Origin of the sequence: Ruoffia sp. FAM 20857, from assembly GCF_045528645.1 — a bacterium.
Classification (GTDB): domain Bacteria; phylum Bacillota; class Bacilli; order Lactobacillales; family Aerococcaceae; genus Ruoffia; species Ruoffia halotolerans.
Genome location: NZ_JBGQRB010000019.1, coordinates 1 through 41,982, shown reverse-complemented (window position 1 = coordinate 41,982; position 41,982 = coordinate 1). Strand labels below are relative to the sequence as shown.

The following is a 41,982-nucleotide window of genomic DNA, read 5'->3' as shown; positions in this document are numbered from 1 at the left end:
TTTTACCTCTGTGTCTTAATTTACGGATAGCGCCTCGATTACCGGTTGATAAACCAGGCTCATCGAAGTCGCCACGATAAATTGCACGATAGATAGTATTATAACTGATTTTATTTTTGGAATTTTCAAAGTTCAAACGACCAGAAATTTGTTCTGGAGACCATTGTTCGTTGAGAAATAGTCGTTTGACCAACTGGAAAATAGAGTCTTTATCTAGCGTGCGATGTCTGCCACATAGTTGTTTTCTACGTTTATACTCTCCATGAGCAGTTGACGGTGAATAACTGCCATCCTTGTTTGAATTACGATGTAATTCTCTTGAGATAGTCGATTTAGAACGGTCCAGGGTCTCGGATATATGCCCGATAGTTTCGCCTTGTTCATACATTAGGAATATTGTTTCTCGCTCATTCATGGTAAGATGTGTGTATGGATTCATAGCTTTCTCCTTCTAATAGTTGGTTGGTACATCTATTTTATAGGAAAACTATGGATCTTTTTTTATTTTATTATTGTTGTTGCACTTAAATTGTAAATTCGTCATATATAATAGAAGATATAGAAAAGCCAAGGAAACTCCGAAGAATTTTCTTGGCTAAGTATAGTCAATGTCTATCCATTTGCTAACTTATCTCTGGACTTAGTCGAGATGAATTCGATAATTAAAATTAGTATAATTAATCCAATTAAAATTGATCCAACTTCACCCCATCGATATGGGTTCATTGCAAATATCAATGGAGCACCAATCCCCCCTGCTCCTACTAAACCTAAAACTGTTGCATCTCTTAAGTTCATATCGAAACGATAAATTGTCGTAGATAAAAAGTTTGTAAATAGTTGAGGAATAACCCCATACCTAATCTTTTCGAATGTATTACATCCAGCAGCTTCCATTGCTTCTAAAATTCCATCATCTATTTCTTCTATAGTATCTAAGTATAGTTTCGAAACCATACCAATTGAAGTAATTGACATTGTCAAAACTCCTGCATACGCTCCGGGCCCCGTAACTCTAATAAACATCAGACCATATACAAAAGATGGTATTGTTCGAATAATTACGAGCAATGTACGTGTAATAAAGGAGAGGACTGGTCCGACAATACTTTGTGACATTAAAAATGCTACAGGTATCGCTAGTACTGATCCGAATATTGTTCCTAAAAATGTAATACATATTGTTTCAAATAATAAATATGGTACCCCCTCATCAGAGAATTCAAATAGAAAATCTAAATCTGGAGAAAGTATTCCTGAAATAATATTTCTGGCAATGGTTGAACCGCGGCTATCAATACCCTTAAATTGCACGCCTGTTATTGACCAAATCAGAAGCGTTATTAATATAGCGAATTTTGTAAGGTAATATACTCGTCGATTAGGTTCACGCTCAAGTTGTTTATTAATCATATTATTCATTTCTATTGTCACCTTCTAAGTGAGTCTCTGACGGCAGTATTCACTAATTTGTTCTATTATGAATACAACAACCATTAATATTAATAGTATCATTTTGGTATTTGCATAATCTCGCCATCCTAATTCTTGATTTAAGATTAGTCCAATCCCGCCTGCCCCCACATATCCTAAGATTGCGGCATAACGAATGTTTCCTTCAAACGCAAAAAGTGATACTGATAAGTAAGTTGGCATAATTTGAGGAACAACAGCATATCGAAACGCTTCTACTTTTGATAACCCCATAGATTCCATTGCTTCAAAGGGTCCCATATCAATATTTTCGATATTTCCATACATTAGCTTTCCTATATAAGAAAACGTAAATATGAATATTGCAATGGTTCCTGCTGTTGTTCCAATTCCGAATATAAATGTAGCGATGGATGCTGTAATCAACGTAGGTAATGTTCGCGTAATTGATAAGAACAGCTTGAAAAAACCGGTAATCCAACGACTTTGGATTAAGTTTGACGAAGACAACATAGCAATAGGTATTGCTACGATTGCCCCTAAGATGGATCCAAGCAATGACATTTGAATAGTATCAATCATGGGTCTCCATATATTACTAGCATAACTCCAATTTGGAGGAATCATTTGTCCCAAAATAACAAAAAATTGATCCCCACGTTCAGCTAAGACTGAAAATTCGGTCTCAGTTACTTTAATTGAAATATATGTAAATATTAATAATAGCAAAACGATTAATGGGGTTCTTGAAGTTTTTTGATAGACTTTTTTTCCGTTAGATAGACTTATTTCTTTGGGTTTAAAAACACGATCATATAATTTCATTTCCAAACTAAATCCCCCTATACTGGTAATACTGAAGATTCAACAACTTCGATAGGTTGGTTTTGGTAGATTTTATTTAATATTTCTTGATCAACATCACTCGAAGGACCGTCATAAACGATTTCCCCTTTTGCAATTCCAATAATACGATCTGCGTACTCTAACGCTAAATCAACATGGTGAATATTAATTAAGACTGTAATATCCAATTCTTTATTTATGCGTTTAAAATCATCCATAACTACTTTAGCTGTCACTGGGTCCAAAGAAGCCACAGGTTCATCAGCTAGTATAATAGAAGGATTTTGTGCTAACGTTCTTGCAAGAGCTACACGTTGTTGTTGATCACCTGATAATTGGTCTACACGCATATAGGCTTTATCTATGATACCAACTTTATCTAAAGCTTCTAATCCTCGTATTTTATCTTCTTTTGTAAAACTACCTGTTAATTTACGCCAAAATGATAACTCTGGCACACTCGATACTAATTCGTTGTTTAATATGCTAATTCGAGTGACTAGGTTGAATGATTGGAAAATCATTCCAATTTTTCGACGGAAACGTCTTAATTCTTTTGAGCCTAGGGCAGTTACATCTTCGTTATCAACAGTGAGTGTTCCATCCGAAACACTGTGCATGCGATTAATACAACGGATCAATGTCGATTTACCTACTTCGGATAGCCCAATAATCGCAACAAATTCGCCTTGTTTAATGGTTAGATTCACATCTTTTAGCGCAGTTACGCCATTAGGGTATTTTTACTTACATTTTCAAATTTAATCATCTCTTACAAACCTTTCTTCAAACAAATAATGGCCAGAATTTATCCTAGCCTTAAAATATATAATATAAATTGAGTATTAGTTAGATTGTTCGCGTAAAATTTCTTGTGCTTGACGCTCTACTTCATAGTCCGAACTCTCAGCAACTTCGTATCCTTCATGAGCGTAAATTGCAATAATCTCTTTACCTTCTTCAGTTTGAGATATATTGATGAACGCTTCTTGTAAAGCAGCTTTTAGTTCATCAGACATGTTATCTGAATTGTTACTTACTGAAATTGTATCATTATAGATACCTGGCGTAACTCCAATAACATCAGTATCTGTCCAGATATCATTTTCGCCACCTAATTCAGATTGCCATTGATCAACGTAGTCACGGCGTCCATCAGCAAATACTGTTAAGATATCTACTTGACCAGAAGCTAGACGTGCAAATGAGTTTAAATATGAGTCAGCTTGCACAACATTTTCTAAATCACTTAAGTTTTGTTGGAAATTATCTTGTATCCAAATTGTTGGATAAATGTAGCCTGCTGAAGAAGATGGACTCATAACAGACCAATTAGCTGAATTTAAATCTTCAAAAGATAATTCTTCACCATTATTAACTTTATCAGCTAATTCGCGCCCTTTTTCTGAAGGTCCAGCAATCATAATAGCACGGTAATATGTTACTTGTTCGTCCGTTGCTTCAGTTGGTTCATTCGCATTCCAATCAGCTGGGTCTTCCGAGTCGTTACTTAGACCAGCACGTGTAGAAGTTAAAATAACTTCTGCGCCATCATCATATAAAACATATGTTCCTCCTGGAATAAATCCGATATCGATGGTTCCAGCCGATAAACCTTCTCCAACTGCCTCATATGAAGTACCTACAGAGATGTCTACTGAACCTACTTCATAACCAAGAGTTGCTAATTCATCAATTAACAATTGCTCTAATGGTTCTGTTGCTGTTACGATTTCTTCCGGATCACGTGACGGTACAAATCCGATTGATAACTCACCAATTTGAGTTGTTTCTTGCGCAGCGACAGCTGGCATCGCTACTGAAGCAAGTGTTGTCACAGATGCTAAAGTTAAAGCAGCTTTTTTTATCCAATTTTTTAACATAAGATAATTCCTCTCTTTTTTTATAACATTAATATTACAAACCATTCGATAATCAAGCGCTATTGATTATATGTAAATTTTGTGTAAATTCACACGTATTGGATTGTTAACTTTTTGGGATTATTGAAGCGAATTGATTAATTTCAATTATTCTAAACAAAAATACCGCTACAAACAGCACAATTGTTTGTAGCGGTATTATTTAATTTCTAGGTTAACCTAGTCGTTAATTTATCTGTGTATTATTCAGCAGAAACTGATACGTCTTTCAAGCTTACGTTACCTAAAGCATCTGGCTCTAAGTTTTGTACGTGGTCTTGGATAACGTAGTTACTTGTGTAGTAGTATACTGGGATAACTGGCATTTCTTCCATGAAAATCGCTTCAGCATCTAATAACATTTGAGTACGAGCTGCTGGATCTTCTTCTGCAGCTGACTCATCAATTAAGTTTTTGTACTCTTCATTTTCCCAACCAGTATCGTTATTACCAGTATCGGCAGTACGGTACATGTCTAAGAATGAGATAGCGTCGTTGAAGTCAGCAATCCATCCCATACGTCCTACTTGGTAATCAAGAACGTTTAGACGGTCTAAGTATACTTGCCATTCAGTTGAGTCAATCTCAGCGTTAATTCCTAAGTTTGTAGCCCAGCCAGATTGGATAAATTGAGCAATTGTTGAGTGAGCTTCACTGTCGTTAATTGAGATGTTAACAGTAATTTCACTAGGATCTGAAATTCCTAATTCTTCCATAGCTAATGCTAAGTATTCATTAGCTTCGTCGAATGCTGCATCTTGCATGTAGCCACGGTCTTCTTCGAATCCTTCGATTGTTGGAGGTACAACACCTAATGCAGGTAATTGTCCACCTTTAATTACGTTATCAATTAAACCTTGACGGTCAATTGCTAATGATAATGCTTTACGTAAGTTAACGTTTTGCATTAATTCATCTGTCGTATTTAATTTGTACCAGTAGATTGCTGCGTAAGGAACTGTGTTTAGTTCTTCATTAGCACGGTACATGTCGATTGAGTCTAGAGAAACTGTTCCGTAAGGCGTACCTAAGTAATCTAAGTTACCAGCTTGGAATTCAGCGTTAGCTGTTGATTCTTGCTCGATAATTTGGATGTTAACTGTTTCTAAAGCAACGTTATCAGCGTCCCAATATTCAGCGTTTTTAGCTAATACTAAGTCACTGTTGTGGTTCCATGTATCTAAGTTGAACGCACCGTTAGTTACATATGTTTCACCAGCTTCAGCAGCCCAACCAGTAGAGTCGGCTTCAACTGTTGCTTGATGAACCGGCATGTAAGTGTAGAATGAAGTTAATTCTAAGAAGTATGGTGTAGGGTTGTTTAATGTTACTTCTAATGTGTAGTCATCTACAGCAGTAACTCCTACAGCGTCTTCTTCGCCTTCACCTGAGTTAAATTCTTCAGCACCAGCAATTGGGTAAAGAATAGAAGCATATTGAGAAGCAGTTTCAGGGTTTAAAGCACGTTTCCATGAAAACTCGAAATCATTTGCAGTAACTGGGTCTCCATTTGACCAAGTTGAATCTTGACGTAAAGTGAATGTCCAAGTAAGGCCACCTTCACTCTCTTCCCATGATTCAGCAACACCTGGTTCAATTTCACCATGGTTATTGTGTGTTAATCCTTCAAAAACGTTACGGATGATTGATCCTGATGTCGAATCTGTTGCTAAAGCAGGGTCTAATGTAGGTGGTTCTGCTCCTAGGGATAAGTTAAGTGTTGCAGCATCTTGCGCAGATGCAGTTGTTTGTGCTAACGGCGCTACACTTAATAAAAATAAACTAACTAATGTAAGTACTCGTAAGAACTTTTTCATTAATGTTCCTCCTTTTAATTTATATCTAATAATATACAGTATATATGAGAGTTTAACAAGGGGAATTATCATTTTTTTTTAATTGTTAAGCGTTTTAACGGCTGGTATACTCATATTTTAAACTTTAAGGAGGTATTTAATTTTTAAATAAGTAAACTTCTAATCTTATCAATATGCTCCTGTACTTTCTCAGGTGCAGGTCCACCGTCCACTTGTCGACGTTTAACACAAGCTGTTAAATCGATCGCATCATAAATATCTTCTTCGAATAAAGCATGCTCTTCTTTATACTCTGCCAGACTCAAAGTTTCTAAGGTTTGATTTGTTTCTTCACAGTACTGAATAATATTACCTGTTACTTGGTAGGCGTCACGAAACGGCAAACCTTTAGCTGTTAAGTAGTCCGCACAATCCGTTGCATTAATGAAACCTGTACTTGCTGCTTTGTACATTACTTCCTTATTAGCAATCGTTTCGTCAATCATTGAAGGGAGTAATGAGAGCATCATCTTCACAGTATCAATCGCATCGAATAAACGCTCCTTCTCCTCTTGAATATCTTTATTGTATGCTAAAGGTATGCCTTTCATGACAGTTAACACGCCCATTAAATCACCGAAAACACGGCCGGATTTCCCTCTAAATAGTTCATGAATATCCGCATTTTTCTTCTGCGGCATAATAGATGAGCCAGTTGAGAAAGTATCTTTTAAAGACAGAAACTTAAACTCTTGTGAGGTCCAAATAATCACTTCTTCGCTATATCGACTTAAGTGCATGCTTAATATAGAGAATGCCGATAATAATTCCAAACTATAATCTCGGTCCGACACTGCGTCTAAACTATTATTTGAATAATTGCTAAACCCTAACAATTCAGTTGTATATGCACGGTCTAGAGGAAAAGTCGTCGTTGCTAAGGCACCAGCACCTAAAGGCATCGTCTCTTTAATCCGTTTGGCAGCATCTTTAATTCGTCCATAATCTCGGTAGAACATCTCAACGTAAGCCATTAGATAATGACCATAGGTTATCGGTTGTGCCCGTTGTAAGTGTGTGTAACTTGGCATAATCGTCTCAAGATGCTCTTGTGCTTCATCAATGAAGGCAAGTATCACTTTTTCTAAGGCTTCTATAAGCCACTCAACTTCATCTAAGGCATATATTTTCATCGCTGTAGCTACTTGATCGTTACGGCTTCTGCCTGTATGTATTTTCTTTCCGATATCACCTAATCTTCGTGTTAATTCTGCTTCGATAAAGCTATGAATGTCCTCTTCATTTAAATCAATTTGAAGTGTCTGATTTGCGTATTCTTCGCGCATTGATGATAGTTCCGCTACTAATTGCTTAGCCTCATCCGATTCTATGATGTGTTGTTTGCCTAACATCTGGGCATGTGCCATACTTCCCCGTAAATCTGCATCAAATAATCGGATATCGATTAAAATTGATTGATTAAACTCGTAAGCTGAATTTGACATTTCCTGATGATATTCATTACTCCAAAGTGCCATATATCCTCTTCCTTTTTTTGAATAAAACTTATAGAAGCCCTAGTTTCTTTTGAATCTTAGTTGGTAACGTAATCACATTAATATATCCTTGGGCATCATGGTGATCGAATAAATCATCTTCACCAAAGCCTGATACCTCTTCATCAAATAGAGCAAATTCACTCTTTAAGCCGAGTGGTAACATATTGCCTTTGTATAATTTCAATTTAACATCACCGGTAACAGTCTTTTGTGTATGATTCATAAAGGCTAATATCGAATCACTTGCCATTGAATACCACTGTCCATTGTAGATTAATTCAGCGAATTCAACGGCCAAGTGTTGCTTTAATTTAATCGTTTCTTTTGTTAGTGTTAAGCTTTCTAGACGCTCATGGGCCCCCATTAATAGAGTCGCTCCTGGTGTCTCATAAATCCCTCTGGATTTCATTCCAATCGTTCTGTCTTCAATCCAATCAAGGACACCAATACCGTGTTTTCCTGCAATCACATTTAAAGTTTCTAAGACTTCGTGAGCTTTCAATTCTTTGCCATTGACTGCCGTTGCTTTCCCTTGTTCAAAGGTAATTTCAACAATTTCAGCTTCATCCGGTGTATTTTCTAAGGCGTTCGCTATATTAAGAATGCTTGAGTAATCGACCGCATTCTTAGGACTTTCGATGTCTCCACCTTCGTGGCTAATATGCATTAAGTTTTCATCTTCAGAATAAATCTTCTCAATTGTTGAAGTCACTGGCACACCTTTTAATTCAGCATATTTAAGTGCATCTTCACGAGATTTAATATCCCAAATACGCCAAGGTGCAACAATCTTCATCTCTGGATCGAAAGCTGCGATTCCAGTTTCAAAACGAACTTGGTCGTTCCCTTTACCCGTACAGCCATGACAAATTGCAGTAGCGCCTTCTTTATGAGCCACAGCGACCAATTCTTTGGCAATTAATGGACGTGCCAGCGCAGTACCTAATAAGTAAGTCCCTTGGTATTTCAAGTTACTTGAGATTGCCGGATAAATATATTCTTCTGCTAAAACATCTGCTACATGCGGATTGTAGAACTTACTTGCTCCTGAAGCGATGGCTTTTTTCTCTACTGCTTCCCAATCTTCTTTTTGCCCCACATCAACACACACCGCAATGATATCCGCATCATAATTCTCCTTTAACCATGGAATAGTAATCGACGTGTCCAATCCACCTGAATAGGCTAATACAATTTTATCTTTACACATATTCATTCTCCTTTTAATTTCATGTTTGTTAATTGTTTACCATATTCTATTGCGACGGTAAGTAACATCTTTAAACCTACTGTTAATGCACTTTCATCAATATTAAATTTTGGATGATGAAGAGGGTATTGCGTTTCCTTCGTATGGTTATGACTTCCAATCATTGCAAAGGTAGCTGGTATGACTTGGCTATAGGCTGAAAAGTCCTCACCGAACATATCAGGCTTTCTTTCAATGACATTGACGTCTAAAGAATTTCTGACAATATCCTGTAAGAGTGTGGTCTTGACATCATCATTATGCACTGATCGAGCACCTACTTCGTAACTAAACTTATAACCCACACCATAGGCTCCACAGATTCCTTCTAATATTTGTTTCATGCTGTCTTCAATGTGTTTTGGAACATCTGCATCAAAGGTTCTAATATTCCCTCCAAACTCTAAAGTATCGGGAATGATATTTAATGAAATACTATTTCCTGCTTTAATATATGTGTTTGATACAACGGCTGATTGTTGCGCATCAATATGTTGTGATGGAATCTCATTAAATGCTTGAATGAGTTTACTCGCAATGTTGATAGGATTAATTGCTTTAGACGGCGTTGATGCATGTCCGCCTAGCCCATATATAATCACTTTATATCCATCTGAGTTGGTTGTAACAGGACCTTTTTTTATATCAACCGTACCGACCTCAAGTTCAGGTGAGACGTGTTGACCATAAATATAATCCAAGTTATCTAAAACTCCCGTTGCCATAATTTGACTTGCACCACCAGGTGGTAATTCTTCTGCGTGTTGGAAGATACAGTAAATCTCACCCGCTAACCTATCATAGTGATCATCTAACCACTGACATGCTGTCATTAACATAGCTGTGTGGCCATCATGACCACACGCATGCATCACACCATTATTCGTTGAGCAATAATCTAAATCTGTTAATTCTTCTTGTATAGGGAGGGCATCGATGTCTGCTCGTAAACCAATACGACTCCCAGGCTTCTTCGATTTAAAAACGCCAATGACACTTGTTTGAGTGGGTTTAATAATCTCAACATGATCTAATGATTGAAGAAAGCTTTCAATGTATTCGACCGTCTTAAATTCGTTGAATGAGGTTTCAGGATGTTGGTGTAAGTACTGTCTACGTTCAAGTAAATCATCAGTGTATTGTTCTAAATTATTAAAATATTCAAGTGTCATCTTTATCTCTCCTATTACTGTTCTTGAGCTTTACTTGCTTTATCAATATTATCTTCAAAAACTTTATCTAAGTCGCCATTTTCTTTTGCTTCTGTAATTACTTTATCTACGACTTCAAGTAACTCTGAATTGCCTTTTGTCATTGCTACTGACGTTCCTAGCAACTCATTATTAATTTCAATACCTTCAACGACTGAAACAACATCGCCATAATTCGTTAAGTATTGTTGCAGCGTTAAATCTGACATGAAGATGGCATCTACCTTTTTGGCTTTTAGCCCCTCAATTAAATCTCCATTTTTACCCATAGATACTAGTTCTATTTCTGGCATATTCTCTTTTAAGAAAATTTCTTGCGTTGAAGTTAACAAAGCACCCACTCGTTTACCATTAAAATCTTCTAAGGATTTAAAATTATCCACTTGATCACTTGCAACTGCAAACTGACTCACAGGCTCATAATATGAAACTGAAAAATCTACGACTTTAGCACGCTCTTCTGTGTTCGACATACCAGAAATAATTAAGTCAATTTTATTTGTATTCAATGTCGGGATCAATGAATCGAAAGCCCGGTTATCAATGACTAACTCGACTCCGATCTCATCGGCAATCATTTGGGCAAGTGAGGCATCAATGCCGACTACAACAGCCTCCCCGTCCACAACTTCCACCCATTCAAACGGAGGATACTCAGCATTCATTCCAACAACTAACTGACCTTTTTCTTTGATTTCAGCTAACGTCGCTGCCTTAATATTTACCGCAGAAGTTAAAAACATCCCTACAACAAAAGCTAAAATTATTTTACTTATTTTTTTCATTTTGATTTGCTCCTATGTTTTTTATTAATTAATAAATCTTTGACTAAGCATTGATGGTATTAAAAAAACCCCGTCTCTATCGCTGTACAAATACAACGATAGAGACGGGGTTTATTCCGCGGTACCACTCTAGTTAACTCCCCTATACGGCCATATAGGGTTTATTCACTCTTTTTGTTAACGCTCAGACAGCGAAGTTAGCTATACATTCACTAACTTGTCTCATAAGTGCGGTTCGACTACTCTCAGATAAATAGGCTTCCACTCTGTCCTATCTCGCTGTTACCTTGAAGTAATTTACTCTCTTATTCTTTGACTTATTTATTAACTTGAAATTATTCTATCAGCTTGCAAAGTGAAAGTCAACAGTTAAATTAAAATAAAATTAGAATTATCTAAATAAACAGTCAATTCTTTAATTATATTCATATTTAATCCACAAAAAACACAAGCATCAAAATGATGCCTGTGTTTAGAAACTTGATTAAATCGTTGTCTTTTGTCCTACCCATCTATCTACATCTGTCTTAGCAGCATATACATAGTGTTCTGGTCCAACTTCATGCGTAGCTAATTCCTCTTCAAGAACTTCTTCATGAGAATAAGCGACACGTTGACGCTTACTTTCACTAATTGGATCAGGTTTTGGTACGGCTGAAAGCAATGATTTTGTATAAGGATGCACAGGATTGTTATAAATCTCATCAGCATAACCTAATTCAACGATTTTACCACGATACATAACGGCAATACGATCTGAGATATATTTAACCATTGATAAATCATGGGCAATGAATAAGTAAGTTAATCCTTGTTCACGTTGGAATTGCTTCATCAAATTAACAACTTGTGCTTGAATCGAAACATCAAGCGCTGAAATTGGCTCGTCAGCAATAATGAATTTAGGCTCTAAAGCTAGAGCACGGGCAATCCCGATACGCTGTCTTTGTCCACCTGAGAATTCATGTGCATAACGTCCTGCATGTTCAGAGTTCAATCCTACCGATGTTAACAATTCAGAGATACGGTCTAAACGTTCTTGGCTGTCTTTATATAGTCCATGAATATCGAAACCTTCACTAATAATTTCTCCAACCGTCATACGCGGGTTTAAAGACGCATACGGATCTTGGAAAATCATTTGAATATTTGTTGCTAACTCTTTCGCTTCATCGTGAGATTTATCTCCACTAATGAGTTTACCATCGTAATAGATTTCTCCATCAGTAATATTGTATAAACCAATAATTGAACGACCCGTTGTCGACTTACCACTTCCTGATTCACCAACAAGACCTAATACTTCACCTTCATAGATATCGAAAGAAATGCCGTCTACTGCTTTAACTGGATTCTTTTTCTTACCAAAATATTGTTTTAAGTTTTTAACTTCTAGTAATTTTTTTCTCTCCATCAATTATGCATCTCCTTTCGTTTGTGATGTGTAACGATCGATACGATTTTGAATAATCTCTGGAACCGGAATATGTGGTGCATCTTCATGCATTAACCAAGACTTAACATAATGTTCGTCATTCACTTTAAATAATGGTGGTTCTTGTTCATAATCAATCGCTAAAGCAAAACGATTACGTGGTGCAAATGCATCCCCTTTTGGTGGGTCAATTAAGTTTGGCGGTGCTCCTGGAATTGTATATAAATCCTCTTCATTATTACTATCTAAGTCCGGCATCGAACCAAGTAAGCCCCATGTATATGGGTGTTTTGGATTATAGTAAATTTCATTGGCAGAACCATATTCAACGATTTGACCTGCATACATTACAGCCACTTTATCCGCAACGTTCGCAACTACCCCTAAGTCATGGGTAATAAAGATGATTGCTGTATCTGTTGTTTGTTGAATTTCTTTCATTAATTCTAAGATTTGAGCTTGAATTGTTACGTCTAAGGCAGTTGTCGGCTCATCTGCAATAAGTAATTTAGGCTCAGCTGCCAAAGCAATCGCTATAACAACCCGTTGTCTCATACCACCTGAGAACTCATGTGGGTATTGTTCAAAGCGTTCTTCAGGATACGGAATTCCAACTAATGTTAGTAATTCAATCGCGCGTTTTTTCGCTTCAGCTTTGCTAATATCTTTACGGTGAATATTAAATACTTCTGTAATTTGATGTCCAATTTTGATTGTTGGATTTAAAGCTGTCATTGGATCTTGGAAAATCATCGCGAAATCATTCCCGCGAATTTGAGCAACTTCGTCTTCACTTAATTCTAAAATATTCTTACCATCAAATATAATTTCTCCTTGATCATATATTCCTGGTGGCTGTGGTACTAAACGCATAATTGCGTTACTTGTCACACTTTTACCTGATCCAGATTCACCAACAATGGCTAAAGTTTCACCTTTTTTCAGTTCAAAATTAACCCCACGAACCGCGTGTACTTTACCAGCATACGTTTTGAAAGAGATATGCAAATCTTTAACTTCTAATAAATTTTCTGTCATTTATATCACCTTACTTCCGTAATTTAGGGTCAAGCGCATCACGTAAACCATCACCAACAGCATTAAATCCAAAGATAGTAATTGAAATTAATAATGCAGGGAATAATAGTCTCCATGGTGCTGTTAGGATTGCTTCGTTACCTTCTGAAGCCATAGTTCCCCAACTTGCTAAAGGTGGTGTTACACCTAGCCCAATATAACTTAAGAAAGCCTCGCTAAAAATTGCAGCAGGAATTTGTAACGTCATTGTTACAATAATTGATCCCATTGCGTTAGGTATTAAGTGTCGGCGGATTAAGTGAGCTGCTGATGCACCAAGTGTTCTAGATGCTAGAACATACTCTTGAGCTTTCAATGACATCACTTCTGCACGAACAATACGAGCCATACGAATCCAACCAGTTATCGACAATGCGATAATCATTGGTACTAAACCTTGTTGTAATACAACTAGTAATAAAATAATGACTAATAGTTGTGGAACAGAGTTTAAGATATCACAGATACGCATCATAATGTTATCAACACGACCTCCGATTAATCCAGAAACACTTCCGTAAACAACCCCTACAACTAAGTTAATAATCGCAGCAGAAATACCAATGAGTAGGGAAATTCTTGCCCCTACCCATGAACGTACGAATACGTCACGTCCAAGATTATCTGTTCCAAACCAAAATTCTGCTGTCGGCGGAGAGTTATACACTCCTGTTTGCTCAGCATAATCATACGGTGATAAGATTGGTACAAATATAGCCATAATTGCGATAATAGCTAAAATTACTATACCTACAATTGCGAGTTTGTTACGAATAAAGGCACGCATAACTTCGCCCCAGAAAGAGATCGACTTCTCACTTAAAACGTCCGTATCTTCTTCGCGTCCACCAACGATTTCAAAATTCTTTTGTGAAAGCACTTGTTCTTCAGTCATAATTAGTTGTCATCTCCTTCCAATTGAATACGCGGATCTAAGAATACGTATAAAACATCAACGATTAATACAGCGATTAATAATACAATCGCAAAGAATACCGTAATTCCCATAATTAGAGTATAATCACGGTTATTAATACTTTGGACGAAGTGACGTCCTAAACCAGGTATTGCGAAGATATTTTCAATAACAAAACTACCTGTCAATATACCGGCAGTTAATGGTCCTAAATATGTTACGACGGGTAGCAAGGCATTTTTCAATGAGTGTTTAAAAACTATTCCCCATTTTTTTAACCCTTTAGCTTTTGCTAATTTCACGTACTCGGATGTGTTTTGTTCTAATAAACTCGACCGGGTCAACTTAGCTATGTTCCCCATATACCCTAACCCAAGTGCGAGTGATGGTAATATGACATGCATGTTAGATTTCCAACCACTGATTGGGAACCAACCTAATTGAAGTCCTAACTGATATTGCATGAGTCCAGCTAGAACGAATGATGGAATTGAAATTCCTAATACGGCAACGATTGTCGCAATATAATCACCTGCTTTATTGTGATACATTGCCGAAAGAACGCCTAATAATACACCAAAGCCAATCGCAAATAACAGTGAAGATGCTCCCAGTGTCACAGATACAGGGAAACTTTCTGCGATCATATCATTCGTTGAGCGTCCTCGATATTTCATCGATTCTCCAAAATCGAGTGTTGCAACATTTTTTACATAATTAAAGTATTGCTCATACCATGGATCATTTAGTCCGTAGGCTTCATTCAATTGCTCTTGAATTTGTGGTGTAACCTCTTGCTGTTCAGCTGCAAAAGGGTTACCTGGTGCTAAACGCATTAGAAAAAAAGTAACAGTTACAATGACAAATAATGACAATAGACTGTGTCCAACGCGTTTCAAGATATACTTTGCCACGATTTTTTTCCTCCTTATTAATTACATCATAATTTATGATGGGATATTATATCGAAATTCTTGTGATCGAATTTCGATTAGAATCATATTACAAACTGAGTGATATTAAAAATCATATTCACAATTTAGTTCATAACGATAAATAAAACCACCACCAGAGTGCAACTTACACGGGGGTGATATATTCATTTATACATTATATCAGAAACCATTAAGAATAAAAATCTAATATGAGCATAAAATTAAGTTAATATATGATATTATTATCATAATTTCATTTTCATAAATATTGCTTATATGCACTAAAAAGAAAAGCCTCTACAGAGTGACAAACTTTGTCATTGTAGAGGCTAATTATATATTATGCTAATTATTCATTAGAACTTCCGTCAACTTCATAAATATCTGCAACTTCTCCATCAACTAAATGTAACATTGGTGCTGGTTTAACGGCGTTATGTTCTTCATCAATATAAAACTCCCCAGTAACTCCACCCGTGAAGGTTTCCATATTTTCGATAGCATCTCTCACTGCTGTTCGGTCAGTAGATCCTGCATCTTCGATTGCTTGAAATAATAATTTTGCTCCATCATATCCAAGTGCTCCGAAAGTGTCTGGCGTTTTCCCAAATTTTGCTTCATAAGCTTCTACGAATGCTTTACCTGCTTTTTCTTCAGTTCCTGTGTAAAAGTTTGACGTAAAGTAAACATCTGTTGCATTGCTTGCACCTGCTAACTCTACATAGGCATCACTTGCAAATCCGTGTCCACTTAAGATCGGTTGAGTTAGACCCATCTCTCTAGCTTGTTTAGTAATTAAGCCTCCTTCAGTATAAAAGGCTGGTAAATAAATAACATCGAATTCAGTCGCCATTAAAGTCGTTAGGACAGCTGAGAAATCTGTATCACCACTCGTATAAGATTCTTCCAATACAACTTCATTACCTAACGCTTCCCATTCTTTAATGAATGGTTCTGCTTGTCCTACAGAGTAATCATTTGACTGGTCTACTAGGACAACTGCTTTTTGTGCACCTAGTTCATCCGTTGCAAATCGAGCGGCAGCATTCGCCTGGTAAGTGTATGAGAACGCAAGACGGAATACCCAATCTAATACGTTCCCGTTCTGATCCATTGTTAAATCATCTGCTGTTGCTGCTGGAATGACCGCTGGAACTTCAGATTGTTCTGCCACGGGATTTTGTGCTAATACTAAATCTGTTGCACCCGGTCCAATTAGAGCTACTGCCCCTTCTTCAACCAAGCGAGTCGCAACTGAAGCTGTTTCGGTCTTATCTGATTTATTGTCATAATGAATGATTTCTACTTCAAGGCCATCTAAAAGCCCACCTTCATTGTTTACTTCTTCAACAGCTAATTGTAAAGCTTCGTACATTGCTTGCCCATAAGATGCTGAGTAACCAGATGTTTCCATGTTAGCTCCAATTTTTACTGTCTCATTTTCTTCTTGTGCTAAGGCTAATAAGTTTGATGATGAGGCAAATAAAGTGACACCGGCTAAAAGACTTAAACCTAATTTTTTGAAATTCATAATATTCCTCCTGTATTGTTTGAATGATAAGGGATTGTAAAAAATGTAATGTTTATAATATCTGAAATGTCATTGTCTATGGCTCATCACTTCTTTCCTGATCAAACAAAAAAATAGTCATCCATTCAATGAATGGATGACTATTACTCAAGACCCATTCATAGCTTACACGAATAGGACTGGAACACGTTAGATTTTTAATCTAAGGTTCAAGTCCTGGTCTTAATAATAATAATAATGTTATTATTTTGTAAGTTATGCATAGCTCTCTCTTTCCTTTAATCATTTTCTAATATAATCATAATATACTTTAATCATTTTAATTGCAATGATTTATGCATAATATTTCTGAATATCCACCACTAGACCAGTTTTATGTGCTTATATTATTTTTTTATGGTTTGAATTTTTAGCCATTCTTCAATAAGTCCATTTAATCTAGGATAATCTTCGTGCTTAATAATCGAGTAACGGACTGTCTCTTTTAAGTTATCTTCTTCATAAAATCGGCCCGAAAAACCATTCTCTTCTAGAAAGCGACCTAAACTCAGTGCTCTATCTCCATAGGTAAATACAAAGTTGGTGTAACTATCATTCACACTCATCACATGATTTACTTGCTTAAAGGCTCCAACTAGCATATCACGAGCCTCTAATTGATAATTGGCGTATTCCTTGACCCATGCTTTATCTTCTAAAAAGATACTCGCTAAATTCATCCCTACGTGATCTAAAGGATAAGGGTGATTAATTCGAGTAACTTTATCGTAAGTCTCCCCTTTGGCAATAATAATTCCAATTCTTAAGCCAGCCAATCCGTATATTTTACTTAAAGTACGAATAATTAATACATGCTCACCATCTGGGCGTGCATATTCTTTACCGAATTCAATATATGCTTCGTCGATGACAAAATATCCATGCATTGCTTCCATCGCATCCGCAATTGCTTGTAATTCATCTTCTTTGAACATCAATCCCGTTGGATTATGAGGATTAGATAGTATGAATAAAGACGGTTTTTTCTTATAAATTGCTTTAACTATCTTGTCAAAATCAAATGAATAATCCACTTCGCTCTCTACCTCATAAAAAGGTAATTGTAGTTGCTCAGCATAATCTTTATACATAAAGAAATCTGGAGTGATTGTCATAATACCTTTTTGACCTAAAGTGATAAAGGTTTTCTGGATCCACTCATCTGCACCACTAGCCAATTCAATTTCATCTACATTTAAATTATTATCTTTAGCGTAAATAGCTTTCAATTGTCCTAATTCAACATCCGGATAATCTTGAAATACTGTTCTATTATATACTTCATCCATATATTCTTTTTTAATCGGTGAAATTGGACTTGTATTTCTGTTCATTATAATCATAATTCAACCTCGTTTCTTGAAATATATTCTATTATAACACTAATAATTTTAATTGAAATCTAATGAATTTAAAAATCTGTATAAAAAAACACCCCATAAGGGGTGTTTAATTGTGGTTTGGAATTATTGTTCGATTGAAGTAACAGTTCCGGCACCAACAGTACGTCCACCTTCACGGATAGAGAAACGAGTTCCATCTTCCATAGCGATTGGGTGAATTAATTCTACAGAGATAGTTACGTTGTCACCAGGCATTACCATTTCAGTTCCTTCTGGTAATTCGATGATTCCTGTAACGTCAGTTGTAGTAAAGTAGAATTGTGGGCGGTAGTTATCGAAGAATGGAGTATGACGTCCACCCTCTTCTTTAGATAATACATAAATCTCAGCAGAGAATTTAGTATGTGGTGTAATTGAACCTGGTTGAGCTAAAACTTGTCCACGTTCGATGTCATCACGTGTCACACCACGTAATAATGCACCAATGTTATCTCCCGCTTCAGCGTAATCTAACATTTTACGGAACATCTCAACACCAGTTACAGTAGTTTTTTGAGTATCTTTGATACCAACGATTTCAACTTCGTCACCTACTTTAACTTGTCCACGTTCTACACGACCAGTAGCAACTGTACCACGACCAGTAATTGAGAATACGTCCTCAACTGGCATCATGAATGGTTTGTCGATTTCACGAGCTGGTTCTGGAATGAATGTATCTACAGCTTCCATTAATTCTAAGATTTTAGCTTCGTAATCAGCGTCGCCTTCTAAAGCTTTTAATGAAGAACCAACGATTACAGGAACATCGTCTCCTGGGTAATCGTATTCTGATAATAAGTCACGAACTTCTAATTCAACAAGTTCTAATAACTCTTCATCATCAACCATATCAGCTTTGTTTAAGTATACTACGAAGTGTGGCACACCAACTTGACGTGATAATAAGATATGCTCACGAGTTTGTGGCATTGGTCCATCAGCAGCAGATACTACTAAGATAGCACCGTCCATTTGAGCAGCACCAGTGATCATGTTTTTAACGTAGTCCGCGTGACCTGGCGCATCGATATGTGCGTAGTGACGGTTAGCAGTTTCATACTCAATATGTGAAGTATTGATTGTGATTCCACGTTCTTTTTCTTCAGGTGCGTTATCGATTGAAGCGTAGTCTTGAGCTTCACCAAAACCATTTTTAGCTAAAACTGTTGCGATTGCAGCAGAAGTAGTTGTTTTACCGTGGTCAACGTGACCTAAAGTCCCAATATTAACATGGGGTTTCGTACGTTCAAATTTTTCTTTTCCCATTATTTAATCCTCCTAAAATATATGTAACCTATTATAGATTATTTCCTAATCTATCAAAATGATTATACCGTGAAAGGAAGGTAAATTCAACCATTTACCTCCACATATTCACGTTTATAGCAAGCTTTCTGCTTAGTTATAAAGCAGATTATCTACCGCTATGTTTCTCGATGATTTCTTCTTGAATTGATTTTGGAACAGCTTCATAGTGGTCGAATTGCATTGTAAATGTACCACGACCTTGTGTAGCTGAACGTAAAGTTGTCGCGTAACCGAACATTTCTGCTAAAGGAATGAATCCTCGAACGATTTGTGCGTTACCACGAGCAGTTGTACCTTCGATGCGTCCACGTCTTGAGTTCACGTGTCCCATTACATCTCCTAAGTATTCCTCAGGAACTGTAACTTCAACTAACATCATTGGTTCTAGGATTGCTGGATCAGCTTTCTTAGCAGCTTCACGTAATGCTAATGAAGCAGCAACTTTGAAGGCAGTCTCAGATGAATCGACATCATGGTATGAACCATCGTAAAGCTTAGCTTTAACGTCGATTAATTCGAATCCTGCTAATACACCGTTTTCCATTGCGTCTTTAAGTCCTGCATCTACTGCTGGGATGTATTCACGAGGAACTACCCCACCAACAATTGCATCCTCAAATTCGTATCCGGCACCTTCTTCGTTAGGTGAGAATTCAATCCAAACGTGTCCGAATTGTCCTTTACCACCTGATTGACGAACGAATTTACCTTCTGCTTTAGTAGCAGCACGGAAAGTTTCACGGTATGAAACTTGTGGTGCACCAACACTTGCTGAAACTTTAAATTCACGTTTTAGACGGTCAACGATGATATCTAAGTGTAACTCACCCATACCAGCGATGATTGTTTGTCCAGTTTCGTGATCAGTTGTCGCACGGAAAGTTGGATCTTCTTCAGCTAATTTAGCAAGAGCTGCAGACATTTTGTCTTGGTCAGCTTTTGAATCTGGTTCAATTGCAACGTTAATAACTGGCTCTGGGAATTCCATTGATTCAAGAATCACTGGCGCGTTCTCAGCACATAAAGTATCACCAGTTGTTGTATTTTTAAGACCTACCGCAGCTGCGATATCTCCTGAGAATACTTCTGGGATTTCTTCACGTGAGTTAGCGTGCATTTGTAAGATACGACCAACACGTTCACGGTTATCTTTAGTCGCATTTAGAACGTATGAACCGGCAGCTAATGTACCAGAATATACACGGAAGAATGTTAGACGTCCTACGAATGGGTCAGTCATAACTTTGAATGCTAAAGCAGCAAAGTCTTCTGAATCATCAGCATGATGTTCTAAAGTATCTTCTGTTCCTGGTATAGTACCGATAATTGGTGGTACTTCTAGTGGTGATGGTAAGAAATCAACAACACCGTCTAGTAATAATTGTACCCCTTTGTTCTTGAATGAAGAACCAACATAAACTGGGTAGAACTCAACCGCAACTGTCGCTTTACGGATTGCCGCTTTAAGAGTTGCGACATCGATCTCTTCACCTTCTAGGTAAGACATCATAATGTCTTCATCTAAATCAGCGATAGCTTCAATTAAGTTTGTACGCCATGTGTCAGCTAATTCTTTCATGTCATCAGGGATTTCAATTTCTTCAACGTCTTCACCTAAATCATCATGATAGTGGTATGCTTTCATGTCAATTAAGTCGATGATTCCGTCAAAGTCATCTTCTGCACCAATTGGTAATTGAACAGGGTGAGCATTTGCATCTAAACGGTCGTGAAGTGTTTCAGTCGCGTTTAAGAAATCAGCACCAAGTTTATCCATCTTATTGATATATACAATACGAGGAACACCGTAAGTTGTAGCTTGACGCCAAACTGTTTCAGTTTGAGGTTCTACACCTGATTGAGCATCTAATACAGTTACTGCACCATCAAGTACACGTAATGAACGTTCTACCTCTACGGTAAAGTCCACGTGACCTGGAGTATCAATAATGTTTACGCGGTGGTCATTCCATTGTGCAGTTGTAGCTGCAGATGTAATTGTAATACCACGCTCTTGTTCTTGCTCCATCCAGTCCATTTGTGATCCACCATCATGAGTTTCACCAATTTTGTGAATACGTCCAGTATAGTAAAGGATACGCTCAGTAGTTGTCGTTTTCCCTGCATCAATATGGGCCATGATTCCGATGTTACGCGTTTTATCAAGAGAAAATTCTCTCTTTGCCATACTATTTTACCCCTCTTTCAAATATATAATGAGTAATTGTCAATCGCCTATGCAAATCCTTGCATAAAACAGCCAACCAATTTCTACCAGCGGAAGTGCGCGAAGGCTTTATTGGCTTCAGCCATTTTGTGCATGTCTTCACGTTTCTTAACAGAAGCACCTGTATTATTAGCTGCGTCCATTAATTCACGTGCAAGACGTGTTTCCATTGTTTTCTCCCCACGTAAACGTGAGTATTGAGTTAGCCAACGGATAGCTAAAGTATAACGACGTTCTGGACGAACTTCAATAGGAACTTGATAGTTAGAACCTCCGACACGACGAGCTTTAACTTCTAACAATGGCATAATATTTTCGATTGCTTGTTCGAAGACTTCTAATGGCTCTTGACCTGTTTCTTCACGAATAATATCGAAAGCTGAGTATAAGATTTTAGAAGCTTTTCCACGTTTACCATCAACCATGATACGGTTAATTGTACGTGTAACTAATTTTGAATTGTAAATTGGATCTGCTAAAACTTCACGTTTTGCTACATTACCTTTACGAGGCATTCAAACTCCTCCTTTCATAAGGAATTAATTTTATTTTTTATATTTATTTAGGTTTTTTTGTTCCGTATTTAGAACGGCTTTGACGACGTTCAGAAACACCAGCTGTATCTAACGCTCCACGAACGATGTGGTAACGTACCCCTGGTAAGTCTTTTACACGTCCTCCACGGATTAACACAACACTATGTTCTTGTAAGTTGTGCCCTTCTCCTGGAATGTATGCTGTAACTTCCATTAGGTTAGATAAACGAACACGCGCGTATTTACGTAACGCCGAGTTAGGTTTTTTAGGTGTCATAGTACCAACACGAGTACATACACCACGTTTTTGTGGTGACATAGTAGTTGTTGAAGTACGTTTATAACTGTTATATCCAACGTTTAAAGCTGGAGAGTTCGATTTAGTCGTTTTAGACTTACGTGGTTTATTAACTAATTGATTAATTGTAGGCATGAATTGTCCTCCTCCCGTCTTCTTTTCTTAGTCCACACATCCAAGTGTGTCATTTTATAGTAAAATTCAATAAACAACTTTTCAGTTGCTTAAGATAAGAGTTTTAAAGCAGTCAGCACGACTGATGACCAGGAATCTGTCATTAAAACACCTTAGGTATAGTATCATGAGGATTTACTTTCGTCAATAGTCTTGAGCATTTTTTTCAAAAAAAACCGACTATTTGTTAATTTTAAACAAATAGTCGGAAATATGTTATTTATCAGCGTTGATAAAGTCATACTTTTCAGGTTCTTCTTTGAATTTTCTCACAACATATGGACAAGTCGCTTTGATTTTCTTACCTTCTTTGTCCATTTCTGATACTAATTCATCTAAAAGTTTACCTGCAATTCCTTGTCCTCTTAATGCGGGGTCTATAAAAGTATGATCAGCGACTACCACTTGGTCGTTTGATGAGCTTGGTGGAAACGTAATTTCCGCTAATAGCTTATCTGCTTCGTCACGATATACAATTGCGTTACCTTCTCTTTTAAACTCCATTAAATCGCCTCCTTGACGTCTATATACATAGTTTACCATGGATAGATGATTTAATTAAATTTAATGCTTGAACGAAAAGTCTAGAAGCTATTAGTTGTTACGTAAAGTTGGGAATAATAATACATCACGAATAGATTGCGCGTTTGTTAATAGCATAACTAGACGGTCAATTCCGATTCCTAACCCACCTGTTGGTGGCATACCGTATTCTAATGACTCTAAGAAATCTTCATCCACTGGATGCGCTTCGTCGTTTCCTTGATCTTTCTCTTCCATTTGAGCTTCAAAACGCTCACGTTGGTCAACTGGGTCTGTTAACTCAGTAAAGGCATTGCCATATTCATGGCCGGCGATAAATAATTCAAAACGATCTGTAAATCTTGGATCTTCTTGGTTTTTACGCGCCAAAGGTGAAATTTCTACTGGATGTCCAAATACAAACGTTGGTTGAACAATAGTATCTTCACATTTATCTTCAAAGAAATTATTAATAATATGTCCAACGGTTGTATCATGGTCGTTGACAGTCACATGATGTTCTTTAGCTAAAGCTTTTGCTTCTTCATAAGACATTTCTTGCCAGAAATCAACGCCAGTCGTTTCTTTAATAATATCTACCATATGAACACGACGCCATTCTGATTCTAAATCAATCGTTTGATCGTCATATTCCAATACACCAGAGCCTAATACTTTATTAGCCACATGTTTAATTAATGATTCTGTTAAATCCATGACATCCGTAAAAATACTGTATGCAGTATATACTTCTAACATAGTAAATTCAGGGTTATGTGTTGTATCCACACCTTCATTACGGAATACACGACCAATTTCGTAAACTTTCTCAAAACCACCAACTACAAGACGTTTTAGATGTAATTCTAAAGCGATTCGTAAATATAATTCCATATCTAAGGCGTTATGGTGTGTAATAAATGGTCTGGCATTTGCTCCACCTGCGATATTATGTAAAACCGGTGTTTCAACTTCCATATAATCATTGTCATCTAAATAACGACGGATTTCTGAGATGATTTTAGATCGATTCACAAAACGTTCACGACTCTCATCATTACTAATTAAGTCTAAGTATCGTTGACGGTAGCGTTGTTCTATATTCGCTAAACCATGATATTTATCAGGCAATGGACGTAAAGCTTTAGTTAATGGAGTGAAAGACGTTGCACGAACGGATAATTCACCCGTATTTGTCTTGAATAAATATCCTTCAACACCAACGATATCCCCCAAGTCAGCTTGTTTGTACCAATCATAGCTTTCTTCACCAATCATATCCTTACGTACATAAAGTTGAATACGGCCTTTCATATCTTGAATATGGGCAAATCCTGCTTTTCCTTTACCACGTTTAGACACCATACGTCCTGCAACTTTTACGTTAATTTTTTCAGCTTCTGATAATTCTTCTTTAGTAAGGTGATCAAATTCACTTACGATATCTACTGAATAGTGTGTTCTTGTAAAACCAGCATCAAATGGGTTGACGCTATCTGATTCTAACATTGAAGTCATCTTTTCACGACGAACTAATAGTTGGTCATTTAACTCTTCATGTGTTTGTTCTTGATTATCACTCACGTTATTCACTCCTCATTTACTTTATTACTTCTCTTAAAAATTAAAGCACATCTAACAAACAAATACAATGCTTGTCTTTATTATCTATATTAGGCTTCTTCTACTAATGCAGTCAATTCCTCTTCACTAAACAGATAGGCTTCATTACAGTAATGACAGACTACTTCTGCTCCATGATCTTCGTCAATCATTGCCTGAATATCGTCTTTGCCTAATAATTTTATTCCATCAGAGAAACGTTCCTTCGAACAATGACAGTTAAAGCGGACATCTAAATAATCTAAAATCTTAGAATTACCTTCGCCAACTAATCTATCTAGTAATTGTTCTACAGTTAGACCGCTATTTAATAGATCAGATACCCGACCTAAATTATTAATTTTACCTTCTAAAGCAGAGATAGTTTCTTCTGTTGCCCCTGGCATGACTTGAATCATAAAGCCGCCGGCTTGTGCAACAATATCCCCTTTATCAACTAAAACACTTAGTCCAATAGATGAAGGCGTTTGTTCTGACACCGCCATATAATAGGTAAAGTCTTCTGCAAGCTCCCCACTGATTAATGGCACTTGGCCTGTGTAAGGTTCGTAGTTTTCAATTTGTTTACTAACTTTTAAGAACCCTGGTAAGCCTACAGCACCTTTGACATCAATTTTGCCTTCTTCATTTGAATCTAAGGCAACTTGTGGGTTATTTACAAAACCTCTCAAGTTCATTTTTGCATCACTTGTCACTAGGATTCGACCTATTGGTCCTTCCCCTGTGACATCTGCAGTTATTTGGTCATTCCCTTTTAAATTCGCAGCGAGTAAGGCCGTCCCAATTAACGTTCTCCCTAATGCAGCTGTTGCAGTGCGCCAAGTATCGTGACGTCTTCTTGCTTCTTCAACTGTATTTTTCGCATCAATTACATACACTTTAACTTGCCCATCAAAGGCAAGCGCACGTAATAATTTATCAGTCATATGTTCATTCCTCCATGAAAATTCCATGTTGCATTGTAATGTATTCCCTTTTTATTTTCAACTAACATATAATACCACACATTCTTTAGTGAAATCATCATCAAATGGTCTTTTCTCACTTTCACATATCTTACCACCAAGTCAGTGAAAATACACAGAATATAAAGAAGCTCTCCAAGATTTCACTTGTAAGAGCTTTGTTTTATTTATTCTTTTATATAGTCTCTTAAACTCCATGATTCACTGTAGTAACTTGAGTCAATCACTTTCAGTTTGTCTGAAATCAGAGGTTCAAACTCCATCCAATCTAAGATATCTTTTTCTAAGTCTAATCCTTGAGCAATTTCTGTTAGCACGAGTTTTGAATTTTTATTAATTTCAAATACAGCTCTGTCCGTTACAATGATGATTTCTTTGCCATTAGCAATGGCTTCTTTACTTGAGAATGTAATATGCGACAAGGCAGATTTAAACTTCTTATCGACACCTGCGTGATTAATGACGAGTTGCCCATTCTCTACGCTAGTTTCCCCTTTAACAGTAAAGGTCCCAATAAAGATTATTTTTGAAGCACTTGCTGAAATATCGATCATACCACCTGGACCAATGAGCATATCTCCAATTTGTGTAGTATTCATATTCCCATTAACATCCATCTGACCAAAGCCCAACACAGTTGTATCTATGCCACCCCCGTGATAATAATCAAACATATCTAATGTATTGATAATCGCATCTGCATTATAGTTCGTACCATAATTATAATCTGAGGCTGTCATTCCACCGATTGCACCTAAGTCTGTGTTCAGAGTGAACTGTTCTAATAGATTGGCCTCATTAATTAACCGTGACACTTTATCTGCCATTCCAACGCCAATATTGATAAAACTGTTTGGCTTTAACTCTCGCACCGCCCGTCTTGCGATTACTGTTTTGTTATCGAGGGGTAACTTCCGACTCTTCACTTTTGGTGTTCTAATTTCATTGGATAAGAGCGGACTATACTGGGTCATAAAGGTTTGTTGATGGTATTCTGGTTTAGCTTTTACAACATAATCAACAAGTACACCTGGTACGTCAACTTCTTTAGCTGGGAGCGTTCCAGTTGCTACGACGTCCTCAACTTGAGCAATGACAATTCCACCCGCGTTCTTTGCTGCCATCGCAAGTGTGAGTGCTTCGAGTTTCAAAGGCTCATGAATAAATGATAAGTTTCCTTTAGGATCTGCATAGGTCGCTTTGATAAAAGACACATTGATGGGTAAAGGTTTAAAATACAACCATTCTTCCCCCTTTACTTTAGTAACTTCTACCAATTCTTCGGCTGCTTTTGCACGGTCATTAATGCGCCCACCCTCTTGGCGAGGATCTACAAACGTTCCAATACCAACTTTACTCCACACACCCGGCCCTTTCGCTGCTGCATCTCGGTAGAGTTTACCAATGATTCCTTGTGGGAGCATATACAATTCATACTGATTTGCTAGAGCAGCTTTTGCTGATAAAGGCGCCCCACTCATGTGCGTTCCGATAAAACGCTTTAACAAGCCGGGTTCAAGCAAGTAATCCATACCTGTTCCTTCGCCACGACTTATTCCAGCCACAGCCATTAAAGTAACATCTTTTGGATGTTGATGTTTTTTGTAGTAGGCACCCAGTTCTTTTAATAGCTCTTCTGGCATACCTCCTAAACCATATGTCGTCGTTGCAAGCTGAGCTTGATCTGGAACATATTGCATGACATCTTTTACTGATATTTCTTTTGTATCCATCTATACACCTCTTAAATTGTTGTTAAAAAAGTAGACTCAGTGGTTGCCACTCAGTCTACTCAATGAATTTTTATTTAGTTGACCTTTAATTCGCTTAATTTGAATTTAATTGTGTCATACGTGTGTGCACTTGATTAAAGTCTTTGAGCATTTCAGTGAAGATATCTGATACCGGTTTAATCTCATGGATTCGACCAATACCTTGTCCCATACTTAACTGTGAACCATCGATATCCCCATCTTTCATCGCTTCATAAGAGCGTCTACCTGAAATTAATGGCATCAACTCTTCTAAAGTCGCTCCATTCGCTTCTGCTTTAAGAATATCTTGAGCCATCTTATTATTAGCGACGCGCATCGCATTGCGAAGTGACTTCATTGTTAAGACTGTCCCATACTCTGGAACGGATAATAGGGCTTGGCGATAAGCATCAGATGCATTCACTTCAGGCGTCGCTAGGAACCGAGTGGACATTAACACACCGTCCACTCCTAATGCCATGGCAGCATACATACTCTTACCATCAACAATCCCTCCAGCTGCAAGAACAGGTACATCCAATTCTTCAGCTGCTTTTGCCCAAAGGATTTGACCACTGACTTGATCTAAGCCTGGATGTCCACCGCCTTCTGCTCCAACCATTGTAATGATATCCGCGCCATCGGATTGAGCCGCTAAAGCGTGTCGAATTGACGTTACTTTATGGATGACAATAATGCCTGCATCTTTCAGTGGTTTAATGAATTTGTCCGGTCTTTGTCCTGAGGTTTCAACAACCGGTACCTTTTCTTCAATTAATACTTGAATATAATCATTAATGACCGCTGGCATCACAACTTCTGGCACTAAAGAAATATTAAAGGCAAAAGGCTTATCAGTTAAACTGCGCACTTTTTGAATTTCTTCTCGCAAGGCATCAACATCTGGAAAAGCCATCGCTGGAACAATTCCTAATCCCCCTGCATTAGATACCGCTGAAGCTAACTCCGCTAGCGACATATATTGCATGGCTCCTTGAATAATTGGGTACTTAATATTTAATAGTTCAGTGACTCTTGTTTGCATCGAATCATCTCTCCTTCATTTTTCGATGATGATAGAGCGATGATTTCAAACAAATAACAAACTATTTCCTGTTAAGTTTTGTTACCCGTTCCTAGCTCATATCTAATCATCTAATAAAAAATCGTATTTTAATGTATCATTTTCAAAATGGAAATTATTATATATAGATTGAAAAACAAAATCTTCCACTTTAGAATAATGCTTCTTCTTCTCTCGCATTAATGTCGGGATATACGGAATTGGATCCTCAAAACGCTTTTCTACTACACCCATTTGGTTTAGTCTTGAAATAAACATACTAAAGTAAACTGTCGGTAAAAGAGCGATTAATTCGTTGTAGATCACTGTTTCTATCATATAATCCCAAGAACTTGAGGTAAATAATTGCTTTGCTGTACTGTTATTTTCTTTTAATTTGTCTTCTACAAAATAATAGACGGCATCTTTTTTGTTATAGGTTACATAATGATAGCTGTCTAAGTGGTTCCATTTTAGTAAACGTTTTGTAACGAGTGGATGATCTGGTCCCATAAAGGCGACCACTTCAGTTCGAACTAAGGGATGTACTTCATATTTTGACGTATTAAAATCTTTCGGCGGTGCTAGAACTGCGATATGAATAACATTATCTTCTAGCATCTGTTGTAATTCATTCGTGCCTGCTTCAACAATTTCGATATGTGCATCTGGATTCTCTATCAGAAAGCGAGGTATAAACTTATTAAAGAAAAAACGTAAATACGTTGGGTGAATCCCAATTTTTATCGTCCCTTTTTGGAATAAAGATTCTCTTTCAATGACATGTTCAAGTCCATTATATTGATTTAATACTTTTAATGCTGATTGATACACATGCATTCCAGAATCAGAAACATTCACAATTCGCCCATTTTTTCGATTGAATAAAGAAACTCCCTGTTGATGTTCAAAGTTTTTAATAAACTGACTCAACGCTGACTGAGAAACATATAAATTCTCAGCCGCGACAGTCAGGTTACAATCTGATTGAACAATTTCTACAAAATATTGCATTTGACTAATTTCCATCATTCTAAGCACCTCAAATTCTTAATATATCTGGATAGTATTGTATGCTTACAGTGTATCACAGCAATACTAATTTCCTTTGAATTTTGGTTGCCTTTTACTTAAAAATGCTGCAACCGCTTCAGAATGATCATCACTTAACGAACTAGCCCTCATATACTTCGCTTCTAAAAGGTTCGTATCATCCATTTGAGGATATAAGATACTCGCTAATAATGCTTTTTGGTGCGCTATTGTTTGAGTCGGCCCATGAGCTAGCTTTTGAGCTAATGCTTGGGCTTCATCAAGTAAATCTTCATCTGCAACTTTACTATAAGCGAGGCCATATTCGACTGCCAATTCCGCATCAATCGGTTCATTCAACATAATATGTTTCATCGTTCGGTATGATCCTAAAGCTTGTTGTAAATTGTACATCAAACCAGTATCTCCCGGGAAAGCCATATTAATAAACGCCGTAAGTAAGCGACTCTGAGTCCCCATCACAATGAAATCACATGATAATGCGAGTCCTAAGCCTGCTCCTGCAGCCACACCATTAATGGCTGCAATCACGGGTTTTTAATTTTGTCGGATACTTCGAACCATTTCTCCTGTTTTAAGGACACCGTCTTCTGGTATTCCTTGTCCGGTATCAATGAGGTGTTGGAAGTATTTAACATCTCCTCCTGCACAGAAATACTTTCCTGCACCTGTTAAGATAACCGCCTTTACTTCTGGATTTTGATCGATATCTGCCATTACATCAATAATTTCTTGATACGTCGTTTCTGAAAAAGCATTTCCATACTCTTCTCGATTAATTGTAACGGTCGCGACTTGGTTCTCTATTGTGTATAGAATCGTTTGATACATTACTTATCTCCTTACTTTCATTGATTAAGGTTTAGTACTAATGAATATATTCAAAAATACCTGCAGCACCCATACCGGCTCCGATACACATTGATACCATTCCATATTTCGAACCTTTACGTTTACCCATCTCGGCTAATAAGCGTGATGTCAGCACGGCTCCGGTTGCACCCAGTGGATGTCCTAAAGCAATTGCTCCTCCGTTAACGTTTGTAATATTTGTGTTTATTCCTAATTCACGAATTGAAGCTAGCGCTTGAGAAGCAAAGGCTTCGTTTAATTCGATTAAGTCCAAATCTTCTAGTTTTAAGCCCGTTAATTCTAAAACTTCTGGAATAGCATAGGCTGGTCCGATCCCCATATATTTCGGATCGACTCCTACAGCTTTATAACCAACAAAGCGGGCGATTGGCTTCATGCCTAATTCTTTTACCTTTTCGCCTGACATGATGACAACAAAACTTGCGCCGTCACTTACTTGCGATGATGTTCCTGCAGTGACAGATCCGTCTGCTTTAAAGATTGTTCTTAGTTTCCCTAAAGTTTCAGTTGTTGATTCTGGACGAATTCCTTCATCTTTGTCGAATTTTACCTCTTTAACTTGAGGTCCATTTTTTGTGTATTCAACTTTATGTGTTGTTACGGGGATGATTTCATCATCAAAGCGTCCTTCTGTTTGTGCAGCATGTGCACGTTGATGACTTTGCACTCCAAATTCATCCTGATCTTCTCGAGTGACATTATATTTAGTTGCGACATTTTCAGCAGTGAGTCCCATTGGATACGAAACACCTGAATCTTCTGCTTGTAGTGTAGGGTTGTTTGTTACTTCATTGCCTCCCATTGGGACTGAACTCATGAACTCAACTCCACCTGCTACCAATACTTCTGATTGACCAGCCATAATGGCATTTGCAGCAATGGCAATCGTTTGTAATCCTGATGAGCAGTAACGGTTCACTGTCTGTCCTGCAACAGAGTAAGGTAATCCTGCTCTTAAAGCAATCGTACGAGCAAAATTCATACCTTGAATTCCTTCTGGGAAGGCACAACCAACAATCACATCTTCGATAAGCGCTGGATCAAAGTCGCCATCAACACGATCGATGACACCCTTTAATACTTCAGCTGCAATATCATCTGGACGGTCGTTGGCAAGGGTTCCATTCGCTTTTCCTTTTCCAATAGCCGAACGTCCATAAGCAACGATATAAGCATCTTGCATAATTAATTCATTCCTTTCAAGTTTCCGTATTAATTTCTTAACGGTTTGCGCGCTTGTAACATATGCGAAATTCGTTCGAATGTCTTTTGATTTTTACTTAATTTTAGGAAATGTTGTTTCTCAAGATGTTGTAACCATTCTTGATTAACATAGGTTCCTTCTGGGAGCTCTCCACCTGTCATTACATCTGCAATCGCAAGTCCTAACTCCATGTCATAATCACTAATAAAGTGTCCTAGGCGCATTGAATCTAATTGCCCTTCGACCACTGCTTTAAAGTTTGTTCCTAAGGCTGGGAAGTTAACTTTTGTTCTTTGAATGTAATTTACTTTAGTTAAATAAGTTAATTTCTCAATGGCTACGTCCACAACTTTATCCGCATTCATAATAATGTCATCTGACCCTCTTAAGTAATATTTACGACGGGCTTCATAAGCACTCATTGAAACATCTCCAGATGCAATACGTGTAATAACTGCACCTAAAGTCTTCATCTTACTTGCTTTTTGCTCGTCTCGAGTCATCACGCGTTCTGTTAATTCTGCTAGGCCGCCGCCACCAGGAATAAGTCCTACACCGACTTCAACTAAACCGATATAACTTTCTGCCGCTGCTACAACATAAGGAGAGGCTAACATTAGTTCGGCTCCACCACCTAAAGCGCGTCCTCTAACTGCTGTAACAATCGGTTTACTACTGTAGCGAACGCGGTTCACTGCTTCATGTAACTCGCTTATTGTTTTACCTATTAAAGTATCGACTTCCTCGAGTTCTATGGCTTTCTTCATCATATTCAAGTTAGCTCCCGGACTAAAATGTGGTCCATCCGAGTAAATAACCATTCCAGAATAATGACCTGACTCTAACTCGTCTACAGCTTTTATCAGCCCTTTTGTTAATCCTTCATCAATGGTGTTGTTTGGTGTATGGAACTTGAATAATAATTGATCCGTGTTTATTACACTTAATGTTGTATCGTCATCTTTCCAAATTTCTTTCTCTATACGATCTTCAATCGGTGTAATATTTTCAAGTACTTCGCCTTCCTTATAGAAGCTTTCTGTTCTATTTGCTACCCATTCAGGTAATTCCCCTACTTCTGCTTGGATTCTTTCTTTCACACGGTCAAAGCCCATTAAATCCCACAGTTGGAAAGGTCCGACTTTCCAGTTAAAGCCCCAAACCATTGCACGATCAATGTCTTTATAATCTTTTGCCGCTTTAGGAACATTATTTGCCGCATAGAAAAATGTGCTTCTCAAAGTTTTCCATAAGAATTTACCCGCTTTGTCTTCTGCATTAAAGATAACATCTAAGTTTTCTTTTAAGTCACGTCCAAAATGAGATAATATTTCTAATTGAGGTTTGCTTGGCTCGACGTACTCCATAGTTTCGGGATCTAATACTAGACGTTTACGTCCTTCTTTTTTGTAGAATCCATAACCTGCTTTATTTCCCAAAGCTCCTTTTTCTAATAGTTTTGGTAAAAGCGATGAATTGTTGAAGTAAGGTTGCTCACTAGGATCTTTCATTAATCCACCTACAACAAAGGCAGCAATATCATTTCCGACTAAGTCTGATAAACCATAAGTTCCTGTTCGAGGTCTTCCAATTGCTTTACCTGTTAAAGCATCCACCTCAACAATTGATAAGCCGTTACGCTCTGCACGGTACATAATGTCTGCCATCGCATGTGTTCCTGTTCTATTGGCGATAAAGGCTGGGACATCATTAGCAATCACAACACCCTTTCCTAAGACATCTTCTGAGAATTGTTTAACTACTTCTACCGTTTCTTCAGATGTATTCTTCGTTGGAATAATTTCTAATAATTTCATATAGCGCGGTGGATTGAAGAAATGCATCCCTAAGAAACGTTCTTGTTCGCCGCTTTCGAACACTTTAGCAATTGCTTCAATTGGGATTCCAGATGTATTTGTTGCTAGAATTGCTTCTTCTTTAGCGACCTGTTTAATCTTTGTCCAAATATCGTGCTTGATTTTAATATCTTCTTTAACAGCTTCAATAAAGATATCTGAATCTGATGGTTCCACTAAATCATCAGCAAAATTTCCATAAGATAAGTTCCCTTCGAAATTTAAATCATATAACATCGATTTCTTTTTGTTTGTAATTCTGTCATAACCCGCTTTAGATAGTTTATTACGATCTTCTTCGTCAATTACAACGTCTAATAATTGCACTTTAATCCCTGCATTTACAAGTAGGGCTGCAATTTGACTTCCCATGACACCTGCACCTAATACGGTTGCTTTTCTAATTGTCATTATTATTTCCCTCCAAAATATATCGTTTTACTTTAAAAGTGACTCAGCCATTTCCAAATTTGTTTGGAAATGACTGTCACTTGATAAATATTAGTTAAATGCTGATTGTCCAGTCATTGCTCGTCCAATTACTAAGGCATTAATTTCGTGTGTACCCTCATATGTATAAACAGCTTCTGCATCAGAGAAGAATCTTGCGATATCGTAATCGACAACAATTCCGTTCCCCCCACAAATTCCACGACCCATTGCTACAGTCTCACGTAAGCGAAGAGCATTAATCATCTTACCTACTGAAGTAACGATTTCATTGTAGTCACCATTCTCTTGTTGGCGAGCAATTTGTGAACAAAGGGCCATTGCAGATGTTACGTTTGCTTGCATCATCGCTAATTTCTCTTGAACTAATTGGTAATTTGAGATGTCTTTTCCAAATTGTTTACGTTCAGTTACATATTTAAGGGTTGCTTGAAGTGCACCTGCCATCGCTCCTGTCGCCATGAAAGCTACGCCTGCACGAGTTGAGTAAAGAACTTTAGCAATATCCTTGAAACTATTGATGTTTTGTAGACGATCACTTTCATCAACTACGACATCTTTTAAGTGAATATTTGCGTTTGGTACAATACGAAGTGCAATTTTATTTTCAATAACGTCAATATCTAATCCTTCTTGACCTGCTTTGACGATAAAGCATTTTGGTTTGTTTGTTTCTTCGTCTCTTGCATAAACTGGGATTAAGTCAGCGACTGATGCCCCACCAATCCAACGTTTAGCTCCATTAAGAATCCATTTGTCACCTTCACGACGTGCTGTCGTATCTAAACCCCACGCAACGTCAGATCCATGATCAGGTTCTGTTAAAGCGAAGCAAGTACGTAATTCATGACTCGCTAATTTAGGGACATATTTTTGAACTTGCTCTGGACTACCTCCAAATAAGAAAGAATTAAACCCTAATCCTGAGTGAACTCCCATTAAAGTGTTTAATGATACGTCGAATCTCGACATAGCAAAGGCGAAGAAAAATTGGAATAATTGACTCGTTTGTTTCTTACCTTCTCGCCCTTCGAATAATAAGGGGTTTGTATAGTATCCTAATTTACCGATATCTTCAAAAAATCCTTCTGGCACTTCAGCATCAACCCAAGCTTGATTAACTACTGGACGATACTTTGTTTCTAGCAGCTCCACTAACTGTCTTAAAAACTCAACTTCTCCATCTGTTAAACCTTCGCTAATGTTTAAAATATCCTCAGGGAATAATTGTTTTAATACTTCTTTTCTGTTGTCCATTTTTAATTGCCTCCTAAAATTTTCAATAACATGTATTACTTACACAAAAATGATAACGTTTACAATTCATATAATACGCTGTTAATTAGACCCCGTGAAATAACGGAACCTTATCTTATACATTAGAATGCTTAATAAAGAAGCGTATTATTATTTTTGCTCATTTAAACGGTTGAGTTATTAGCACAACTAATAACTTTCATAAGAACTACATGGGTAAACGGCTGTCCTGAGCGGAAGTTTATCATTGTGTATTATGTAAACTTAATAGACAGCATAAAAAAATCCCGACTATTCAGCCGGGACTTCAACCTTAAATATTCAATTCATCAGTTATTGTTGATTTTGCATAGTCATTCATCATCTTCCCTAGTTCTAGACGATCTGGCTTTCCAACAGAGTTTACTGGAATTTCATCAATCTCTAAGTATAGTTTTGGTACTTTATAACCTGCAAGGTTTTTCAAGCAGTATTCATCTAAGACTTCTCTGTAATTATCTGAACCGAGGGCTTCTTTATTCAGCATGATAGCCGCAGATACAGATTCACCAAATTTAGGATGTTCATATCCTAAGACAATTGCTGAACGAATGAGAGGATGTTGACTTAGAATAGCTTCGACTTCTGATGGTAGCACGTTTTCTCCACCTGTAATAATTAATTCTTTCAGGCGGTTAACAATCGTTATTTCACCTAATTCATTAATAAAGCCCATGTCTCCGGTTCTAAAGAAGCCATTATGAAAGGCTTTTTCATTCTCTTCTGGTAAATTCCAATAGCCTGGGGTAACATTTTTACCTTTAACGATTAATTCACCAATGTCTCCCACTGGAACTTCCTCTAAATCTTCATTGACAATTTTCGCATCGACAAACATTAGCGCTTGACCAATAGATTGTGGGTTGTTCACCGCGTATTCGTATTTATTAAATGTTAATAATGGTGCTTCAGTTAAACCATAGGCATTAATTATAATTTTACCCATTTGTTGGAATACTTTTTGTACCGCTGGTAATGGCGGTGATCCTCCTGACACAAGCAACTCAATATTCATAACATTCTCAGGTTTAAATTCCGGATGAGCAATAATTGCATAATACATCGTTGGAATTAAAACTAAAACCGTCGGTTCATACTTTACAATCCAATCATTAATCGTCTCATGATTGAAGTATCTTTCTAATACAACCGTTCCACCTACCATTAACATTGGGATAACAATATCAATAAAACCTAAGATATGGAACATAGGCGCACTCGCAATTGTTTTCCAATCACTCGTCATATTCCAAGATAAGTTTTGATTAAAACTATTATTTAAATAACTTTCATGCGTGTGTATAACACCTTTAGGTCTCCCTGTTGATCCACTTGTATAAATTAACATAGCGATATCTTGTAAGTCTAAATTAACACTCTCAAATGGTGTATAATTCTCAAGATTCACGATTTCATTATATTCCGGTCCATCAACATTGTATTTAATAAATTCCTGCGGAACTTCAGTCAGTCGTTCAAGATGATTAGTTGCGTAAACGATATATTCTAAACCAGCATCTTTAACTACTTTTCCAATTTCGATCGGTTTTAATCTCCAATTAAGTGGAACAAAAACAGCCCCAATTTTTATCGCAGCCAACAGAAAATCAATAATGGCAATATCATTCGGGACAAAGGTACCAATACGGTCTCCTCGTTTAACTCCTTCATTCTCCACTAAATGTCGTGCTAACATTTCAGCACGTTGATTTAGTTGTTCATAAGTAAATTCCGTTTGTTTAATAGGATCAATTACAGCCACCTTGTCAGGTGTGTCAATCGCACGCGTTTTTATCCAATCCAAATTCATTGTCTTATTCTCCTTAGACTTTAAATTTGTAAACGCTATCATTTTTTGTTACTTTCATTTTACTAAAGATAATCGATTTGTCTAGTGTTTTATTGCTTATTATAAATTTTTATATGTGTTTCACTCTCAATTTCCCCACATTCTTTCGTTAGAAACCCCAACATATCAGTCTTTTTATTAACATATTTCTAAATTGAAAAAACAAAAAAATCGACTATCCAAAATGGATAATCGATTTCTTTCATGAATTATAAATCTCTGTCTTGATTAATGTGAGAATTTCTTTCTTCTGTGTCATCAGATGGTACTTCATCTGGTTCAACATAAGTTGTCTCTTCTTCAGCACGATCATAAACATCTGAATGATTTTCATCATCTTTTGCTTTTTCTTTCGCATCTTTGAAGCTATCAGGTTCATCTGGTAATTCTGGTTTATCCTTTGAATCTGTATCTTCAGGCGCAGGCATTTCGCCTGTTTCGAATAAAGATTTGATCGCTCTTTGATCTAATGTTTCGATTTCTAATAACTTTTCAGCAATAGTATTCAACTGTTCACGGTGTTCATTAATAATATTATGTGCATCAGTTAACGCTTTGTCTGTAATACGACGAATTTCTGAGTCGATTTCATAAGCAATTTGTTCAGAATATGTCACACTTTGACCATATTGACGGCCAGCAAAAGGTTTTTGATTCCCTTCATATTGAACAGTTCCTAATTTTTCAGACATACCATATTCTGTAATCATTGAACGAACAATTTGAGTCGCTTGTTGGAAGTCATTACTTGCCCCAGTTGATTGGTGATTAAACACAATCTCTTCAGCAGCACGTCCTCCAAGTAAACCAACAACTTGTTCGTATAATTCTTTCTCAGTAATGATATATTGATCTTCTTTAGGAAGCATAATTGCATATCCACCTGCACGTCCACGAGGAACGATTGTTACTTTATGAACGACACGCGCATCGCTTAATACCATACCAACAATTGTGTGTCCTGCTTCGTGATAAGCAACGGTTTCGCGTTGTTTCACTGACATTTCACGGTTTGTTTTAGCTGGTCCAGCAATGACACGGTCATGTGCTTCATCAATATCTTCTGCATGGATAGATGTATGATCAACACGAGCAGCAATTAAAGCCGCTTCGTTTAGTAAGTTTTCTAAATCCGCACCAGAGAAACCTGGTGTTTGTTGTGCGATTACTTTTAAATCTACATCATTAGCTAATTGCTTGTTACGTGAGTGAACTAATAAGATTTCTTCACGCCCTTTAACATCAGGGTTACCAACTAGAATTTGTCTATCAAAACGACCCGGACGCAGTAAAGCAGGGTCTAAAACATCAGAACGGTTAGTTGCAGCCATAACGATAATACCTTCGTTACCTTCGAAACCATCCATCTCAACAAGTAATTGGTTAAGTGTTTGTTCACGTTCATCGTGTCCTCCACCCATACCAGCTCCACGTTGACGACCTACGGCATCAATCTCATCAATGAAGATAATCGATGGTGCATTTTTCTTAGCATTTTCGAATAAGTCTCTTACACGACTCGCCCCAACACCGACAAACATCTCAACGAATTCAGAACCTGAGATACTGTAGAATGGAACGCCTGCTTCACCAGCAACAGCTTTAGCTAGTAACGTTTTACCAGTACCAGGAGGCCCTTCTAAAAGAACACCAGCGGGTATACGCGCACCTAACTTTGTAAAGCGATCTGGATCTTTTAAGAACTCAACCACTTCAACTAATTCTTGTTTCTCTTCTTCTGCACCTGCAACATCAGAGAAACGTACTTTGACTTTTTGTTTTGAAACGTCTTTTGATTTAGATTTTCCAAAGTTCATCACGCCTTTTCCGCCGGCAGAACCTTGTTGAGTCATTGAATAAATTAAGAAGAATGTCGGGATTAATAAGATTAAGAATGGTAAGAAACTTAACCATAATCCTGCACTTGATTCCGGAATTGTTTGAATTGTAGTATCATTCTCTAAAGCAACATCCGTCACCATATTCAACGTTGCATCATTACCTAAAATAGTTGTTTCAAATAAACTTACTTCATTAGATCCTTGTATAACTTGTAAAAAGTTATCTTCCTCTTGCTCAACAGTTTCATTAGGCGTTCGGTATTCCCCACGAACTGAATACGCCCCAGATCCGATTTGAATTTCAAAAGTTTCAATGTTTCCACTTTCTAATTCACTCATAAATTCAGACGATGATATCTCTTCAGTTTGCCCAGCATAACCTAGGTTACCTGAGAATACTTGAAACATACCAATAATCGCTAAAAATATTAGGATGTAGGGTAAAGTTCCCCGAAAGAAATTACGATTCGGGTTTGGATTTCGATTATTCATTTATCTATCTCCTCCTTGCATACATATTATTATGTATCTTAGTTATAATAGCATAATTGAGCGGATTTACACTACAATATTGCTTTTTCATTGAATTTAAAATTATTGATAAATCTCAGGTTTTAGTACACCGATGTATGGTAAGTTACGATATTTTTGTTCAAAGTCAAGACCGTATCCAACCACGAATTCGTCTGGTACCTCTAAGCCTACGTAATCTGGAATAATATCTTTCATTACGCGGCGCTCTGGTTTATCTAATAACGTACATACTTGAACAGATGCAGCTTTACGATATTTGAATAAATCCACTAAGTACTTCAATGTGCGACCTGTGTCGATAATGTCTTCCACGACTAGAACGTGACGTCCTTCTAGATGTGTGTCTAAATCTTTAATGATTTTTACTTCTCCAGAAGATTCAAATGCATCACCGTAACTTGATACATCCATGAAATCAATCTCTAAATAGACATCCATTGCTCGAACAATATCTGCCATAAAAATTGAAGCCCCACGTAGTATTCCAACAACTACAACCTCTTTGTCTTTATATTCTTTCGTTAACTGTTCACCTAAGCGATTCACAGTTTCTTGAATCTCCTCGCGGGTTACTAATACTTCTTTTATGTCTTGTTCTAACATTTAGTTTCTCCTTTATTTTGTATTATCATCTATTCTTAACGCCGATTCTCATCCTTCTACTTATAAATAAAAGCGAAAGCGTCATATTATTGATGTTATGAAGTAAATGTTACCATAATTTCAAGAAATATTCTCGCTTTTTTGATATATAAATACATGAGTTTGCTTTTCTTCCAAATTAATGTAAGTTTTATCCTTACTAATCGGTGGCAACATTCCTAGTATCGTCCCTTCACTATTTTCAATAACCCAATAATCTTCACGTTTTGATTTTGGTATTTTTTGATCGATCATGATTCGTGATACTTTCTTATGATAACTTGTTCCATCCGGTCGACGCAAAGTTAACGTGTCTCCATTCTTTCGATGGCGTAATGTTATACTTGGTCTTCCTTCAGCTAAAGATAAAGGTATTTCAACATACAGATTTTTCTTTAAATCTGTCGCAATCGCATCAATATCAAATACACCCGCTAATTCTTTCTCACTCAATTCGTACCAGTGATTAAACTGCTCAATCTTAATCTCACTTTGCTTAGCTACTTCACTGTCGTAATCTTGAGGTTGTATCCAAATATAATCGTATTCTCTTAATGCCACCCAGTTATTCGCTATATTAATCAACATATTCGGAGCATCTGTTTGTCTAATGAGTTGTTCTAATTGCTTAACAGCCGCTTTATTATAAGTTTGAATTTGGTGAATTAGTCTTTCTTCCAAAAAAATAGCTAAGTATACTTGCATTAAATCCTCAGATAATTCTAGAAACTTAGGGACATATAAAAGCCATCGTCCCTGTGACAATTGCATCAACAGTTCGGGTTCTTTCTGTAAATACTGCTTGAAGTGCGCATCATAGCTTGCCTCCAACTGCTGTGATAGAAGAAGTAAATTAGATAAGAACTGCGGATTTTCTTCTTCAAAAAAAGGCAACATCTTATATCTCATACGATTACGCATATAAGTCATATCCGTATTCGTTTGATCTTCATTATAAGGGATATGATGTTCTTTAGCATATTCAATGATTTTTTCCTTTTTAGTTGAACTTAGTGGTCTTAAGACACGAACAGACTTCGAATATTTCGTCGAAGTAGTCAATATACGTTGGTAGTTAGAGCGAATTCCGCGAACACCTCGTAAGGAAGTCCCTCGGATTAAACGCATTAATACGGTTTCACCTAAATCATTCAAATGATGTGCTGTCATTAAGGTATCGCTATTTGTCTTAACCATGATATCTCCAAAGAATTGGTAACGAGCATCTCTCGCATTGGCTTCAACATTCACTGAAGCTGGTTTGTCCCAGTGACTAATAAAGTAAGTTAACTTATACTTTTGGGCGTACTCTTTTACCAATTGGGCATCTTGGTCACTTTCTTCTCTTAATCGATGATTAAAGTGGGCAACAATTATTTCTTTTCTTTCTTCTTTTGGTAATTGTTCATTTATTTGAAGCATGATTGTCAATAATACCATTGAATCTATGCCTCCAGAGACGGCAAGTAAAATACGCTTACTCTTAAACCATTCGGGCCATTCATTCAATAATTGTTTGACGTTATATAATAAATCACACATTCATCAGCACCTCGCTTTCTCAGTAACGAAGTATATTTTAACACGATTAGAAATAAAGTATAGAATAAATATATTAACTATACATTAATTGTATTAAACTTTCGTCATTATTTTTTTGGAACTCTGGGAGTGTCAATAATTATGTGTAAATGAAGTACTCCTTCTATAAAATCGATTTATTAATTTGTTAATCTTTCAAACATTTTTTCTAGCTCTGCTTCAGCTTGTTGGAAGCCGCGGTGAATCCGTGTC

The 41,982-nt window shown here is 37.0% G+C and carries 32 protein-coding genes, 2 pseudogenes and 1 other annotated feature; all 34 genes and pseudogenes read right to left on the bottom strand.

The genetic code is table 11. The annotated features are described in order from the left end of the window. Nucleotides 1-439, bottom strand: a 439-nt coding sequence (locus ACEN4N_RS05975; RefSeq protein ID WP_407093891.1) for a transposase, incomplete at its 3' end; no start/stop codon positions are given. 173 nt (nt 440-612) lie between these two features. After that, a complete protein-coding gene (gene phnE / locus ACEN4N_RS05970; protein ID WP_407093890.1) occupies nt 613-1,422 on the bottom strand; it encodes a phosphonate ABC transporter, permease protein PhnE in 810 nt (269 codons plus the stop codon). A 15-nt stretch (nt 1,423-1,437) separates the two neighbouring features. Beyond that, on the bottom strand, nt 1,438-2,259 hold the full coding sequence (phnE, locus tag ACEN4N_RS05965) for a phosphonate ABC transporter, permease protein PhnE (RefSeq protein ID WP_407093893.1): 822 nt from the start codon (nt 2,257-2,259) through the stop codon (nt 1,438-1,440). 17 nt (nt 2,260-2,276) lie between these two features. After that, nucleotides 2,277-3,049, bottom strand: a pseudogene (gene phnC / locus ACEN4N_RS05960) (phosphonate ABC transporter ATP-binding protein). 76 nt (nt 3,050-3,125) lie between these two features. After that, nucleotides 3,126-4,163 carry a phosphate/phosphite/phosphonate ABC transporter substrate-binding protein gene (locus ACEN4N_RS05955; RefSeq protein WP_407093889.1) on the bottom strand — a complete coding sequence of 346 codons (1,038 nt, stop codon included), beginning with the start codon at nt 4,161-4,163 and terminating at the stop codon, nt 3,126-3,128. A gap of 242 nt (nt 4,164-4,405) precedes the next feature. Continuing rightward, nucleotides 4,406-6,019, bottom strand: coding sequence for a peptide ABC transporter substrate-binding protein (locus ACEN4N_RS05950; RefSeq protein ID WP_407093888.1), 1,614 nt, complete (start codon nt 6,017-6,019; stop codon nt 4,406-4,408). Between the two features lie 143 nt (nt 6,020-6,162). Beyond that, nucleotides 6,163-7,536 carry an argininosuccinate lyase gene (gene argH / locus ACEN4N_RS05945; protein ID WP_407093887.1) on the bottom strand — a complete coding sequence of 458 codons (1,374 nt, stop codon included), beginning with the start codon at nt 7,534-7,536 and terminating at the stop codon, nt 6,163-6,165. Nucleotides 7,537-7,564: 28 nt separating this feature from the next. Beyond that, a complete protein-coding gene (locus ACEN4N_RS05940; protein ID WP_407093886.1) occupies nt 7,565-8,767 on the bottom strand; it encodes an argininosuccinate synthase in 1,203 nt (400 codons plus the stop codon). A 2-nt stretch (nt 8,768-8,769) separates the two neighbouring features. After that, nucleotides 8,770-9,978 (bottom strand): M20 family metallopeptidase, encoded by a 1,209-nt coding sequence (locus tag ACEN4N_RS05935; RefSeq protein ID WP_407093885.1) that lies wholly within the window; start codon nt 9,976-9,978, stop codon nt 8,770-8,772. A gap of 14 nt (nt 9,979-9,992) precedes the next feature. Then, on the bottom strand, nt 9,993-10,802 hold the full coding sequence (locus ACEN4N_RS05930; RefSeq protein ID WP_407093884.1) for a transporter substrate-binding domain-containing protein: 810 nt from the start codon (nt 10,800-10,802) through the stop codon (nt 9,993-9,995). 97 nt (nt 10,803-10,899) lie between these two features. Then, nucleotides 10,900-11,124: a binding site (T-box leader), on the bottom strand. Nucleotides 11,125-11,286: 162 nt separating this feature from the next. After that, nucleotides 11,287-12,216, bottom strand: a complete 930-nt coding sequence (locus ACEN4N_RS05925) for an ABC transporter ATP-binding protein (protein WP_407093892.1) — start codon at nt 12,214-12,216, stop codon at nt 11,287-11,289. 3 nt (nt 12,217-12,219) lie between these two features. Continuing rightward, a complete protein-coding gene (locus tag ACEN4N_RS05920; protein ID WP_407093883.1) occupies nt 12,220-13,275 on the bottom strand; it encodes an ABC transporter ATP-binding protein in 1,056 nt (351 codons plus the stop codon). Nucleotides 13,276-13,285: 10 nt separating this feature from the next. After that, entirely contained in the window at nt 13,286-14,209 is a 924-nt protein-coding gene (locus ACEN4N_RS05915) for an ABC transporter permease (RefSeq protein WP_407093882.1), read from the bottom strand. Nucleotides 14,210-14,211: 2 nt separating this feature from the next. After that, nucleotides 14,212-15,144 (bottom strand): ABC transporter permease, encoded by a 933-nt coding sequence (locus ACEN4N_RS05910; RefSeq protein WP_407093881.1) that lies wholly within the window; start codon nt 15,142-15,144, stop codon nt 14,212-14,214. 370 nt (nt 15,145-15,514) lie between these two features. Next, on the bottom strand, nt 15,515-16,696 hold the full coding sequence (locus tag ACEN4N_RS05905; RefSeq protein WP_407093880.1) for an ABC transporter substrate-binding protein: 1,182 nt from the start codon (nt 16,694-16,696) through the stop codon (nt 15,515-15,517). A gap of 386 nt (nt 16,697-17,082) precedes the next feature. After that, nucleotides 17,083-18,078, bottom strand: a complete 996-nt coding sequence (locus ACEN4N_RS05900; protein WP_407093879.1) for an aminotransferase class I/II-fold pyridoxal phosphate-dependent enzyme — start codon at nt 18,076-18,078, stop codon at nt 17,083-17,085. Between the two features lie 123 nt (nt 18,079-18,201). Further along, nucleotides 18,202-19,386 carry an elongation factor Tu gene (gene tuf / locus ACEN4N_RS05895; protein ID WP_407090449.1) on the bottom strand — a complete coding sequence of 395 codons (1,185 nt, stop codon included), beginning with the start codon at nt 19,384-19,386 and terminating at the stop codon, nt 18,202-18,204. A gap of 148 nt (nt 19,387-19,534) precedes the next feature. Further along, entirely contained in the window at nt 19,535-21,616 is a 2,082-nt protein-coding gene (gene fusA, locus ACEN4N_RS05890) for an elongation factor G (protein WP_407093878.1), read from the bottom strand. Between the two features lie 83 nt (nt 21,617-21,699). Then, entirely contained in the window at nt 21,700-22,170 is a 471-nt protein-coding gene (rpsG, locus tag ACEN4N_RS05885) for a 30S ribosomal protein S7 (protein WP_138405197.1), read from the bottom strand. 43 nt (nt 22,171-22,213) lie between these two features. Next, on the bottom strand, nt 22,214-22,624 hold the full coding sequence (rpsL, locus tag ACEN4N_RS05880) for a 30S ribosomal protein S12 (protein WP_138405198.1): 411 nt from the start codon (nt 22,622-22,624) through the stop codon (nt 22,214-22,216). A 255-nt stretch (nt 22,625-22,879) separates the two neighbouring features. Continuing rightward, complete coding sequence (locus ACEN4N_RS05875) at nt 22,880-23,167, bottom strand: GNAT family N-acetyltransferase (RefSeq protein ID WP_407093877.1); 288 nt, start codon at nt 23,165-23,167, stop codon at nt 22,880-22,882. 90 nt (nt 23,168-23,257) lie between these two features. After that, on the bottom strand, nt 23,258-24,703 hold the full coding sequence (gene lysS / locus ACEN4N_RS05870; protein ID WP_407090462.1) for a lysine--tRNA ligase: 1,446 nt from the start codon (nt 24,701-24,703) through the stop codon (nt 23,258-23,260). A gap of 155 nt (nt 24,704-24,858) precedes the next feature. Further along, on the bottom strand, nt 24,859-25,734 hold the full coding sequence (gene hslO, locus ACEN4N_RS05865; protein WP_407090452.1) for an Hsp33 family molecular chaperone HslO: 876 nt from the start codon (nt 25,732-25,734) through the stop codon (nt 24,859-24,861). Nucleotides 25,735-25,940: 206 nt separating this feature from the next. Continuing rightward, complete coding sequence (locus ACEN4N_RS05860) at nt 25,941-27,506, bottom strand: acyl CoA:acetate/3-ketoacid CoA transferase (protein ID WP_407090453.1); 1,566 nt, start codon at nt 27,504-27,506, stop codon at nt 25,941-25,943. Between the two features lie 94 nt (nt 27,507-27,600). After that, entirely contained in the window at nt 27,601-28,572 is a 972-nt protein-coding gene (locus ACEN4N_RS05855) for an NAD(P)H-dependent flavin oxidoreductase (protein ID WP_407090454.1), read from the bottom strand. 102 nt (nt 28,573-28,674) lie between these two features. Then, nucleotides 28,675-29,622 carry a LysR family transcriptional regulator gene (locus ACEN4N_RS05850; RefSeq protein ID WP_407090455.1) on the bottom strand — a complete coding sequence of 316 codons (948 nt, stop codon included), beginning with the start codon at nt 29,620-29,622 and terminating at the stop codon, nt 28,675-28,677. A 66-nt stretch (nt 29,623-29,688) separates the two neighbouring features. Beyond that, nucleotides 29,689-30,474 (bottom strand): annotated as a pseudogene (locus ACEN4N_RS05845) (enoyl-CoA hydratase/isomerase family protein). 37 nt (nt 30,475-30,511) lie between these two features. Continuing rightward, entirely contained in the window at nt 30,512-31,699 is a 1,188-nt protein-coding gene (locus tag ACEN4N_RS05840) for a thiolase family protein (protein ID WP_407090457.1), read from the bottom strand. Between the two features lie 29 nt (nt 31,700-31,728). Next, the gene (locus ACEN4N_RS05835; protein ID WP_407093876.1) at nt 31,729-33,987 is read right to left on the bottom strand and encodes a 3-hydroxyacyl-CoA dehydrogenase NAD-binding domain-containing protein; all 2,259 of its coding nucleotides are present in this window, start codon (nt 33,985-33,987) and stop codon (nt 31,729-31,731) included. 90 nt (nt 33,988-34,077) lie between these two features. Continuing rightward, nucleotides 34,078-35,283 carry an acyl-CoA dehydrogenase family protein gene (locus ACEN4N_RS05830; RefSeq protein WP_407090459.1) on the bottom strand — a complete coding sequence of 402 codons (1,206 nt, stop codon included), beginning with the start codon at nt 35,281-35,283 and terminating at the stop codon, nt 34,078-34,080. Nucleotides 35,284-35,596: 313 nt separating this feature from the next. Next, a complete protein-coding gene (locus ACEN4N_RS05825; RefSeq protein WP_407090460.1) occupies nt 35,597-37,132 on the bottom strand; it encodes a class I adenylate-forming enzyme family protein in 1,536 nt (511 codons plus the stop codon). A 248-nt stretch (nt 37,133-37,380) separates the two neighbouring features. Next, nucleotides 37,381-39,504, bottom strand: a complete 2,124-nt coding sequence (gene ftsH, locus ACEN4N_RS05820; RefSeq protein ID WP_338490006.1) for an ATP-dependent zinc metalloprotease FtsH — start codon at nt 39,502-39,504, stop codon at nt 37,381-37,383. Nucleotides 39,505-39,606: 102 nt separating this feature from the next. Then, a complete protein-coding gene (gene hpt, locus ACEN4N_RS05815; protein WP_338490008.1) occupies nt 39,607-40,149 on the bottom strand; it encodes a hypoxanthine phosphoribosyltransferase in 543 nt (180 codons plus the stop codon). A gap of 120 nt (nt 40,150-40,269) precedes the next feature. Further along, on the bottom strand, nt 40,270-41,730 hold the full coding sequence (gene tilS / locus ACEN4N_RS05810; RefSeq protein WP_407090461.1) for a tRNA lysidine(34) synthetase TilS: 1,461 nt from the start codon (nt 41,728-41,730) through the stop codon (nt 40,270-40,272). Nucleotides 41,731-41,982: the final 252 nt, after the last annotated feature.

What these genes read in the sequence shown, in the direction of transcription:
- hslO (WP_407090452.1), bottom strand. Translation starts at nt 25,734, where the DNA reads ATGACTGATAAATTATTACGTGCGCTTGCCTTTGATGGGCAAGTTAAA.
- fusA (WP_407093878.1), bottom strand. Translation starts at nt 21,616, where the DNA reads ATGGCAAAGAGAGAATTTTCTCTTGATAAAACGCGTAACATCGGAATC.
- ACEN4N_RS05855 (WP_407090454.1), bottom strand. Translation starts at nt 28,572, where the DNA reads ATGCAAACAAGAGTCACTGAACTATTAAATATTAAGTACCCAATTATT.
- ACEN4N_RS05850 (WP_407090455.1), bottom strand. Translation starts at nt 29,622, where the DNA reads ATGATGGAAATTAGTCAAATGCAATATTTTGTAGAAATTGTTCAATCA.
- ACEN4N_RS05925 (WP_407093892.1), bottom strand. Translation starts at nt 12,216, where the DNA reads ATGGAGAGAAAAAAATTACTAGAAGTTAAAAACTTAAAACAATATTTT.
- hpt (WP_338490008.1), bottom strand. Translation starts at nt 40,149, where the DNA reads ATGTTAGAACAAGACATAAAAGAAGTATTAGTAACCCGCGAGGAGATT.
- ACEN4N_RS05835 (WP_407093876.1), bottom strand. Translation starts at nt 33,987, where the DNA reads ATGACAATTAGAAAAGCAACCGTATTAGGTGCAGGTGTCATGGGAAGT.
- ACEN4N_RS05930 (WP_407093884.1), bottom strand. Translation starts at nt 10,802, where the DNA reads ATGAAAAAAATAAGTAAAATAATTTTAGCTTTTGTTGTAGGGATGTTT.
- rpsG (WP_138405197.1), bottom strand. Translation starts at nt 22,170, where the DNA reads ATGCCTCGTAAAGGTAATGTAGCAAAACGTGAAGTTTTAGCAGATCCA.
- ACEN4N_RS05875 (WP_407093877.1), bottom strand. Translation starts at nt 23,167, where the DNA reads ATGGAGTTTAAAAGAGAAGGTAACGCAATTGTATATCGTGACGAAGCA.
- phnE (WP_407093890.1), bottom strand. Translation starts at nt 1,422, where the DNA reads ATGAATAATATGATTAATAAACAACTTGAGCGTGAACCTAATCGACGA.
- tuf (WP_407090449.1), bottom strand. Translation starts at nt 19,386, where the DNA reads ATGGGAAAAGAAAAATTTGAACGTACGAAACCCCATGTTAATATTGGG.
- ACEN4N_RS05860 (WP_407090453.1), bottom strand. Translation starts at nt 27,506, where the DNA reads ATGGATACAAAAGAAATATCAGTAAAAGATGTCATGCAATATGTTCCA.
- ACEN4N_RS05920 (WP_407093883.1), bottom strand. Translation starts at nt 13,275, where the DNA reads ATGACAGAAAATTTATTAGAAGTTAAAGATTTGCATATCTCTTTCAAA.
- argH (WP_407093887.1), bottom strand. Translation starts at nt 7,536, where the DNA reads ATGGCACTTTGGAGTAATGAATATCATCAGGAAATGTCAAATTCAGCT.
- ACEN4N_RS05905 (WP_407093880.1), bottom strand. Translation starts at nt 16,696, where the DNA reads ATGAATTTCAAAAAATTAGGTTTAAGTCTTTTAGCCGGTGTCACTTTA.
- ACEN4N_RS05955 (WP_407093889.1), bottom strand. Translation starts at nt 4,163, where the DNA reads ATGTTAAAAAATTGGATAAAAAAAGCTGCTTTAACTTTAGCATCTGTG.
- ACEN4N_RS05840 (WP_407090457.1), bottom strand. Translation starts at nt 31,699, where the DNA reads ATGCAAGATGCTTATATCGTTGCTTATGGACGTTCGGCTATTGGAAAA.
- tilS (WP_407090461.1), bottom strand. Translation starts at nt 41,730, where the DNA reads ATGTGTGATTTATTATATAACGTCAAACAATTATTGAATGAATGGCCC.
- ACEN4N_RS05935 (WP_407093885.1), bottom strand. Translation starts at nt 9,978, where the DNA reads ATGACACTTGAATATTTTAATAATTTAGAACAATACACTGATGATTTA.
- ACEN4N_RS05900 (WP_407093879.1), bottom strand. Translation starts at nt 18,078, where the DNA reads ATGATTATAATGAACAGAAATACAAGTCCAATTTCACCGATTAAAAAA.
- rpsL (WP_138405198.1), bottom strand. Translation starts at nt 22,624, where the DNA reads ATGCCTACAATTAATCAATTAGTTAATAAACCACGTAAGTCTAAAACG.
- ACEN4N_RS05915 (WP_407093882.1), bottom strand. Translation starts at nt 14,209, where the DNA reads ATGACTGAAGAACAAGTGCTTTCACAAAAGAATTTTGAAATCGTTGGT.
- ACEN4N_RS05940 (WP_407093886.1), bottom strand. Translation starts at nt 8,767, where the DNA reads ATGTGTAAAGATAAAATTGTATTAGCCTATTCAGGTGGATTGGACACG.
- lysS (WP_407090462.1), bottom strand. Translation starts at nt 24,703, where the DNA reads ATGACTTCAATGTTAGAATCAGATAGCGTCAACCCATTTGATGCTGGT.
- ftsH (WP_338490006.1), bottom strand. Translation starts at nt 39,504, where the DNA reads ATGAATAATCGAAATCCAAACCCGAATCGTAATTTCTTTCGGGGAACT.
- phnE (WP_407093893.1), bottom strand. Translation starts at nt 2,259, where the DNA reads ATGAAATTATATGATCGTGTTTTTAAACCCAAAGAAATAAGTCTATCT.
- ACEN4N_RS05950 (WP_407093888.1), bottom strand. Translation starts at nt 6,019, where the DNA reads ATGAAAAAGTTCTTACGAGTACTTACATTAGTTAGTTTATTTTTATTA.
- ACEN4N_RS05830 (WP_407090459.1), bottom strand. Translation starts at nt 35,283, where the DNA reads ATGGACAACAGAAAAGAAGTATTAAAACAATTATTCCCTGAGGATATT.
- ACEN4N_RS05825 (WP_407090460.1), bottom strand. Translation starts at nt 37,132, where the DNA reads ATGAATTTGGATTGGATAAAAACGCGTGCGATTGACACACCTGACAAG.